The following is a 57,671-nucleotide window of genomic DNA, read 5'->3' as shown; positions in this document are numbered from 1 at the left end:
ACGGCCAAGGGCCCGTCCTGCCGGACAACCAGGAACCGCTCCTCGGGCGACCGGGGCGCCATCTCCCCGAACGCCCGGGGCTGGACGCGGAAGTCCCGCCCCTCGTGCGGGGGGCGGGACTTCGCGGACGGGGTGCGGCTCAGCCGATCGTGGCGCCGGTCGCCGAGAGCGCCTCCGTGACCGGCTGGAAGAAGGTCTCACCGCCGGAGGTGCAGTCGCCGCTGCCGCCGGAGGTGAGCCCGATCGCGTCGCTCCCGGAGAACAGCGAGCCGCCGCTGTCACCGGGCTCGGCGCACACATCGGTCTGGATGAGACCGCTGACCGTGCCCTCCTGGTAGTTCACGGTGGCGTCCAGGCCGGTCACCGTGCCGTCGTGCACCTGGGTGGTCGAGCCGCTGCGGGTCACGCTCATGCCCACGGTGGCCTCGGCCGCGCCGGTGATCTGCTGGGCGGATCCGTTGTAGAGGTCGACCTCGCTCGGGTGGTCGACGTCCGCGGTGTACTTCACCAGACCGTAGTCGTCGCCCGGGAAGTGGGACTGCTCGTTCTCGCCGATCGCGGTGCCGGACGAGTCCGACCAGCTGGAGATGGCCTCGGTGCAGTGCCCGGCGGTCAGGAAGTACGGCTGCCCGTCCTTGACCACGTTGAAGCCGAGCGAGCAGCGCCCGCCCGAGCCGGTGATGGCGTCGCCGCCCGCGATGAGGGGCTTGAACTCCCCTTTGGACCGCTGGAGTTCGGCGGTGCCACCGAGCCCGTCGACCACCTTGGCGAGCTTGGCCCAGGCGGCCTTCGAGACGGTACGGTCGGCGGTGACGACGACCTTGTTGCCGACCGGGTCGACCGCCCACGAGGTACCGGGCACGGTCGCGTCCCGCTTCAACGTCGCGCGGGCGCCGTCGAGTTCGGCGAGGGAGTTGGCGACGATTCTGGCCTTGGCGCCGGCCGCCTCGACGGCGCGGGCCGCGCTCGCGTCGAGCACGTTGACCACGAGGTGCTTCGCCTGCGCGTCGTAGTAGCTGCCCGCGCTGTCACCGCCGAGGTCGCGTACGAGCGTTGAGGCGAGCTTTCCGGCCGCGGGGGCCGACAGGACCTGGGGCGCGGCGGTTTCCGTTTGCGCGCTGGCGTTCGCAGTCTGGAAGGTGACACCCGCTGCGACCAGTGCGGCGATTCCCGCGCCCGTCACGACGGCCCGCCGCCTGGGTATGCGTCGGTGCTTCAACTCACGTCCTCCTGTGGGGGGACGGCCCGAGAAGGTAGTGGGGACCTCACGGGCCGGAAGGCTGGTTGACGGGCGCCTACTATTCCGATCCTCATAGGGAGCGCACAAGGTCGAGTTCAGGACGCGTATACGACGGCCGCGCACACCCCCCGCCGTTTTGACCGTGTACCGTCATTGCAGGAGATTCGCACCGCAAACACCACGGGCGAGTAACCGTTCGGCGAACAGGGGCCTTCAGCCCTGGCCGGAACTCGACCCTCCGGGCGTCTGGGGCAGTTGCTGCTGCGCCTTCTCCAGGAACCGCAGCAGCTCCACCGGGAAGGGCAGCACCAGCGTGGAGTTCTTCTCGGCGGCCACCGCCACCACCGTCTGCAGCAGCCGCAGTTGCAGTGCGGCAGGGGTGTCGGCCATCTGTTGCGCCGCCTCCGCCAGCTTCTTCGACGCCTGTAGTTCGGCGTCCGCGTTGATGACCCGGGCCCGCCGCTCACGGTCCGCCTCGGCCTGCCGGGCCATGGACCGCTTCATGGTCTCGGGCAGCGACACGTCCTTGATCTCGACCCGGTCGATGCTGACTCCCCACTCCACGGCCGGACTGTCGATCATCAACTCCAGGCCCTGGTTGAGCTTTTCCCGGTTGGAGAGCAGATCGTCCAGCTCGCTCTTGCCGATGATGGACCGCAGGGAGGTCTGCGCCATCTGGGAGACCGCGAACCGGTAGTCCTCGACCCGGACGACCGCGTCGGCCGGCGAAATCACCTGGAAATACACGACGGCGTCCACCCGTACGGTGACGTTGTCGCGGGTGATGCCCTCCTGGCCGGGCACGGGCATCGTGACGATCTGCATGTTCACCTTGCGCAGCTTGTCCACGAACGGGACGACCAGGGTGAGTCCCGGTCCGCGGACCTCGGGGCGGAGCCGGCCGAGCCGGAACACCACACCGCGCTCGTACTGTTTGACGACCCGTGCCGCCGCCATCACGTACACCGCTCCGGCGGCCACGAGGGCCGCCCCCGCCGCCGCCAACTCCTCGACCATGCCGGCCCCCAGGGGTCCGAAGTGGGGTGCCGGGAGAGCACCCCCGCCCTTCGAAGGTAACCCCGGCGGACGGACGAAAGGGAGCCCCCGCACGCCGGTTGCGTACGGGGGCCGATGCCGCGCAGGCCGTCGCGCGGGCCCGACGTCAGAAGACGTGCACCCCGTAGGCGCTCAGGGCCTCGGTGACCGGCTGGAAGAAGGTCGTGCCGCCGAAGGAGCAGTCGCCGCTGCCGCCGGACGTCAGACCGTAGGCGACGCCGCTGTTGGAGTACAGCGGACCGCCGGAGTCGCCGGGCTCGGCGCAGACCGTGGTCTGGATGAGCCCGCTGACGATGTCTCCGCCGCCGTAGTTGACCGTCGCGTTGAGCCCGGTGACCTGGCCGCTGTGGGTGCCGGTGGTGGAGCCGCGACGGTAGACGGTGGTGCCGACGGACGGCGTGGCCGCGCTGGTGATGTCCACGCTGCCGACGGTGCCCGACTTGGTGACCGAGCTGTTGGTGTAGCGCACGATGCCGTAGTCGTTGCCGGGGAACGACGAGCCGGCGGTGGTGCCCAGCGTGGTGGTGTGTCCGGAGTCCGACCACCAGGTGCCCGCGCCGTCGGTGCAGTGACCGGCGGTCAGGAAGTAGTAGTTGCCGCTGTTGTCCTGGACGTTGAAGCCCAGCGAGCAGCGCCAGCTGCTCGCATAGATGGCGTCGCCCCCGGAGATCAGCTTGTTGAACTTGCCCGGGGTGCGCTTGATGGTCAGGGCACCGGAGTTGGCTCCCGCCTGCTCCTTGATCTTGGCGATCTCGGCCGGGGAGACGGTGCTGTCGACGGTGACGACGACGCGGTCGGTCTTGCTGTCGACCGCCCAGGCCGTGCCGGCTATGTCGGCCTTGAGGACGGAGTCGCTCGCCTTGGTGAGCTGGTTGGCGCTGAAGGTCTGGACGTCGCTCGCGTTGGCGGTGGGGGCGGCGAACGCTGCGGCGGCCACGAAGCCGGAGGCCAGGGCGATCAGCCGGGTCCGTCTCGCGATACCGCGGCGGGGAGTGGTGCGCTTGTTCCTCACGTTTCGTTCCCTCCCAGGGGAAGTCGGGGGCCCGCGCGGGGTCGGGGCCCGTGAGGCGCAGTCAGCGGTATGGCCGACCGGATCGCAGGTGCGGCATGCCCCTGACAAGCACTGAGGCGGATATTCGGCCGAGCAGCCGGTCTGTGCAAGGGTTCCTTTCGGTCGTCAGTCTTTGAACGGGCTTTGCGCGTTGCTGGCCCGTTCATGTCCGCACCGCACCGTTGCCGGCCCGGGTTCCGCTCCCCTAGGTCCGGGCCCCGCTCGCTCGGCTTCAGGCCGGATCCTTCCCCTTCAGGCCAGGTTCCGCTCCCCCGCCTCGATCGCGGCGCCCAGGGTGTTCCCCGGCGGCGGGAAGGGGCAGAGGAAGTGGTCGGCGAGGGCGCACGGCGGCAGTTGGGCGCGGTTGAAGTCGACCGTCGTACGGCCTTCGGCGTCGGGCGCCGCCGGGTACAGGAAGCGGAACCGGAAGCTGCCGTCCCCGCTGGTGGCGTCGGCGAACACCGCCCACAGCCGCCCGTCGGCCTGCCGCGCGACCTGGAGCGTGCGCTCCCGGCCGGCCAGGGTGAAGCTGAGTTCGCCGGCCAGAGCGAGACCGCGTTCGACCCCGTCGGCGGTGCCGACCCGCACGGTGCGCGCCGCCTCGTACGGGGTGAAGCGGCCGGGCACCGACCAGCGCGGATCGTACGGGGCGGCGTCGATGCCCCGGAACGCGCGGCGCGTCGCGGCGTCCGGGTCGTAGTCCCGCACGCCCCAGATCCCCTCGCGGACCAGCACCACGAGCCGGCGCGCGCCGAGCGTGACGCGGGCCGCCGGTTCGGCGTCGGCGCCGAGCCTGGCCGCACCGGCGAACGGCCGCCCGTCCAGGGTCAGTCCGTCGGCCTCGGTGGCATGAAGCACAACCGCGTCGCCGTCCGCCACCCACTTCCCGGGAATGGCCGGAAGTCGCCCCTCCGGGTGGTCCTCGATCCAGTGCGTGCCGACCAGCGCGAGCGGCCCGTAGGGGGCCGACGCCGTCTCCGTGCGCTGTTCGTGCCAGCGCTTCCACTCGTCGTTCGGGTCTGTGGTCATGGTGGTCGTCAGTCCTTCCGTGCCGGGGCACCGAGCCCCAGATGTGAGCGGAGCGTGGTGCCCCGGTATTCCGTGCGGAACGCGCCGCGCTCCTGGAGCAGCGGCACCACCCGGTCCACGAACTCCTCCAGAGCGCCGGGCACGACATGCGGTACGAGGACGAAGCCGTCCGCGGCGTCCCGCCGTACGAAGGCGTCGAGTTCGGCGGCGACCGCCTCCGGGGGGCCGACGAAGCACGGGCGCCGGGCCGCCTCGATCACGGTCCGCGCCCGGGTGGCGGCCCGCCCGTCGACGGCCGTCAACGCGTCGTCGGCGCTCCATGCGTCGTCGGCGCTCCGTGGGTCGTCGGCGCTCCGTGCGTCGGGATCGGTCCATGTGTCCGAGTCGGTCCATCCGTCCGGGTCGGTCCACGCGTCCGGGTCGGTCGGCGGTGGCACCGGTGGACCGATGAGTTCGGCGGCCCTGTCCCGGGCCTCGGCCGCGGTGTCGCCGAGGACGACGCCGACGGCGGGCATGACCTTCAGGTCGTCCGGTGCCCGGCCGTACCTGCGCAGGCGGCGCTTCACATCGGCGTAGAAGGCGCGGGCCGCCTCGAACGGGCCGAGGCGGGCCCCGGGCCCGGCCGGCGGCCGGCCCACGACGTTCCGGCCGCAGCAGACGACGTCGGCCGTGGCCGCGGCGAACTCCCGGCCCTCGTCCGAGTCGCCCGTCTGGATGAGCACCGGGTGCCCCTGCGGCGGGCGCGGCACGGTGAACTCGCCGGCGATGTCGAAGTGCCGTCCCCGGTACGCAACCGGCCCGGCCTCCCCCCGCGGGGTCCAGGAGTCCCACAACCTCCCTGCCGCCGCGGTGAATTCGGCGATACGCGGATACCGCTCGGCGCGGTCGGGGCCGCCGCCGCGGCGGAGGTTCCCACCGGTCGTGGCGTCCGCGGAGGTCACCGGGTGCCAGGCGGCCCGGCCTCCGCTGAGGTGGTCGAGCGTGGCGAGCCGCCGGGCGAGTTCGTACGGCTCGTTGCAGCTCGCGTCGACCATGGCGGCGAGTCCCAGCCGGTCGGTCACCGCGGCGAGTGCGCTGAGCGCGGTGACCGGCTCGGGTCCCACCGGGTCCGCGTCGGGCACGCGGCCCTCGGGCTCACCCGGGAACGGCCCGCCGGCGAGCAGAAGGAAGTCGAACAGCCCGCGTTCGGCGGTGCGAGCGAGCCGTTCGTACGATGCGTACGATTCATACGACGCTGCCGGGGGGAACGCGGGCCCGTCCGCGCGGGGCCCTGGGTGGGGCAGCGCGGCGAGGTGGAGCCGTTTGCGTGCGGGCCCGGCCGCGGTCATGATCCGCTCCCGGCCGCCGCGTACCGGTTGGCGGGCCGGGCCAGGCCCAGATGCTCCCGCAGCGTGCTGCCCGGGTAGAAGGTGCGGAACAACGAAGTCCAGCCCGCCGCGCTCGGCGAGCCGCGCCGGCTCGGTGTACGCGGCGGCGTCGTACGCCCCCGGCTGGTCGACGGCGGCGGCCAGGTGCAGCAGCCCCCGGCCGGACGATGGGGTCATGGGAGATGAACCTTCCTGTGCCGGGCCGGCGGGCGCGCGACACCTCGCAGGACGACACCCGCGTCCGCTGGTGCCGCGTGGTGTCCGGCACCTGCGTCGAGTCGTCCGAAGCTGTGGGAGGGTCTGCTGTCGGCCATGACGCTCATCGCGTGAATCCCTTGGTGAAGGCGGGGCGGAGGGGACGGCCTACGCGGCGGCGGGGCGGGCGGTCTCCCGCAGCAGGGCGAGGGCCGCGCGGGCGGTGGCGTCGTTCTGCCGGAACGCCGGTCCGCCGGTGCGCGGCCGGGTGAAGGCCCCTGGGGTGCGGCCGTCGGTGTACGGCCCGAGCGCGAACCGGCGGGGATGCGGCCGGCCGCCCGCGTCGAGGATCCGTCCGTCGGCGGGGTCCACCCGCAGCAGCCCGTCGGGGCTCTCGACGGCGCCGTCGGCGTGCAGGGCGCGCAGCAGCCCGTCGCGGGCGCGCCCGACGGTGGGTGCGGGCAGCCGGGCCTCCACCAGGGCGCGCGCCTCGATGCGGAAGCCGGGCACGGTGGCGGAGGCGGCCCGGAACACCCCGTCCTCTGCGGTCACGGTCATGTCGGCGCCGACGAATCTGACCACGCCCGCCCGGGACAGCGCGAGCAGTTGCCGCAGCCGTGGTCCGGGCGGCCCTGAGGCGAGGTAGCTGAAGAAGCCGTGCCACCAGGGGCCGACGTCGCCGAGCCGGATCAGCTGCCCGTAGACGGACAGCAGTGCGAGGAACACCGCCAGGTCCTGGCTGTGCCGCGGATCGTGATGGCGGTCCAGATCGGCCTCGACGTAGCGGCGCAGCCAGTCCTGGAACTCCTCGTGCGAGCCGAGGCGTACCCCGTCGAGGGGGCGGTCGAGCGCGTCGAGGTCGAGCCGGTCGGCGGGATCGGGTACGGCGGCGGCGACCAGCGTGTGGATCTCGTCGGCGGTCCGGGCGACCGCGTACTTCTCCTCGAAGTCGGCCCTGGCGACGGCCGTCCGCTCGGGGTGGGCGGTGAACAGCCGGTGGTAGTGGGCGAAGCCGAGTTCCTTCGCCACCAGCGGCCATACGTCCCGCTTGAAGTCGAAGCCCTCCGGCCGGGCGAGCAGCGCGTCGACCTCGGCGGGCCCGAAGAAGCGGGGCAGCGGGGGGCGTTCGCCGGTCCAGTCGTAACCGATCTTGGAGTGGTACGGCACTCCGCGCCGGGAGCCGACGTACAGCACCGGTTCACGCCCCGACGGTAGGTACACGTCGCCCTCGTACCGTCCGCCGCGGCCCTCGGTGAGCAGCACCATCAGGTCGACGAAGGCCAGTCCGAAGCCGCGGACCAGGATGGGTTCGCCGGCCCCGAGCGGGGACAGATCGGTGTCGGCGGTGAAGTCGGGCGGCAGATGGAGCAGCCCGTGTGCGTCCGCGTACGCCGCCAAGTCGGCCTGTTCGTCGTCGAGTTCGGCGTCCAGGTGACCGAGGGCGAGGACCACGGCATCGGCGAGCAGCGGGCGCGGGCGGCCCTCCAGCCACACCTGCTGGCGCCCGTCGCGCGGACCGCTGATCCGCAGGGCGCGCCGGGGGTGGTGGTGGACGACGATGTCCGCGGGCAGATCGGCGACGGCCCGCTCGTACACCCAGCGCAGATACCGGCCCTGGAGCTGCCGGTCGGCGAAGGTCCGGCCGTCGAGCCCCGCCCATTCGTGCAGGGTGGGGCCCTCGCGCACCGGGCCGGCCATCCGCACGGTCTCGTCGGTGAACATGGTGACGTCCTCGGCGTGCGAGTTCATCCACAGCAGCGGGGACTGCGCCGCGCGCCAGATGCGTCCGGCGCCCGGCGGGCTGGGGTCCACCAGATGGATGTCGAGGCCCTGACCGGCGTACAGCTCCGGGGCGTTGGCGGCGATGCGCTCCAGCAGACCGGTCCCCCGCGGCCCGGCCCCGACGATCACGAGCCCGCGCCTCATCGGCGTGCCTTGGTGCCGGGCGGGCGGTGCCGCGGGGGTGCCGCGAAGAGTTGGCTGAGGGTGTCGGATGGCATGCGAAGGCTCCGTGACATAGCTGGGACACGGTGGGCGTCTTCACACGGGGCGCCTCGCGGCGCCTACGGCCGAGCCCCTCAGCAGGGCCGTTCGCCGAGAGTACGCGGGCGTTTCCCCTCGCTGTCAAGGGTGTCCATACTGTGAGCGGTACGTCTCAAGTCGGTTGACGGGGACCCGGAGACCTGTTCCACTTGGCGCATGCATCCACAGCAGTGGCTGGTCACCCGCTCCCACATCGACTTCGGTCGCGTGTGGTCCTCTTCCTGTTGAGCTGACCCACTGCGCGCCCGCCCGCCGGCGGGCGCCCCGCGCGTTCTTCCCTCGCTTGTCGTCTTCGCACGCACTCCCCTCCCCTCGCGCCCCGCACCCTTGTGTTCCCATCTGTTCACACAGGACCGCTGCCCGACGCGCACACCCAACGCGCGCCGGGCCTGTGGACTAGCAATCGCAGCCGCAGTCACAGCAGTCACAGCCGCAACTGTCCCCGCAGCAGTCGCCACAGCCGCAATCGCAGCCGCAGTCGCAGCTGTTGCACAGGCCCTCCCGCCGCCGCCGCGACCACGGCCCTTCGTACTCGTCGGCGCAGCACACCTTGCAGGTGCAGAACAACCCGAGGGCCGCAGCGCATCCGGCCCACCATCTCCGCCGGTCCCTGCGCGGCGGCTCGCCGCCTGAGGGATCGCCGGGCGGTCCGTAGGGGCCGCCCGGCGGCTGCGGGGCCGGCGGGGCCTGCGGGGGTCCGAAGGCTGCCTCGGGGGCGTGCCCGCAGGACGCCGTCCCGAAGGCCCGGTCCACCGAGCGCCGCAGCTCGTGCGCGAGCAGCAGATGCGCGAGCCCGCCGTCGACGAACTCCACCTCGCGCAGCGCGAGCCGGATGCCGTGCAGCGCGTCCTCGGCGAGGCGACGGGCCTCGGTGAGCGGGGTGCCGGTGGCGGTGAGCGGGTTCCAGGCACCTGACGCGGCGTCGGCCGCCCGGTCCTCCACGGCGTCCAGCAGATGTGCGAGCCGGCCGAAGAGCCGGCCGGCCTCCATAAGCGGCGCGGCGTTGTGCGGCCGGCCGGCCAGCACCGCGGTGTGCGCGAAGGCCGCGGCGGTCGCGGTCTCGGTCGGTTCGGTGACGGTCAGGATCGGCGTGCCCACGCCCGCCAGGGCCTCGACGGCGACCTGCCGGTCGACGGCGTCGACGAGGAGGGCGGTGTCGAAGCCGATCAGGGATCCGCCGCGGGCGCCCGCCCGGCCCCAGTTCGCGGCGACCCGGCGCGCGGCGAGCGCCACCGGACGGCGCGCCAGCAGCCCGTCCCCGTCGGCGACATGGTCACGCACCTTGGCCGAGGCGAGCACCAGCGAGACGGCCGCCGCGAGCCGCGCGCCCTCGCCCCGGGCGACGGAGGCGGTGCGCATCCCGCGCAGCGGGCAGGGCCCCGCCGTGCGCCGCCGCGTCCCCGCCGGGCCGGACTGAGCCTCCGTCAGGACCGAGAGCAGCAGCCCGTCGTAGTTCGTCACGATGCGGGCGAACTGCCCGTGCTCGCCGCGCAGCGCGAGACACAGCCCGCACAAGTGCGCCATCCACTGGGCTCTGTGGCCCTCGCCGAGCCGATGCCGGCAGGGCCGTACCATCCCGAACACGACGTCCCCCCGTGTGCTGATACGACGTTGAACCGCCGCATCGTATCGGCCGACCTTCGGTCCGGATCGTCCGCTCCGCTCACCCGGACGCACCACTTCTCACCCATACGCCGCGAAGAATCATATTTCACTCACAGTCAGCAGCCGTACGGGGCAGGACCCTTGGGGGGACCGGGCTCTCGACGTACGCGCCGTGCACCAGTAGCGTCACAAACCCCCCGCGCGGCGACTATCTACTTGGCGCGCCATCCGCATCATGGACGACCATAGGGGTGCGGAAAGCAAGAAGGACCGCTGTGAGAGGAGGCGTCCATGGGATCGGTACGCAAAGCGAGTGCCTGGCTTGGCCTCGTCGACGACAACGATGACGAGCGCTACTACGACGACGACTACTCCGAAGGGACCGAGCAGCCCGGGGATGCCTGGGTCACCGACCCGCGGGTCAAGGTGGCCTCGGACACCGCCGAGGAGAAGGGCCGCCGGATCGGCACGGTCACCCCGGACAGCTTCCGGGACGCCCGTGCGATCGGCGAGCTGTTCCGCGAGGGCGTGCCGGTCATCATGAACCTCACGGCCATGGAGGCCGCCGACGCCAAGCGCGTCGTCGACTTCGCGGCCGGGCTCATCTTCGGCCTGCGCGGCTCCATCGACCGTGTTTCCAACCGCGTCTTCCTGCTCACCCCCGCCGACACGGAGATCATCAGCGGCGAGCCGGCCGCGCACCGTTCGGACGGCTTCTTCAACCAGAGCTGAGGCAGGGCCGCTCACCGGCCCCGCCTCGGCCCCCGGGCCGGGTCAGCGGAAGGCGTCGAATCCGGTGAGCGCCTTGCCCAGCACGAGCTGGTGCATCTCGACGGTGCCCTCGTAGGTGAGCACCGATTCGAGATTGGCCGCATGCCGCATCACGGGGTATTCGAGGGAGATCCCGTTGGCGCCGAGGACGGTCCGCGCGGTACGGCAGATCTCGATCGCCTCCCGTACGTTGTTGAGCTTGCCGAAGCTGACCTGTTCGGGGCGCAGCCGGCCGGCGTCCATGCGCCGCCCCAGATGGTGGGCGAGCAGAATCCCCTTGTGCAGTTCCACCGCCATGTCGGCGAGTTTGGCCTGGGTGAGCTGGAAGCCACCGATCGGCCGCCCGAACTGCTCCCGTGTCTTCGCGTAGTCGACGGCGGCCTCGAAACAGCTGCGGGCCGCTCCCATGGCGCCCCACACGATGCCGTACCGGGCGTGCGCGAGACAGTTCAGCGGGCCGCGCAGGCCGACGACCCCGGGGAGCACGGCGTCCGCGGGCAGCCGTACGTCGTCCAGGACGAGTTCGCTGGTGACGCTGGCGCGCAGCGACCACTTGTGTCTGATCTCCGGGGCGGCGAAGCCGGGGGTGTCGGTCGGCACGGCGAAGCCCCGGATGCCGTCGTCGGTCCGCGCCCACACGACGGCGACGCCCGCGACGGAGCCGTTGGTGATCCATGTCTTGCGGCCGCTGAGCACCCAGTCACCGCCGTCGCGCTTGGCGTGGGCGCGCATCGAGGCGGGGTCGGAGCCGTGGTCCGGCTCGGTGAGCCCGAAGCAGCCGATGACCTCGCCGGATGCCATACGGGGCAGCCAGTGCCGCTTCTGTTCCTCGCTGCCGAACCGGTGGATGGCGTACATGGCGAGGGAGCCCTGCACGGAGACGAGCGAGCGGATACCGGAGTCGGCGGCCTCCAGTTCGAGGCAGGCGAGGCCGTACTGCACCGCGGAGGCGCCGGCGCAGCCGTACCCGGCGAGGGACATGCCGAGGGCGCCGAGGGAACCGAGTTCGCGGGCCAGCTCCCGGATGCCGGGGAGTTCGCCGCTCTCGTACCACTCGGCGACGAACGGCAGCACGCGGTCCGCGGCCCAGGTCCGCACGGTGTCGCGGACGGCCAGGTCCTCCGGGTCCAGCAGGTCATCGAGGCCGAGCGGGTCGGCCGGATCGAACGGGGGCAACGTCGAGGACGCGGACATGAAACACCCTCCGGGAGAAAACCGAGCGCCGAGCGGGACAGACCGTGATACACCGTCGGCCGACCACGGCGACATCGTGGCCGGTCGCGCGGTTCCCCGCGCCACCCAGCCACAGCGGACTCCACTCAACCCGCCCGACGCCGCCGGCTGAACCCACCGCCCCGACGCTACGACCCACCCCACACCACGTCCAGCCCACCCACCGACGCCCACACATACCGCAACACATGCCCGCTCGCCGGTCGGCGCGGCCGTCCACCTCACACCGACACACATGCCCACTCGCCCACCGACGCGGCCGTACGGCTCACGCCGAGACGTGTGCCCGCTCGGCTCCGCGGGGCGCGGGGAGTTCCACCGGGGTCGGCTCGCACTGCATCGCCCGGGGCAGCCGCAGCGCCATCGCCGCGCCGAGCAGCAGCAGCCCCGCGCTCACCAGCAGCGTCACATGCAGGCCGTGCACGAAGGAGTCCTCGGCAGTGCGGCGCAGGGCGGCCCCGGCCGGACCGCCGAGCCGCCCGGCCACCTCGTACGCCTCCCCGAGCGAATGCCCGGCCGCCGCGGAGGCCGGTGCCGGCACCCCGGGCACGGACGTGAGGCCCGGCGCGTACGCCGCGTTCATCACGCTGCCGAGCAGCGCGATACCGATCCCGGCCCCCAGCTGGTAGGAGGTCTCCCCGATCGCCGCGGCCCCGCCCGCCTGCCGGGCCGGCGCCTCGCTGAGCATCGACTCGTACGCCCCGAACAGGGTGGTCTCCAGACCGAAGCCCAGCAGGACGAAGCCGGACAGCAGCAGCCCGGTGTTGTCGTGGCCGCCCATCGCGGTCAGTGTGAGCACGGCCACCGCGGTCAGACAGAAGCCGAAGCACACCATCCGCCGGGGCCCGAAGCGGCGCAGCATCCGCGCCCCGGCCAGCCCCGCGGCCATCGCCGCGATGGTCAGCGGCAGCAGCCGCAGTCCCGTCTGCAGCGGCGACAGCCCCAGCACCAGTTGCAGATACTGCGCGGCGATCAGCTCAAGACCCACCAGCGCGAGCATGGCCAGCACGATGCAGCCCACCGCGGTGCTGAACGCCGGCCGAGCGAACATCCGCAGGTCCACCAGTGGATGCGGGCGCCGCCGCTGCCGGCGCGCGAACGACACCAGCAGCAACAGGCCCGCGAGCAGCGGCACCAGCGTGTAGGGGCTCGCCACCGGTTCCCCGCCGCCGAGCCGCTTCACGCCGAGCACAAGACCGAACAGCCCGGCCGCCGCCGTCAGCGCGCCGGTCACGTCCCAGGGCCCGTCGTGCTCCCCCTTCGACTCGGGCAGCAGCAGCCGTCCGACCGGCAGGCTGACCAGCATCAGGGGGATGTTGACGAGGAACACCGAACCCCACCAGAAGTGCTCCAGGAGGAAGCCGCCGAGGAGTGGGCCGACCGCGGCGCCCACCGCGGCCACCGCGCTCCAGACGCCGATGGCCAGCGCGCGCTCGCGCCGGTCGGGGAAGACCTGGCGGAGGATCGACAGCGTCGCGGGCATGATCATGGCGCCGCCGACGCCGAGCAGCGCCCGCGCGAGGATCAGCACCTCGGCGCTGGACGCGAGGGCGGCGAGCGCCGAGGCGACGCCGAACAGGGCGTAGCCGAGCAGCAGGATCCGTCTGCGGCCCACCCGGTCGCCGAGCGTGCCGAACAGGATCAGCAGCGAGGCGCAGACGAGCGGATAGACGTCGACGATCCAGAGCAGTTCTATGGCGCCGGGCTTGAGGTCCTCGGTGACGGCGGGCACCGCGACGTGCAGCACGGTCGCGTCGAGGGCGACGAGCAGCAGGCTGACGCAGAGGACGACGAGGACGACCCAGCGGTTGGCACCGGCCCCGGCCGCCCGACGGCGCAGCCCAGCGGCGGCCGTGGTCGTCCCGGACATGTACGTACCTCCAAGAGTTCCCTCGCGTACGGCGGACATCGGCGGGGTGGGGACGCCCCGTCGTACGGCCGGAGAGGAGTGGGGGTCTCCAGCGGCGCGCGGTACGAACGCGAGTGACACGTCAGCGTACGCGAGTTCGTCGGGGTGGTGCGTGGCGGACCTCTCACAGCCCGCTTCGGCCCGTGTGGCGTACACCACTCTCCAGATCCTTGACCGCCTACCGGCCGGTCCCGCGGTCCCACGGCCGGTCGATAATCGAGCCCGTGACCGATCTTGCAACGCGTGTGACACCCGCTCGCGCCGCCCCGCTGCGCCGGGCGGCCCCGGCGCTGCTCGGGTACGCCGCCGTCCGCGCCCTGGGCCTTGTCGTGCTCGCGACGTGGAGCGCGGCGCGCGGCAAGGACGCCCACACGCTGCTGACCGCCCGCTGGGACGCGCTGTGGTACACGCGGGTCGCCGAGTGGGGCTACGGCTACGAGGTGCGGCTGCCGAACGGCGACATCCACTCCGACCTCGCCTTCTTTCCGCTGCTGCCCTGGCTGGAGCGGCTGCTGCACGCGCTCCTGCCGTTGTCGTACGCGGACGCGGGTCTTGTCGTCGCCCTGCTCGCCTCGCTCGCCGCGGCCTGGGGGATCTTCGCGGTGGCCGACCAGGTGTACGGCCGCCGGGCGGGGATGTGCGCCGTGCTGCTGTGGGCCGTGCTGCCCGTCGGGATCGTGCAGTCGATGGCGTACAGCGAGTCGTTGTTCACGGCGCTCGCCGCCTGGTCGCTGTACGCGGTGCTGACGGGGCGCTGGGTGAGCGCCGGGGTGCTCGCCGCGCTGGCCGGGCTGACCCGGCCGGTGGGGCTCGCGGTGGTCGCGGCGGTGTGGGTGGCGGGCCTTGCGCCGTTCGTGGGAGGTCGGCGCACCGCGACGGCGGGCGGCGCGCGCGATGACGGGTGCGCCCCTGACTCCGTAAGCGCCGCCCACGCCCGGCGCGTTCGGACCGCGGCGGGCGCCCATGACGCAACATGCGCCCCTTGGGTCACTCAAGGCGCGGCTGTCTGGCGGCGCACCCTCGGTCTGCTGACCGCTCCCCTCGGGGCGGCCGGTTATGTCCTGTGGGTGGGCCATCGCACCGGCAAGGGCCCCCTTGGGTACCTCGATGTGCAGGCGGGGTGGCGCAACGGCTTCGACGGCGGATACGCCTTCGCCCGTTTTATCGCCGACAAGTTCACGTCAATTCCCTCGGCGCCCGCGGGACTTGCCCTGATCATCGCCGTCGCCCTGCTGATCTGGCTGTATGCGGCCGGGATACGGCAGGGCCAGCCGCTCACGCTGCTGGTGTACACCGGCGTCGTCACCGCGCTCGCCCTGTGCGCGTCAAGTTACTTCGGCTCCAAGCCGCGTCTGCTGCTGCCCGCCTTCCCGCTGCTGCTGCCGCTCGCCCGGTCCCTGGCCCGGCTGTCCACGCCCCGATCGGTGCAGGTCACGGCCGGTGTCGCGGTGGCCTCGGCGCTCTACGGCGCGTTCTGGCTGAACGGTTCCGGTCCGCCGTGATCGCATCCGGCCGCCGGGTGAGCGGCAGGAGAATTCCGTCCGATGCCCCGGTGAACGAATTCATAAGCGCCGTAAAACGAACACCCGGCATGATCAAAGGAATTGCACCCGGCATCGGCCCCGGATTGTGGAATCTTCGGGAATTGGCCGCCAGTTGAGAGGTTTCCCACATCACATCGTCATCACAAAGCCGCTGATTCGCCCGGGCACACAGCTCACTCGCTGTAACGTCGATTGGGTGCGTACCGAACGAAACCTCACCCGTCTGGACCGGGTGTTCGCCAGGCTGGACCGTGAGCCGGAACGACCGGCTCACATCGATGTGCCGAAGATGAGCCGGCACCGGGTCGTTCTGTTCTCCGCGACTCTGGCTTTCTACCTGGCGATCGTCTGGGCCGTGGTGACCACCTCGTGGTTGGTTCGGCTCGACTGGCAGGTCATGTTCTTCCGGCCCTACCAACAATGGCCGAAGATCCATGCCTTCCTCGACTACTACGTGGTGCTCGGCCAGCGCGGCCCCACCGCGGTGATGGTCTCGGCCTGGCTGGGCTGGCGCTCCTGGCGGCAGCACACGCTCCGTCCGCTGCTGACCCTCGGCGCCTCACTGCTGCTGCTGAACATCACGGTCGGCGCAGCGAAGATCGGCATGGGCCGGCTCGGACCGCACTACGCCACCGTGATCGGCTCGAACGAAATGGGCCTCGGCGGCGATATATTCCCCAGCGGTCACACCGCCAACGCGGTGGTCACCTGGGGAATCCTGGCGTATCTGGCCTCCACCCCGGGGGCGCGCCGCTGGCTGTCCGCGGTGTCCGCGGTGACCTCGCTCGGCGTCGGCCTCACCACCGTCTACCTCGGTACGCACTGGCTGAGCGACGTGTTGCTGGGCTGGGCCGCGGGCCTGCTGATCCTGCTGGCGCTGCCGTGGGTCGAGCCGCTGATCGCCAGGGCCGAGACGGCCCTGTTCGACCTGCGCGACCGCTGGCGCGCCGGCCGCACCACCCCCGCGTCCGCCGTCCCGGTCACGCCCGTGGTGCTCAAGCCGCGCACCACGCCCGCCGACGAGGCGCCCGCGGCCCGCGAGCCGGTCGCCTCGGTCCGCACGCCGCGGGCACCGATGCATCTGGCACCGGGCCCGCACACCACGCGCGCCGAGCGCACCCCGGTCACCCCGGTGGGCAGCCGCCGCCCGCCGCACGCGGACCGCGTCCCGCGCGGCGGCACCCCGGCGGCCCGCCCCATGACCGGGGGCTGACGGCGCCGACGGCATACGGCGGCGGGTCCGGTACGCACCACCACCCGCCGCCGCACCGCCTCAGCCCTTCCAGGCGCGCGCCACCCTGCCGTCCCGCACCTCGAAGTTCAGCCGCCCCACGCGGTACTCCATGGTGATGATCGCGCCGGGCGGCAGCGAGCGCACGGTCGACCATCCGCGCTCGCGTGCCCGCCGCTCGGCGGCCGTCGCGTCCAGGCCGACATACCCTTCCGGACTGTCCTTGGGCTCCGCTGGCGGAGTCGGAATCGGTGCCATACGGCCACGCTAGGCGCTGTGCGGCCACCGGGGAAGCGGAACGGCTGCGGCACCCGCACATACCTCTCCGGTCACGCTTCTGTCACAGGATCACGACATGCGTCTTCGTCGAACTCCGTCACACGAACGGGCGGTTCCCGACGCCTTACCGACGCATTCGAACGGAATTACCGCGTGCTGCGAAGGCCCCCCGAAATGCACCGGGGAAAGCGCCGGAGTGCCGCTCGGGTGCGGCCACGGGGCTGCTTTCCCGGCCGAATCCGGGCGGTCCGCGGGAACTGACGCCGCATAGGAATTTCACTGCGCCGACACAGAACCCCCGTAAGACCACCACCGACCCCAGCACGGAGCGCGCGGCCCACGGCCACCCGGCCCCGGCGCGCGGAGCGAAGTGGCGAGCGACGGGGCGCGCGCGATGGGAACCGGAACCGCGACGCCGCCGGTGCGCCCGGGTGACCGTGGACCGGCTCACCACCCCCGATCACCAGAAGATCGGCCATCTGGATCCCGGCGGACCGCCCGGTACGGCGAACGGGTACGGGCCGACGCCTCCTCGGGCTACGAGCGCTTTCTGGAGTGGGCGACCTCGTGTCCGCCGCCGCGGCACAACTTCGTCGTGTTGCCGAGCCTCCGGTCCGAGTCCCCGGCGTTCGATCTGCACCATCCCGACCACTCGGCCCCGGAGGCCGACCGGCCCGCGCGGGCCCCAAGAGCATCGGAGCGGCCCTGGCGCCGAGCGCGGACGCCCCGGCCGACGGTGCACCGGACGGGGCGTCGCCGTCGCGCGGGCGGGTGCGGCTCAGAGTGTGAGGTGTTGGCCGGGCACGATCAGATCGGGGTTCCCGCCGATGACAGACCTGTTCGCGGCAAAGATCCGCTGCCAACTGGTCCCACGCCGCACAGCGATACCACTGAGCGTGTCACCCTCACGGACGGTGTAGTCACCGCCGGCCACGGTCCGGGCGGCGGCGTCCTGTTGCCGTGGCCGCTCGGACCGGGTGGACTGCGCCGGGGCGCTCTGCCGGCTCGTGCGGGCCGTCGCGCCCGGGGCCGGGTCGTTCGCGCCCGGGGCCGGGTCGTTCGTGGTTCCGGCTCCGGCGGAGCCCGCCACGGGCGCGGTGCCGGACGCGCCGGCGCGGGCCGAGCAGACCGGCCAGGCGCCCCAGCCCTGGGCGCCCTGGACCTTGGTGGCGACCGCGATCTGCTGGGTCCGGGTGGCCCCGTCGGCGGTCGGCGCGTACGCCGTGCCGCCGTAGGCGCGCCAGGTGCCGGCGGAGAACTGGAGCCCGCCGTAATAGCCGTTGCCGGTGTTGATGTGCCAGTTGCCGCCGCTCTCGCACTGGGCGATGCGGTCCCACACTCCGCCGTCCGCCGCCGCGGCGTTGCCGGCCGCGGCCAGCACGCCGAGCGGGGCCAGCAGCGCCGCCCCGGCGAGGGCTGCGGTCGTTCGCGCCCGGCGGGCGCTCGCGCCCCGGGCGTCGTCCGCACGGACGTGGTCGCGAGTGGTATCGGCACATTCGGACATGTAGTTCCCTCTCCCACGAACCCGGGATCCCCCAAGCCGGGGCGCGGCCCCCGCGCAGGGACGCGGGGGCTCAGCGCTCCGGCCCGTCCGCCCGCGCCGGTGCCGAAGTGGTGCCGGACCGGCGCGGCGGCGGACGTACCCGAGCGGTGCTCGTTGCACACGGCGGAGGAATCTAGGCAGCCTCGCGGGCCGGTTTCAACCAACTCCCCGTCATTCCAGGCCAGTTGACCGTTACCCCGGGTATCGGCGATTTCCGGACACCCATTTCGTTCGCTGATTTCCGGATTTGTCGACCAGTCGCCCTGTCGACCTGTGACCCAGTTCACCTCCCCAAGTACCCCTGGCCCGCGCCGAGTTGACAGGGAGTGCACGGTTCCGCACCGAGGGTTACACAGTGCACCGGCCGGTGTGATTCCGTTCTCCCCGGAGCGTGACTCCCGCCACAGGTCGTCCGTTGTCTTCTTCATGAGCCCGGAACCCCGGGGCTCATGGGCCGGGAGCCACCCGGTCGCACCGCACCGCATCCCGAGGGAGCCACCGTGCCGCGCATGCTCGACGTCAGCGACGCCGTACGCGCCGAGATCGGCGACGAAGAAGCCGACCGGCTGCTCGCCGGAGAGAACGCCCCGGGCAGTTACGACTGCACCTCCTGCCGCACCCCGGGCGACTCCGAGCAGGAGCGCACCAGCACCGTCCTGTTCATCGGGGAGGAGACCGCCGTCCTCGCCTTCGCCCACGCCGGCTGCCTGCCCTCGCAGGTCGTCCAGGTCACCGAGGAGCAGTTGCGCGGGGCGGTCCGCTCCATCAGCGGCGACGCCGCCTCCGGTGGCGGCCCGGTACAGGCGGTGCCCGAGCAGGCGGTGCTCGGGGTGACCAGCGGGCTGGTCCTGATCGCCGGGGAACTGCACCCCGCGCTCGTCGTGGAGCCGACCGCGCCGATCGTGCGCCCCGGCGCCACCGGGACCGGGGACGACTTCCTGCCGCTGCTCATCGAGCAGGGGTTCATGCCGCTCACCGTGCTGAACGCGGTGCCGCCGGTGCTGCACGGCTGGTCCGTGCTGCTCGCGGTGGGTCAGCTGCACGCCGTGCTGCAGCCGGGCGGCAACGGCGGTCAGCCGGTCGCCTGGTGGCAGGCGCACCAGCCGCTGCAGGTGACCGACAGCTGGCGGGCCGCCGCCAACAAGCACCAGCAGGTGCTGATGTTCGCGGCACCCGTGGGTTCCATCGGGCGCCAGCCCCGCGAGGACCTGCTGCGGGACGCGCTGGACAAGGCCGCCGCGGACGGGAAGCTGGTCGCGGCCACGCTGCCGCTGGCCGGTACCTGACGGCTCCGCGCGTTGCCGAGGCGCCCGGAGTGCTCCGTCAGCGGTGCCGAAGGGACCGCGGGTGGTGCGCGGTTCGCGACGCAGTTCCGCGCGCCCCCGATGCCGCCCGCGCGGACCGCATCCCGAGCGGCCCCGGGTCGTTTGGAGATACGTGCACGCATATGACGTTCCTCCCCGCCGCTCCTCCTTCTCCGCCGTGCCGTCGGCCAGGACCGCTCAGGACTCCTCCGGCAGCCACTCGGCCACGCCCATCTACGACTCGGTGTACACGGAGTGGCTCAAGAGCTTCCGGGCGCTGCCGGGCGACCGCAGCGGCGAGGAGGAGCTGAAGTTCACCGCCTTCGGCATCGCCCCGCACACCACCGGCGCGCACGGGACGGGCACGCACGACACGGGGGCGTACGGCTCGCACGCGTACACCGCCTACAGCGCCGGGGCCTACAGCACCCGCCACGGCACCGGGCAGCAGCAGGTGCAGTGGCAGCGGGTCGGGTCGCTGGGGCGGCACGAGAACGGGATGCATCATGTGCCGGCCGCGCTGCCGCCCGGACCGCGCCGGGGAACATGACCGCGAATGCAGTCGGAGGGGCGGCCCTGTGGGGCCGCCCCTCCGACTGCTTCCGGGTCACTTCTTCTTCGCGCCGCGCTTCTCGCGCACCCGCACCGAGATATGGATCGGCGTCCCTTCGAAGCCGAACTCCTCGCGCAGCCGGCGCTCGATGAAGCGCCGGTAGCCCGCCTCGATGAAGCCGGACGCGAACAGGACGAACCGCGGTGGCCTGGTGCCGGCCTGGGTGCCGAACAGGATGCGCGGCTGCTTGCCGCCCCGGACCGGGTGCGGGTGGGCCGCGACCAGTTCGCCGAGGAACGCGTTGAGGCGGCCGGTCGGCACGCGCGTCTCCCAGCCGGCGAGGGCGGTCTCGATCGCCGGGACCAGCCTCTCCATGTGCCGGCCGGTGCGCGCCGAGACATTGACCCGGGGCGCCCAGGCGACCTGGCCCAGCTCGGTCTCGATCTCCCGCTCCAGGTAGTAGCGGCGCTCCTCGTCGAGCGTGTCCCACTTGTTGTAGGCGATCACCATCGCGCGGCCCGCCTCGACGGCCATCGTGACGATGCGCTGGTCCTGCACGGAGATGCTGTCGGCGGCGTCGATCAGGACGACGGCGACCTCCGCCTTCTCCACCGCCGCCGCGGTGCGCAGCGAGGCGTAGTAGTCGGCGCCCTGCTGGAGGTGGACGCGCTTGCGGATGCCGGCCGTGTCGACGAACTTCCAGGTCCGTCCGCCCAGTTCGATCAGCTCGTCCACCGGGTCACGGGTGGTGCCCGCGACTTCGTTGACGACGACGCGCTCCTCGCCGGCCACCTTGTTCAGCAGGGACGACTTGCCGACATTGGGGCGGCCGATCAACGCGATGCGGCGCGGGCCGCCGCTCGCCGCGCCGAAGGTCTGCTCGGGCGCGTCCGGCAGCACCTCAAGGACGGCGTCCAGCATGTCGCCGGTGCCGCGGCCGTGCAGGGCGGAGACGGGGTGCGGCTCGCCGAGACCGAGCGACCACAGATAGGCGGCGTCCGCCTCACCGCTCGGACCGTCGACCTTGTTGGCGCACAGCACGACCGGCTTGCCGGCCTTGCGCAGCAGCCGCACCACCGCCTCGTCGGTGTCGGTGGCGCCGACCTTGGCGTCGACGACGAAGACGACCGCGTCGGCCGCCTCGATGGCGTACTCGGCCTGTGCGGCGACCGAGGCGTCGATGCCGAGGACGTCCTGCTCCCAGCCGCCGGTGTCGACGACCTTGAAGCGGCGGCCCGCCCATTCGGCCTCGTAGGTGACACGGTCGCGGGTGACGCCGGGCTTGTCCTCGACGACCGCCTCACGGCGGCCGATGATCCGGTTCACCAGGGTCGACTTGCCGACATTGGGGCGGCCGACGACGGCCAGCACGGGCAGCGGGCCGTGGCCCGCCGCCTCGATGGCGCCCTCGACGTCCTCGACGTCGAAGCCCTCCTCGGCGGCGAGCTCCATGAACTGCGCGTACTCGGCGTCGCCGAGCGCCCCGTGCTCGTACTCGTGCTCGGCCGAGCCGTCGGGCTGGATCTGCTCGTTCATGAAGTCCGTACCTCGTTCATCGTGGTGATCGGTGGAACCCCGCGCTCACGGAGATCCACTACTCAAAGGGCCGCTCGGCGCCCGGTGAGGCGTCTGGCGTGCTCCAGGTGCGCGGTGAGCTGCTTCTGGATGCGCTCGGTGGCCTCGTCGAGTGCCTTGCGGGTGCGCCGCCCGCTCCCGTCACCCGCCTGGAAAGCATCGCCGAAGACGACGTCGACGCGGGAGCGCAGCGGGGGCAGCGCCGCTATCAGCCGTCCGCGGCGGTCGGTACTCCCCAGCACGGCGACCGGCACGATCGGTGCCCCGCTGCGGACGGCGAAGTAGGCGAGCCCTGCGCGCAGCGCGGCGAAGTCGCCCTCGCCCCGGGTGCCCTCCGGGAAGATGCCCAGGACGCCGCCGTCCGCCAGCACACCGAGCGCCCGGGTGATCGCCGTCCGGTCGGCGGCGGCACGGTCCACCTTGAGCTGGCCGATGCCGGTCAGGAAGGTGCCGAGCGGGCCGATGAACGCCTCCTTCTTGATCAGGAAGTGCGTCGGCCGGGGCGCCACGCCCATGACCATCGGTCCGTCGACGTTGTGGGAGTGGTTGACGGCGAGGATCGCCGGACCGCTCGCGGGCATCTTCCAGGCGCCCAGCACCCGCGGTCGCCACAGCCCGTACATGAGCCCGACGCCGATGCGCCGGCCGGCCTCGGCGCCCCGGGCGGAGGGCGCACCGCTCGTGGGAGCCGCGGTCACTTCCCGGCCCGTTTCTCCTCGACGAGGGTGACGACACACTCGATGACCTGCGCCAGCGTGAGTTCCGTGGTGTCCACCTCGACCGCGTCGGCCGCCTTGGCGAGCGGTGAGGTCGTGCGGCTGGAGTCGGCCGCGTCCCGCTTGAGCAGCGCCTCGCGGGTCGAGTGCACGTCGACGCCCTTCAGCTCGCCGCTGCGCCGGGCGGCCCGCGCCTCCGGGGAGGCGGTCAGGAACACCTTCAGGTCGGCGTCGGGCAGCACGGTCGTACCGATGTCGCGGCCCTCGACCACGATGCCGCGCTCAGCCGAGGCGGCCAGCGAGCGCTGCAGCTCGGTGATCCGGGCGCGCACGTCGGGCACCGCGCTGACGGCGCTGACCCTGGCGGTGACCTCCTGGGTGCGGATCGGCCCGGACACGTCCACGCCGTCCACGGTGATCGTGGGGTGGGCGGGGTCGGTGCCGGAGACGATCTCCGGCTTGCCGGCCACGGCGGCGATCGCCGAGGGGTCCTCCAGGTCGATGCCGTTGCTCACCATCCACCAGGTGATCGCCCGGTACTGGGCCCCGGTGTCCAGATAGCTCAGACCGAGCTGGGCGGCCACGGCCTTCGAGGTGCTCGACTTGCCCGTGCCGGAGGGGCCGTCGATCGCGACGACTACGGGCGGAGCGCTTTCCACGGTGAGGACGCCTTCCTGGTCCGGGGTGCGGGACGGGGCGTGAGACCGCCCCGGACAAGGTTACTGGGTGTTTGTCACTCGTCCGGCCGCCTACTGCCGGATCGCCCAGCCCCGCTCCCGCAGGGCGGCCGTCAGCACGGGCGCCGCCTTCGGCTCCACCATCAACTGCACCAGACCCGCCTGCTGACCGGTCGCGTGCTCGATCCGTACGTCCTCGATGTTGACGCCCGCCCGGCCCGCGTCGGCGAAGATGCGGGCGAGCTGGCCCGGCTGGTCGTCGATGAGCACGGCGACCGTCTCGTACACACGGGGGGCGCTGCCGTGCTTGCCGGGCACCCGGATCTGTCCGGCGTTGCCGCGCCGCAGCACGTCCTCGACGCCCGCGGTGCCCTCGCGCCGCTTGGTCTCGTCCGAGGACTGCAGGGCGCGCAGGGCGCGCACGGTCTCGTCGAGGTCGGCGGAGACATCGGCGAGCAGGTCGGCGACCGGCCCCGGGTTCGCGGACAGGATGTCGATCCACATCCCGGGCTCGGAGGCGGCGATCCGGGTCACGTCCCGGATGCCCTGTCCGCACAGCCGTACCGCGGTCTCTTCTGCGTGCTCCAGACGGGCGGCCACCATGCTGGAGACCAGGTGGGGCATGTGGGAGACCAGTGCGACGGCCCGGTCGTGGGCGTCGGCGTCCATGACGACCGGCACCGCCCGGCAGTGCGAGACCAGTTCCAGGGCGAGGTTCAGCACCTCGGTGTCGGTGTCCCGGGTGGGGGTCAGCACCCAGGGGCGGCCCTCGAACAGGTCGCCCGTCGCCGCCAGCGGGCCGGACTTCTCACGGCCCGCCATGGGGTGGGTGCCGATGTACCGGGACAGGGCGGCCCCGTCGAGGCCCAGCGCCTCCAGTTCGCGGCGCGGGCCGCCCTTGACGCTGGCCACGTCGAGGTAGCCGCGGGCGAGGCCGCGGCGCATGGCGTCCGCGAGGACGGCGGCCACATGGGCCGGCGGGGCGGCGACGATCGCCAGGTCGACGGGGCCGTCCGGGGCCTCGTCGGTGCCGGCGCCGAGCGCGGCGGCCGTGCGCGCCTGCCCGGGGTCGTGGTCGACGAGGTGGACGACGACGCCCCCCTGGGACAGGGCGAGCGCGGCCGAGGTGCCGATGAGCCCGGTGCCGATGACGAGTGCGGTCCTCACTGGGCGATGTCCTTGCGCAGGGCGGCGGCCGCACCGAGGTAGACATGGGCGAGGTCGGCGCGGGGCCGCTCGGACTCGATGTGCGCGAGGACCCGGACCACCCGGGGCATGGCGCCCTCGATGTCCAGTTCCTGGGCGCAGATCAGCGGTACGTCCACGATGCCGAGCTTGCGGGCGGCGGCGGCCGGGAAGTCGCTGTGCAGGTCGGGTGTGGCCGTGAACCAGATGCTGATCAGGTCGTCGGCGGCCAGCCCGTTCCGCTCCAGGAGCGCGGTGAGCAGGGCCCCGACCCGCTCGTCCATGTGGCCGGCCTCGTCCCGTTCCAGCTGGACGGCCCCCCGGACCGCTCGTACCGCCACGGCGCTGCTCCTTGCTGCGATGAGTCGCGTATCGGCTCTTGGGCCGTCCAGCCTAGTCAGCCCCGGTCCGCCGGGTGCTCGCCGCCCGCCCGCTGAGACGGGCTGTCCCGCCGCCGCTGTCGGCGGGCGGCTCCGGGGGCGGGGCGGGTGGCGCGGACGGAGGCCCCGATCTGGCGAGCACGTCGAGCAGGCCGCACAGCGGATGGGTTCCGCCGCCGTCCTGGGCCTGGCCGACGGCGGACAGCAGGTCGCCGAGGACCCGGCCGGTGGCGGCGTCGTCGCGGCCCTGGCCGAGGAGTCCGCCGAGCAGGCTGCCGGGATCGTGCACGGCCATGATCACGCCTTTCGTCCATGGCCGGGCGCCGGTGCGTACCCGACCTCCAGACCGCCAATGTCACGTGGATCGCCCGCGCGCGCTACTCGGGGTGACGCGCCGGTGCCCGCCGTGCCAGTTGGGCTATCAGGTGAATGAAATGCACCTTTTGTCGTGCTCCATCCTGAATTGCTTCTTCAGGGGTGCCTTCGGTGACAGGATGCTGCTGCTCCGCTCGGAGCGAATCCCCCACGGCCCGGCCGCTGATCTGGCCCTTCCGCACGTTCGGAGTGACGACATGACGCACGGAGCGACGACATGACCCACGACTCGACGCGGCGCGCCGTGCTGGCGACGGGCACGGCGGCGATCGCCGCGACCGCGGTCGGCTGCGGCGGCGGGGGCGGATCGTCCTCGGCCACGAGCCCCGCCACCACCGCCACGACCCCCACCAAGGCCTCCACCCCCGGCCCCGGCAGGCCCACGGGCACTCCCTCGCCCGTGGGCACCCCGGGACAGGAACTGGCACACACGAGCGACATCCCGGTCGGCGGCGGCAAGGTCTTCGCCCACCAGAAGGTCGTGGTCACCCAGCCCACGCGGAACGACTTCAAGGCCTTCTCGGCGATCTGCACCCACCAGGGCTGCACGGTCAACAAGGTGGTCGACGGCACCATCGACTGCCCCTGCCACGGCAGCAGGTTCCACATCGCCGACGGCTCGGTGGCCCACGGCCCGGCGACCCGGCCGCTGCCCGCCGAGCACATCACGGTGGAGGGACACTCGATCCGCCTGGCGTGACCGGACGCGCACTCTCCCGGGGACGCCCGAGATTGGCGATCATGGTCTAGGCGTCCCAGAGGGCTCCGAGGCCGAGGAGGTCGTCCCGGTACTCGATGCGGTCCGTCCAGTCGGCCGGCCAGGCGTCCGCGCCCAGCCGGGCGCCCGCGAAGGCACCGGTGAGGCAGGCGATGGAGTCGGAGTCGCCGCTGGAGCAGGCGGCGCGGCGCAGGGCGGTGACCGGTTCCTCGGGGAAGAGCAGGAAGCACAGCAGGCCGGTCGCCAGTGCCTCCTCGGCGATCCAGCCGGCTCCGGTGGCCAGACACGGGTCCATCTCCGGCGCGGGCGTGCGCAGGGCGTCCGCGAGGCGGTCCAGGACCGCGAGGCACTCGTCCCAGCCGCGCGCGACGAAGTGCTCGGGTGTGGGGTCCTGCGCGCGGGTCCACAGGTCGCCGAGCCAGGCGTGGTGGTAGAGGGTGCGGTTGTCGTGGGCGTACGCGCGCAGTTCGCCGACCAGTCCGGCCGGCTCGGCGCCCAGGGCGAGCAGCCGTACGGCGCGGGCTGTGAGATCGGAGGCGGCCAGCGCCGTGGGGTGCCCGTGGGTGAGCGCGGACTGCAACTGGGCGGCGCCCGCCCGCTGTTCGTCGCTCAGCGCGGGGGCGAGCCCGACGGGCGCCACCCGCATGTTGGCGCCGCAGCCCTTGGAACCCATCTGGCTGGCCCGCTGCCAGGCGCGGTGCTCGTCCTTCAGCAGGTTGCACGCGGTCAGGCAGGTGCGGCCCGGGGCCCGGTTGTTCTCCGGTGACCGGTACCACTCGACGAACTCCTCCCGCAGCGGCCGCTCGAGGCGCTTCGGCCCGAGCACCCCGCGGTCCATGGCCGTGCGCAGTGCGCGGCCCAGGGCGATCGTCATCTGGGTGTCGTCGGAGACGAAGGCGCGCCGCGGCAGCTCCATCTCCCGCCAGGGGCCGCACTTGGCGAGGATCGACGGGACGTCGTTGAACTCGGTGGGGAAGCCGAGCGCGTCCCCGAGGGCGAGGCCCAGCAGGGATCCGGTGGCGGTGCGCCGGGAGACGGTGCCGGTCATACGGGACGTCCTTCCCCGGACGGTCGGAGCAGGGGCGGGTGCAGGGCGGTGGCGCCGCCCGCGCGGTAGAGGGCGGCCGGCTTGCCGCGCCCGCCGGTCAGCCGGGCGGCTCCGGCGGCGGGTGCGACGAAGCCGGGCGTGGCGAGCACCTTGCGGCGGAAGTTGGGGCGGTCGAGCGTGGTGCCCCAGACCGCCTCGTAGACCTGTTGCAGCTCGCCGAGGGTGAAGACGGCCGGGCAGAAGGCGGTGGCGGCACAGGTGTGTTCGAGCCGGGCGCCGACCCGGTCGCGGGCGTCGGCGAGGATCCGGCCGTGGTCGAAGGCGAGCGGCGGGGCCGCGTCGTACGGCAGCCAGCGCGCCTGGGCGGCGTCGCCGCCGCCGTGTGGTTCGGGCGCGTCGGGCAGCAGCGCGGTGAAGGCGACCGAGACGACCCGCATCCGCGGGTCGCGGCCGGGGTCGCTGTAGGCGCGCAGTTGCTCCAGACGCAGCCCGGTGATGTCGCCGAGCCCGGTCTCCTCGGCCAGTTCGCGCCGGGCGGCGGTCTCCGCCGACTCGTCGGGCAGCAGGAATCCGCCGGGCAGCGCCCAGTGGCCGGCGTACGGCTGCTGCCCGCGTTCGACGAGCAGCACGTGCAGGGCGCCGGCGCGGACGGTGAGGACCGCCAGGTCGACGGTGACCGCGAAGGGTTCGTACGCGTGCTTGTCGTAACCCCGCACCGGCACCCCCTTTTAATAGTCGCGACGACTATAAAGAGAGGGGTGTCCGCCGCACAAGCCGTCAGGCCCTCACTGTCTCAGCCCATCAGAGCCACGGTCAGAGGTCGACTTCCTTCATCAGCATCCCGACCTCGGTGTTCGACAGGCGGCGCAGCCAGCCCGACTTCTGGTCGCCGAGGGTGATGGGTCCGAAGGCGGTGCGCACCAGCTTCTCCACCGGGAAGCCGGCCTCGGCGAGCATGCGGCGCACGATGTGCTTGCGGCCCTCGTGCAGGGTCACCTCGACCAGGTAGTTCTTGCCGGTCTGCTCGACCACCCGGAAGTGGTCCGCGCGCGCGTACCCGTCCTCCAGCTGGATACCGTCCTTGAGCCGCTTGCCCAGGTCGCGCGGGATCGGGCCGACGATCGCGGCGAGGTAGGTCTTCTTCACGCCGTACCGGGGGTGGGTCAGCCGGTGCGCCAACTCGCCGTGGTTGGTGAGCAGGATGACGCCCTCGGTCTCGGTGTCGAGCCGGCCGACGTGGAAGAGCCTGGTCTCCCGGTTGGTGACGTAGTCACCAAGGCACTGACGGCCGTCGGGGTCCTCCATGGTGGACACCACACCGGCGGGCTTGTTCAGCGAGAAGAACTGGTACGACTGTGTGGCGACGGTCAGCCCGTCCACCTTGACCTCGTCCTTCTCCGGGTCGACGCGCTTGCCCTGCTCGGTGACGATCTCCCCGTTGACCTCGACGCGGGCCTGGTCGATCAGCTCCTCGCAGGCCCGGCGGGAGCCGTAGCCCGCGCGCGCGAGGACCTTCTGCAGCCGCTCGCCCTCCTGCTCGGCGCCCGGGAAGGTCTTGGGCAGCCTGACGTCCTTCTTGCCCGCGTACCGCTCGCGGTTGCGCTCCTCCGCGCGTGCGTCGTACTCCCGGGAGCGGCCCGGGTCCGTACGCCCGCCGCGCTGCTCGGCCTGCTTGGGCCCGCCCTTGGCGCCACCGCGCGCGGCGCCGCCGCGTCCGGAGCGGGGGCCGTCCTTCGTCGCGCCGGGGCCGACGTCGTAGCGGCGCTCCTCGGGGCGGGGCCTGCGGGGACGGCCCTGCCCCTGCCGCTCGTCCCTGTCGTTGCCGGCACCGCGGTGGTTGCCGCGCCCGCCGTTCCTGCCGCTGCCGCTGCTTCGCATCAAAATTCCGTCTTAGTCGTCTGCGTCCTGACCGCCGGGCGCGTCGGGTGCGTCCGGGTCGAACGACGGCACGCCCTCCTGGGTCTCGGCCTCGATCGCCTCCGCCTCCGGGAGGAAGGGCGCGAGTTCCGGAAGCTCGTCCAGGCCGCGCAGGCCCATCCGCTCCAGGAAGTAGTTCGTCGTCCTGTACAGGATCGCACCTGTTTCGGGTTCCGCGCCCGCCTCCTCGACCAGTCCGCGCTGCAGGAGGGTGCGCATCACACCGTCGCAGTTGACCCCGCGTACGGCCGAGACGCGGCTGCGGCTGACGGGCTGGCGGTAGGCGACCACGGCCAGGGTCTCCAGCGCGGCCTGGGTGAGCCGGGCCTGCTGGCCGTCCAGGACGAAGCCCTCGACGGCGGCGGCGTACTCGGGGCGGGTGTAGAAGCGCCAGCCGCCGGCCACGAGCCGCAGTTCGAAGCCGCGGCCCTGCACGGTGTACTCGTCGGCCAGCGCCCGCAGCGCGTCCCCGATCTGCCGCCTGGGCCGTTGCAGGATCTTGGCGAGGTGCTCCTCGGTCGCGGGCTCGTCCACGACCATGAGCACCGCCTCCAGGGCGGGCCTGAGGTCGAGGTCCGCGACGGTGGGCGTGCCCGCCGGGAGCCCGCTGGTGTCCTCGCTCACGCCTTCTTCTCCTCCTTGGGCTCCTCGGGCGGCCGGTCGAACTCGTCCGTCACGGTCGGTGTCTCGTCGCCGTCGCCGCCGGTCCAGCGCACCATCAGCTCACCGAGGGCGGTCTCCTGGTCCAGGGCCACGGCCTTCTCGCGGTACAGCTCCAGCAGGGCGAGGAAGCGGGCGACCACGGTCAGGGTGTCGTCGGTGTCCTCGACCAGGGCCCGGAAGCTGGCCTCGCCCAGTTCCCTGAGCCGGGCGACCACGATGCCCGCCTGCTCGCGCACGCTGACGAGCGGCGCGTGGATGTGGTCGACGTACACCTGCGGCTTCGGCTTGGGCTGCATCGCCTTGACCGCGAGCCGGGCGAAGCCCTCGGGGCCGATGCTGATGACGACCTCGGGCAGCAGGTCGGCGTGGTGCGGTTCGAGGCCCACGGTACGGGGGTAGCGCCGGGCCTCCTCGTCGAGGCGGCGGTTGAAGATGTCGGCGATCTGTTTGTACGCGCGGTACTGGAGCAGCCGGGCGAACAGCAGGTCGCGGGCCTCCAGCAGGGCGAGGTCGGCCTCGTCCTCGACCTCGGCGGCGGGCAGCAGCCGGGCCGCCTTCAGGTCGAGCAGGGTGGCGGCCACGACCAGGAACTCGGTCGTCTGGTCCAGGTCCCAGTCCGGCCCCATCGCCCGGATGTGCGCCATGAACTCGTCGGTGACCTTGGAGAGCGCCACCTCGGTGACGTCGAGCTTGTGCTTCGAGATCAACTGAAGCAACAGGTCAAAGGGCCCCTCAAAGTTGGCGAGCCGCACTGTGAACACCCCGTCACCGGACTCGCCCCCACCTTCCCCGACACCGCCCGCAGCACCTTCCGCCCCCGCCCCAGCCCCGACAACCTCCGGCTCCGCCTCGAACTCGGCTGCTCCGGCAACGACGGCCTCCGGCCCGGGAATCCCGGGCTCCGGTTCAGCCACGACAGGCTCGGAAACCGCGGGCTCGGGTTCGGCAGCAACGGCCTCCGGCCCGGGAACCGCGGGCTCGGGTTCGGGTTCGGCAGCATCGACCGCGTCGGCCTCCGGCGGCGCGGCACCCGGCCCCCGCCCCAGCGCACGCCTACGGCCGGCGGATACACCGCGGGCAAAAGACTCGTTAGAGGCCATGACCCCCGCAGGCTACCTCCAACCAACCCCGACGAAGCCGACCAAGGCCCCGCAAGACGTCCCAAAGGTGCACGGGGCAGTATCGATTTGCGGCTCCGCCGCGCGGGCGCGACCAGCCCCCACCAAGCCGCAGCCGAACCACAACGCATCACGAGGGTGCCACCAGCCACAACGAAGCCACAGCCGAACCACAACGCATCACGGCCGAAGCCCAGCGCTCAGCGCCCCCGCAGGCGACGTACCAGAATGCTCGCGTCCCCCCGGGACTCCAGATCGGCCAGCACCACGGCGACCGCCTCCCGCACGATGCGCCCGCGGTCGACGGCCAGCCCGTGCTCACCCCGCAGGACCAGGCGCGCATGCTCCAGGTCCATCAGTTCCTCCGCGGACACATACACGGTGATCTTCTCGTCGTGCCGCTCGCGCCCGCTGGGCCGCCGTGCCGCGGCGCGTCCCCGCTTGCGTGGCGGCGTGCCGGCCGAGGAGGCGGCAGATGAACCTTCCTGCGCCGCCTGACGCCGCGCGGGCCGCTCCGCGGCGGCGGAGCGGCTGCGGGACTCGCCGGTATCGGCGGGCTCCGCCTCCGCCGCCACATGCTCCGCGCCGTCACCGTCGCCGCCCTGCGCGGGCACGGACTGCGGCGCGTCCTCGGCGGCGGCCGGGTCACTCTCCCCCGCGGGGGCCGGCACCCGGGCCTCGCCGTTGGCCTGGCGCCGGGGAGTGGACCCCTGGAGCGCCATCCCCCCTGTCGTACGGAACAGTTCGTCGGCCCCGGGCAGACTCACTCGGCGTGACACCGGGCGAGCACCTCCCTGGCGAGCTGGCGGTAGGCGGCGGCACCGACGGAGTTGGAGGCGTAGGTGGTGATGGGCTCACCGGCGACCGTGGTCTCCGGGAAGCGGACCGTGCGGCCGATGACCGTGTGGTAGACGTGGTCGTCGAACGCCTCGACGACACGCGCGAGCACCTCACGGCTGTGCACCGTGCGCGAGTCGTACATCGTGGCGAGGATCCCGTCGAGTTCCAGCTCCGGGTTGAGCCGCTCCTGGACCTTCTCGATGGTCTCGGTGAGCAGCGCCACCCCGCGCAGGGCGAAGAACTCGCACTCCAGCGGCACGATGACCTTGTGCGCGGCCGTCAGGGCGTTGACGGTGAGCAGGCCGAGCGAGGGCTGGCAGTCGATCACGATGTAGTCGTAGTCGGGCAGCAGCGGCTTCAGGGCGCGCTGGAGCGTCGACTCGCGGGCGACCTCGGAGACCAGCTGGACCTCGGCGGCGGACAGGTCGATGTTGCTCGGGAGCAGGTCCATGTTGGGGACCGCGGTCTTCAGCAGGACCTCGTCCGCGGACATGCCCCGCTCCATGAGCAGGTTGTAGACGGTGAGGTCGAGTTCCATCGGGTTGACGCCGAGGCCGACCGACAGCGCGCCCTGCGGGTCGAAGTCCACGAGCAGTACGCGCCGGCCGTACTCCGCGAGCGCGGCACCCAGGTTGATGGTCGACGTGGTCTTGCCGACGCCGCCCTTCTGGTTGCACATCGCGATGATCTTCGCGGGTCCGTGGTCGGTCAGCGGGCCCGGGATCGGGAAGTACGGCAGCGGGCGCCCGGTCGGGCCGATGCGCTCGCGGCGCTGACGGGCGGCGTCGGGCGCGAGCGTGGCCGCGTACTCGGGGTCGGGCTCGTACTCGGCGTCAGGGTCGTAGAAGTGCCCCTCGGGCAGTTCGTCGTAGTCGGCGAAGTGGTTGTGGGGCGCGCCACTTCCGTCGCCGGCCATGGCGTTCACGTGATGGCCATCCATGCTCGGGTGTGCTGGCTGAGTCACCCGGGGATGCGGGTGACTCCGGTGGGCTGCGAAGGTGCGCACAGCGACGGAGCCGACAGCCTCGAACCCCGCGGGACCCTGATCCCGTACCGGCATTCCTGGTTGACCACCCCCGGGAGAAAATGTCGACTCATTCACAAGTCGTCTTACCTCCTTGGTGACCAGGGGACTTCTAGACAGGTCAGCGTGGCACCATGCCGACGGTTGGCGACTCTATGGCGTGTCGGCGGTCCGCAGCAACACAATCCGCCGGACCCGGCAGGATGTGTCGGCAATGGAACATCCCTCTGTCAAGGGCGTACGGCCGTCGCACAGCAGGTTTCACCGGTGTACGAATCGGTCGAAGGGTTACGTTCGAGGCGAGTTGACCGAGAGCCGCAAAGTGACCATACACACATCCGGCCGGACCTTGCGGGACAAGGACCGGCCGGATGCATGCGGTTGACGCGTCGAGTTGACGTATCGCCTTTACGCAATGGTGACTTAGCCGAGCAGGCTCTCCAGCGCCACGTGCTCCAGGCCGTGCGCCTCGGCGACCTCTCGGTAAACCACCTTGCCGTCATGGGTGTTGAGACCCTTGGCCAGCGCGGGGTCGCGACGCAGCGCCTCGACCCAGCCGTTGTTCGCGAGGGAAACGATGTAGGGCAGGGTGGCGTTGGTCAGCGCGTAGGTGGAGGTGTTGGGCACCGCGCCCGGCATGTTGGCGACGCAGTAGAAGACCGAGTCATGGACCGGGAAGGTCGGCTCGGCGTGCGTGGTGGGGCGGGAGTCCTCGAAGCAGCCGCCCTGGTCGATCGCGATGTCGACAAGGACACTTCCCGCCTTCATCCGGGAGACCAGCTCGTTGGTGACCAGCTTCGGGGCCTTGGCACCCGGGACGAGGACGGCGCCGATCACCAGGTCGGCCTCCAGGCACGCCTTCTCCAGTTCGAAGGCGTTGGAGACGACGGTCTGCACCGTCGTCCCGAAGACCTTGTCGGCCTCCTTGAGCTTGTTGATGTCCTTGTCGAGCAGGGTCACCTGGAAGCCCATGCCGATGGCGATCTGCGCGGCGTTCCAGCCGGAGACGCCGCCGCCGATGACGACGGCCCTGGCGGCCAGCACACCCGGCACCCCGCCGGGCAGCACCCCGCGTCCGCCGCTCGCGCGCATCAGGTGGTAGGCGCCGACCTGCGGGGCCAGCCGGCCCGCGACCTCGGACATCGGGGCGAGCAGCGGCAGGGCGCGGTTCGCCAGCTCGACGGTCTCGTACGCGATCGCCGTGGTGCCGGACTCCAGCAGCGCGTCGGTGCACTCCTTGGAGGCGGCCAGGTGCAGATAGGTGAAGAGCGTCTGGTCCTTGCGGAGCCGGTGGTACTCCTCCGCGACCGGCTCCTTGACCTTGAGCAGCAGGTCGGCGGCGGCCCACACCTCGTCGGCGGTCTCCAGGATCTCGGCGCCGGCGGCGACGTACTCCTCGTCCGGGATCGAGGAGCCGACACCGGCGTTGCGCTCGACGACGACCTGGTGACCGCCGCGCACCAGCTCGTGCACGCCGGCGGGGGTGATGGCCACCCGGAACTCGTTGTTCTTGACCTCGCGGGGGATGCCGACCTTCACGTCGATCACGGTCCTTGGCTCAGAGGATGTGGGGGCATTGCAAGATATTCCGGGCATGCGCGGGCACACCGGGAGACACCGCAGGAGAAGGTGCGGCAGAGCCAGTCTAATGAAGGTGTTCCGGCTGTCTAGCCTTTCATTGCGTCAATCTTCGTCAGATGTACTGCGGATTTCGCAGGCGTTAGCGCCGTGTTCCGGGTCCGGCCCGCTCGCGCGGCCCTCCTGGAGGTCCTGCCCCTCCTCACCCAGCATGCGCTCGGCGGCGCTGCGGTGCAGTCGGGCGGCGGCGCTGTCGCCGAGGCGCTCCAGGGTGTCGGCGAGCCGCAGCTGGAGGGCGGCCTGGAGCCGCACGTCCTCGGCCCGGCGTGCCCACTCAACCGCTTCCTGGCAGGTGCGCAGCGATTCCGCGGGCCGTCCGGCGTACTCCTGGACCCGCGCCAGCTCGCTCAACGCCCGTGCCTGCCCTGCGACATCGCCCGCCTTGCGGTAGCCGGCGACGGCCGCGCGCCAGCCCCTGAGCGCCTCGCCGTAGCGGCCCGCGTAGGTGTGGGCGGTGGCGATCCGGCCGTAGAGCCGGGCGGCGTCCGCACGCTCGCCGCGGGCCAGGCGCTGGGCAAGGGCCCGCCCGAACCAGTCGGCGGCCCGGTCGTGGTCCCCCAGCTCCTGGTGCGCGCCGCCTACGGATTCCATCGCGCGGCCGGTCGCATACGGGTCGTCGGCCTCCCGTCCGGCGTCCAGCGCGGCCCGGTACCGCACCAGCGCCTCGGCCGTGCGGCCGGTCCTGGCGTCCAGGTCGCCGAGGTTCAGCAGCGCGGCGGCCCGCTCCCTGGGCAGGTTCCGGCGTTCGGCGACATCGAGGACCAGGGTGTGGATACCGTACAGATCGGCGGCGGCCGCCTGGGTGCCGAAGTGCGCCACCATGGCCCTGACCAGCTGGGACATCAGCCGACGGGCCAGTGTGTCCAGTTCCCCGTCGGCGACCGCGAGCCGCGCGGCGGCCAGCAGCGCGGGCCGGCGGATGCGCAGCCAGTCGGCGGCGGCCCGGGGCGTCGGGAAGCGCAGGGTGCGGGGCAGTCCCTGGAGCCTTGCGCGGACATCGGGGTTGTCCGTCTCGGTGATCGCCCGGCAGGAGTGGAGCAGGCGCACGGTCCGCTCCAGCATCCGGGCCCGGGCCAGTTGCAGCTCGCCGGGCCGGTCCTGGGCCTCGGCGAAGGCGCGCAGCAGGGGATGGAGGCAGCCGGGGACCTCGTACTGCGGCAGCGGGGAGGCCACCACCCGCAGCAGGCCGAGGCCGACGAAGTCGTCCAGGGTGGTGTGGGCGGCGCTCACCGAGCAGCCGGCCAGGGCGGAGGCGGTATGCGGGTCGACCAGGCCCGCCGGGGCCAGGCAGAGCAGTCGCAGTATCCGGGCGGCGGGCCCCGGCAGGGTCTCGTGGACGAGCCGGAACACCCGGCCGAGCGGGCCGCGCTCATCACTCTCCGCGTTCAGGCGCTTGGCCAGGTCGGCGACGGCCGCCTTGGGGCGGGCGGCGAGCCAGCCGCCGGCCAGGGCGAGGGCGGCGGGCTGGGCCTGGCACGCCTCGACCAGGTCCTCGGCGGCGCGCGGGTCGACGGTGATGCGTACCGAGCCGGTGCAGCGGGCCAGCAGTTCCAGGGCCGACTTGGTGTCGAGCCCGCCCACGGTGCACGGGCGGACGTCCGCGATCCCGGTCAGCGGGCCCTCGGACACGGCGACGACCAGGCAGTCAGGGCTGTCCGGAAGGAGCGCGTCGACCTGCTCGGCGCCGCTCGCGTCGTCCAGCAGGAGCAGCACCCGGCGCCCGGACAGGGCGGCGCGCAGATCGGCGGTCAGATCGTCCTCGGCGGCTCCGGCCGGGGTGGGCAGTCGAAGGGCGGTCAGCAGTTCGCGGGCGGCCTGCTCGACCGGGACGGGGGTGCCGTCGGGCTCGCCGAGGCAGGCGCGCAGCACGCCGTCGGGGTAGCGGTCGGCGACCTGCCGGGCCAGTTCGCCGGCGAGGGCGGTGCGGCCCGAGCCGGGCCGGCCTGCGACGAGGAGCACCCGGGCGCGGGGGGCCTTGCGGCCGGCGATGGTGTCCAGCCCCGCGCGCTCGATGTCGGCGCGCAGTTCCTTCAACTCCCTTGTACGGCCCAGGAACCGGCCTTCCACGGCCGGGGGTCCCGACAGCTGCACGCCGCCTGTGTCCACCGCCTGATCCGTCACGGGCCACACTCCCGTCCCACCGCACGCGCGGCCGACCGGGACTGAGGTCCGGGCGCCGCGCCTTCTCTTCGGCTCATTCGCGAGGAGCCTAGTTCACGCTCTGCGACGTTCCGGGTGGAGCGCGGCGGGCGGGTCGCTCGATCGGATCAGGCGATCGTCACACCGGGGGCGGGGCGGTCGGGCTCAGCAGGCGAAGGGGCGCGCGGGCCAGGGCGCCTCGGCCGGGCGCAGGGCGTCGAGACCGTCGCCCGCCCGGGCGCCGACCAGTGACAGGACGCCCACCGCGAGGCAGTTGTTGTGCAGTTCCCCGGCCAGCACGCCGCGCACCAGTTCGTCGACGGGCACGCGCGCGTACTCCAGGTCGCTCTCCTCGTCCTCGACGGCGAAGCGCTCGCCGTCCGCCTCGGACAGGTTCCGGGCCAGGAAGATCCGTACGGCCTCGTCGCAGCCGCCCGGAGTGGTGTACACGTCGGTCAGCACGCGCCAGTCCTCGGCCTTGACGTGCGCCTCCTCGTACAGCTCGCGCTGGGCCGCGTGCAGCGGGTTCTCGCCGGGCACGTCGAGCAGTCCGGCCGGGATCTCCCACAGCTTCTGCCGGACCGGGTGGCGGTACTGGCGGATCAGCAGGACCCGGTCCTCCTCGTCGAGGGCGAGCACGCCCACGGAGCCGGGGTGGACCTGGTAGTCGCGGCGGACCACCGCACCGTCGGGCATGACCACCTCATCCGTGCGGACCGAGGTCTTGTTCCCCACGAAGGGAGTCTCGGTCGCCCGGATCTCCCATTCCTCCGGGCTGTCCTTGATCGTCATGCCCTGTCCTTCCACGTGCGCACGAGAAACCGGGGCGCCCACCGTGCCGGCGCCCACCCCGGCCACCGTACCGCCGGTGTGTCTACTCGGAATCGTGCTCCGCACCGACCGCCCGCCGCACCGCCGCCCGCACCAGGCCGGCGAACAGCGGGTGCGGCCGGGTCGGGCGCGAGCGCAGCTCGGGGTGCGCCTGCGTGGCGACCAGGTAAGGGTGCACTTCGCGCGGGTACTCGACGTACTCGACGAGCTTGCCGTCAGGCGACGTCCCGGAGAACACGATGCCGGCCTTCTTCTCCAGCTCCGCGCGGTAGGCGTTGTTGACCTCGTAGCGGTGGCGGTGGCGCTCCTCGACGTACTCCTTGCCGTCGTAGACCTCGCGCACGATCGAGCCCTCGGCCAGCTTCGCCGGGTACATGCCCAGCCGCATGGTGCCGCCCATGTCGCCGTCGCCGGCGACGATGTCGAGCTGTTCGGCCATGGTGGAGATGACCGGGTGGCCGGTGGCGGAGTCGAACTCGGTGGAGTTGGCGTCGGGGATGCCGGCCAGGTGGCGCGCGGCCTCGATCACGATGCACTGCAGGCCCAGGCACAGGCCGAGCAGCGGGACCCCCCTCTCGCGGGCGTAGCGGATCGCGCCGACCTTGCCGAGCACGCCGCGGTCGCCGAAGCCGCCCGGGATGCAGATGCCGTCGACGTCGGCGAGCTGGGCCTGGGCGCCGGCCGGGGTCTTGCAGTCGTCCGAGGTGACCCACTTGATCTTCACCCGGGCCCGGTTGGCGAAACCGCCCGCGCGCAGCGCCTCGGTGACCGACAGATAGGCGTCGGGCAGGTCGATGTACTTGCCGACCAGCGCGAGGGTGACCTCGTGCTCGGGCTTGTGGACGCGGTCGAGCAGATCGTCCCAGGTCGTCCAGTCCACGTCGCGGAAGGGCAGGTCGAGCTTGCGGACGACGTAGGCGTCCAGGCCCTCGGTGTGCACGACCTTCGGGATGTCGTAGATCGAGCGGGCATCGGGGCAGGCGACCACGGCGGCCTCGTCGACGTCGCACATCAGCGAGATCTTGCGCTTGATCGCGGTGGGCACTTCGCGGTCGCAGCGCAGGACAATGGCATCAGGCTGGATACCGATGTTCCGGAGGGCCGCGACCGAGTGCTGGGTCGGCTTGGTCTTCAGCTCACCGGAGGGTCCGATGTAGGGGAGCAGCGAGATGTGTACGACGAAGACGTTGTCCCGGCCCACCTCGTGCCGTACCTGACGGACGGTCTCCAGGAACGGCAGCGACTCGATGTCGCCCACGGTGCCGCCCACCTCGGTGATCACGACGTCCACCTCGTCGGTGGCCATGCGCCGGATGCGGTGCTTGATCTCGTTGGTGATGTGCGGGATGACCTGCACCGTGTCGCCCAGGTACTCGCCGCGCCGCTCCTTGGCGATCACGGTCGAGTAGACCTGGCCCGTGGTGACATTGGCGCTGCCGTCCAGGTCGCGGTCGAGGAAGCGCTCGTAGTGTCCGATGTCCAGGTCGGTCTCGGCGCCGTCGTTGGTGACGAACACCTCACCGTGCTGGAAGGGGTTCATCGTGCCAGGGTCGACGTTCAGGTACGGGTCGAGCTTCTGCATCACGACCCGCAGCCCCCGGGCCTTGAGCAGCATGCCGAGGCTGGAGGCGGTGAGGCCCTTGCCGAGCGAGGAGGCGACACCCCCGGTGACGAAGATGTGCTTGGTCGTCGTGGCTGTGTTGGTCCTGAAAGCAGCGGGCGGCATGGCCAAGAGGGGGCTCCCGTGGTCGCGGTCTGTGTTGCGGTGCGGCTCCGGTCCGGAGACTTCCGGGGTGCCGTCGCTGCGGTTCGGGGGACCCCTTGTCGTCGGAGGCGTCGGATTTCCGTCGTCGTATGTCCGTCGGGGGCGCCCACCGGTCCACGGGCTACCAGGGTATCAGCGCCGTGGGGACATGACTTCCGGCCACGCTCCGCGCACACGTCGACACGGGCACGCACCGCTTACCCGGTTCTCACCCATTGCTCACTCGTTCGGCTCATGCAGGTTGTCCGGAGCGGCACGCAGATCATCTACGTGCGTCGTATCCTGCTCGGACACTCGCTGCCGAGCCCGGCCGGCAACACGGCACACCCCCGCCCGTATCCACCGGAACAACGAGAGCTCGTCAGTTCGTTGAGTTGTGATCGTCGTTTTGCCTCAGGGCCGGACGACTGATTTGCTTCAAAGCTCAACGACGCATAACAACACCCCTTGACCGCAATTAGCGACAACCCCGTTCCGGGGTGACGTGGCCGTTCGACTGGAGTTGCACGTGGCCGGGCGCATCGAAGATTACGCACTCATCGGAGACATGCAGACAGCGGCGCTGGTCTGCCGGGACGGCACAGTGGACTGGCTGTGCCTGCCCCGCTTCGACTCGCATGCCGTCTTCGCCGGGCTGCTGGGCACCGAGGAACACGGATTCTGGCGGCTGGGCCCCGCCCACGCCGCCGACGCCCAGCCGCCCACGGCCGCCCGGCGCACCTACCGTGGCGACTCGCTGATCCTGGAGTCGGAGTGGGACACCCCGCGCGGAACGGTCCGTGTGACGGATTTCATGCCCCCGCGTGACGGCGCCCCGCAGCTGATCAGGATCGTCGAGGGCGTCACCGGCCGGGTGCCCATGCGCTCCGCCCTGCGGATGCGCTTCTCCTACGGCCGGGTGGTGCCCTGGGTGCACAAGCACGACGGGCGCACGGTCGCGGTCGCGGGACCGGACTCGGTGTGGTTCGACACCACCGCGGAGACCTACGGCAAGTCGCTCACGACGTACGCCGACTTCACGGTCGCCCCCGGTGACCGGATCGCGTTCACCATCTCCTGGCAGCCCTCGCACCGGGAGCCGCCCGGGCTGCCCGAGCCGGAGCAGTCGCTGGAGGCGACCGAGGAGTTCTGGCGCGAGTGGGTCGAGCACTGCACGTACCACGGGCCCTACCGGGAGGCGGTGATCCGCTCCCTGATCACGTTGAAGGCCCTGACGTACGCCCCGACGGGCGGCGTCGTCGCCGCGCCCACCACGTCCCTGCCCGAGGACATCGGCGGCGTACGCAACTGGGACTACCGCTACACCTGGCTGCGGGACGCGGCGATCACCCTGTCCTCGCTGCTGCGCACCGGCTACCGTGAGGAGGCCCGCGCCTGGCGCGAGTGGCTGCTGCGGGCGGTGGCGGGCGACCCGGAGAACCTGCAGATCATGTACGGCATCGCGGGCGAGCGCGAACTGGGCGAGGCGGAGCTGGACTGGCTGCCCGGCTACGAGAAGTCCGCCCCGGTCCGGGTCGGCAACGGCGCCGCACACCAGCTCCAGCTCGATGTGTACGGCGAGGTCACCGAGGCCCTGCACCTGGCCCATATGACGGGCCTGGCCCGCAACGACTACGCCTCGCTGCTCCAGCTGAAGCTGATCCGCTACCTGGAGGACCACTGGGACGAGCCGGACGAGGGCATCTGGGAGGTGCGCGGCCCGCGCCGGCACTTCGTGCACTCCAAGGTGATGGCCTGGGTCGCGGTGGACCGCACCATCAAGCTGATCGAGTCCGGTGACGCGGACGGCCCGCTGGAGCGCTGGCGCGAACTGCGCGACGACATCCACCGGGACGTGTGCGAGCGGGGCTACGACAAAGAACGCAACACCTTCACCCAGTCCTACGGCTCCAAGGAACTGGACGCCTCCCTGCTGCTGATCCCGCAGATGGGCTTTCTGCCGCCGGACGACAAGCGGGTCATCGGCACCATCGAGGCGATCCAGCGGGAGCTGTCCACTCCGGACGGCTTCATCCTGCGCTACCCCACCGAGGGCGAGCACAAGGGCGTCGACGGCCTGCCGGGCGACGAGGGCGCCTTCCTCGCCTGCTCGTTCTGGATGGCGGACGACCTCGCGATGATCGGACGCGTGGACGAGGCACGCAAGCTGTTCGAGAAGCTGCTGTCACTGCGCAACGACCTCGGTCTGCTCGCCGAGGAGTGGGACCCGGTCCGCAAGCGCCAGGTCGGCAACTTCCCGCAGGCTTTCAGCCATGTCCCGCTGATCGACACGGCCCTGCGCCTGACGGCCTCGGGCGCCTACGGCGGCTGAACCCGGGTAGGTTCCCAGCTCCCGTGTCCTTTTCCCACGAACTGTGGCCACTCGGCGGCCCCGGTCGAGACTGCGCAGGCCAGAGACACGGCCTCAATGAACAATCCCGAGGATTTAGACACGGCCGTGAGAACGAGCGGCTGGACACGCCGTGAGACACCGCGAGAAGTCGCAGGTCACGGCGTCGCTTTAGGACACGAGCAGCGAGAACCTACAACCCGACCGGATGACGCGCCCGGCCTAGGCTGGAAGCGGAGCCTGCCCTGCCCGGGAAGGGGACGGCCATGGGTTTCCGCTCGACGGCGGGCGCCGCCCTCGCCGCGCTGCGCGCGGATCTCGCCGGTGATGTGTTCGCCCCGGGAGACGCCGGCTACGACGCGGCCCGTGCCGTGTTCAACGCCGCCGTCGACCGGCGGCCGGCGGTGATCGCGCGGTGCGCGGACACCGCGGACGTCGTCCGTGCCGTGCGCTTCGGCCGGGACCTGGACCTGCGCATCGCGGTGCGCGGCGGCGGGCACGCGGTGGCGGGCACGGCCCTGGGCGACGGGGCGCTCGTGGTGGATCTGCGGCGCCTGCGCGGGGTGACCGTGCGCCCCGAGGCGGCGACGGCGCATGTCGAGGGCGGGGCCACCCTGAGCGATCTGGACCGGGCCGCCGGGCGGTACGGGCTGGCGAGCAGCGGCGGATACGCCCCGGGCATCGGCGTCGCGGGCTTTGTGCTGGGCGGCGGCACCGGCCGGCTGGACCGCGCCTTCGGGCCCGCCGTCGACGACCTGCTGGGCGTGGAACTGGTCACGGCCGACGCCGAGCGGGTGCGGGCGAGCGCCGACGAGAACCCCGAACTGTTCTGGGCGCTGCACGGCGGCGGCGGCAATTTCGGCATCGCCACCGCGCTCACCCTGGGCCTGCACGCCCTGCCCGAGTTCTCCCTCGCCCTGGTCGTGTGCCGGCCGGAGCACGGCCGTGACCTGGTGCGCGCCTTCCGCGAGGTCATCGCCACCGGCCCCGACGAGGCGGGCGGCGCCGTCCTGTACACCACCGGCACACCCGCGCCCCTGCTGCCGGAGCGCCTGGCCGGACGGCCGGTGTACACGGCTCTGCTGACGTACGCGGGCGGCCCGAGGGGGCTGCGCCGGCTCGCCGCGCCGCTGCTCGCGCTCCCCCACGAGGCGGACTTCGCCGGGCCTGTGCCGTACGCCGCCGCCCCGTTCTGGCCCGCCGCGCCGCCCGGGCTGCGCCACCACTGGTCGGCGGAGTGCCTCACGGATCTGCCCGACGACCTGGTGGACGTCTTCTGCGCCCGCGCACGGAGGGTGCCGGCGGCGACCGGCAGCCGGTTTCTGCTCGTCGCGCGGGGGGGCGCCGGCGCCGCGGGCCCCGCCGACCTCCCAGTGGCCCACCGGCACGCGCCCTGGCTGGTGCACCCCTGCGCGATATGGGCGGACCCGGCCGACGACGAGCGGGCCGCGGCCTGGGTCCGGGGCGCCCGCGCCGACGTCGGGCCGTGGCGGACCGGGGCCGTCTGCCTCACTCTCATCGGCGACGAGGGGCCCGAGCGGGTACGGGCGGGGCTGGGCGCCGGGAACACCCTGCGCCTGGCCAAGGTCAAGCGCGGCTACGACCCGGACAACGTGTTCCGGTTCAACCCCAACATCCGGCCGGTGTAGCCGGAACCATCCAGCCGGTGCGGCCGGGAGCCCACGGCCGGTACAGCCGGGACCATCCGGCCGGTGTGGCCGGGAGCCCACGGCCGGTGCGGCCGGGAGCCCACGGTCGGTACAGCCGGGACCATCCGGCCGGTGTGGCCGGGACCGAGGATGTCCAGAACGGGTTCACGCAGGTAGCGTCCGCTGCATGGACAGCCGTACGGACAGCAGAGCGGGCAGCGGATTCGACACACAGGGCGCCGGGATCACCGTTCAGCGGGCGCTCGAACTGCCCGGGCTGCGCAGCGGACTCCCGGAGATCCTGGCGGGCGCCGACCGGCTGGGGCGCACGGTCCGCTGGGTGCACGCGGGCGAGGTGCCCAACATCGCCTCCCTGCTCAAGGGCGGCGAGCTGCTGCTCACCACGGGCTACGGCCTGGGCACCCGCCCCGCCGAGCAGCGCGCGTTCGTACGCACCCTCGCCGAGCGCGGCATCGCCGCCCTCGTGGTGGAGCTGGGACCGCGGTTCACCCGGCTGCCCGCCGCCGTGGTGGACAGCGCCCGCGGCGCCGGGCTGCCACTCGTGCAATTGCACCGCGAGGTGCCGTTCGTGGCGGTCACCGAGGAGATCCACACCGAGATCGTCAACGGCCACTACGCGCTGCTCCAGCGCGCGGAGCAGGTGCACCGACGCTGCACCCAGGCCCTGCTGGGCGGCGGCGGGATGCCGCAGGTGCTGGAGATCCTGGCCGACTTCAGCGGCAACCCGGTCTTCCTGGAGACCGCGGACGGCCGGCTGCTGTACGCGGCCGGCGCCGGGCCCGAGGGCGCGGACCCGCTCCAGGTGTGGGAGGGGCTGCGCGGCCAGCACCAGGACGGCCCGCCGCCCGCCGGCTCGGTGCTGGTGGATGTGCCGGGGGGCGGCCCGGGCCCGGGGTCGGTGCGCGCCCGGCTCGTACTGCTCCCGGTCCGCGCCCCCCTGGCGCCCGTGCACCGCATGGCCGCCGAGCAGGCCGCGGGCATCCTGGCCGTGGTGCTGATGCAGGCACGCCAGGAGGAGGAGCTTGCGGCGCGCGGCCGGGGCGACTTCCTCAGCGACCTCGCGGAGGGTCGTATCGCCGCCGAGGACGCGCCCGCGCAGGCCCGGGTGCTCGGCTTCAAGCCCGGCAACAGCCCGCTGCTGCCGGTCGTGATGCGGCTCGGCGAGGACCTGGCGCCGGGCGGGGGCACCGCCCGCACCGGCGGGGCCGCGAGCGGCGGCTGGGCCGTGCTGGCCCGCGCGGTCGCGGAGGAACTGGCCGCGCTGGGCATGCCGGTGCTGCTGGGCGTGCGGCCGGTCGAGGGCCGGGTCCCGCTGCTGCTGGGGCTGCGCTCGGAGGCGGAGCGGCCGGCGGTCGCGGACCGGGTCGCCGCGGCGCTGCGGGCCGGGGTGGAGCGGGCGGGCCTGCACCGGCCAGGCGCCCGGCCGCCCGTGGTGGTGGTCGGGGTGGCCGGTGGCTGGGCGTCCGCGTCGGCCGGGCTGCGGCACGCGGCGGAGACGGCGACGGCGGCGCAGGGCCTCACGGACCGCCCCTGGTACGACGCGCGCCGGCTGGACATCGACCTCCTGCTGTGGCGGCTGCGCGACCACCCGGACCTGGCGGCCTTCGTGGACCGGGCGATCGGACCGCTGCGCGACCACGACCGCCGGTCCAAGCCTCCGTTGCTGCCCACGCTGGAGACCTATCTGGCGCATACCGGCCGCAAGGCCGAGACCGCCCGCGAGCTGCATCTGAACCGGCAGACCCTGTACAACCGTCTCGCCCGCATCGGGGAGTTGCTGGGCACCGACCTGGACGACCCGCAGACCGTACTGGCCCTGAGCCTGGCCCTCCGGGCCCGCCGGCACGTGCCCTGACGGCTGTTCAGGCGATCGGCTGGGGCTGGGTCAACTCGTCGTAGACGCTGAGGACCTGGGCGACCGTCTCGTCCTCGGTGGGCCAGCCGGCGGCCTGTCGTACGCCCTCGTCCCTGAGCCGCTCGCGGCGTTCGGGGTCGCCCAGCAGCCGGACGACGGCGTCGGCTAGCGCCTCGGGGTCGCCGTACGGGACGAGTTCGGCCGCCTCGCCGACCAGGTCGGGGATGCCGCCGACGGCGGTCGCGACGAGCGGCACGCGCGCGTGCAGTGCCTCCTGGGCGAGCACGGGGCGGGACTCCCACCTGCTGCACAGCAGCGCGATATCGGCGGCGGCGAGCAGTCCGTCGGCGTCCTCGCTGCGTCCGATGAGCCGGACCGGCAGGTCCTCGTCCTCGATGCGGCGCGTCAACTCGCCGCGCAGCGGGCCCTCGCCCGCGATGACGAGCAGCGGCACGGGGTCGAGGCCGCGCCAGGCGCGGGCCGCGTCCAGCAGCACGTCATATCCGCGGTACCGGTCAAGGGAGCCGACGGCGACCAGCAACGGGCGGCCGGTGGCACCGAGTTCGGCCCGCACCTTGGGGCGCGGCGGGTCCGGGTCTGCGGGCTCCGCGGCCCGGCTGGGCCGGGCCGGCGAGACACCGGCGAGCCGGACGTCCCGGGCGCCGGTCCTGCGGGCCGCGTCCACCAGGTCCGAGGAGGTGCCGAGCAGCACGGTGGCGGCCCGCGCCACCCGGCGCTCCAGCAGCCGCAGCAGATGCGCACGGGCGCCCTCGGCCTGCACCCGGTCGTGCCAGGTGACCACGAGCGGGGTATGGCGTCCGCTGAGCGCCAGCACGGTACGGAAGGAGGCGTGCAGCCCGTGGGCGTGCACCAGGTCGGCGCCGGTGCAGGCGGCGCGCAGCGCGGCCACGGCTGCCGGGTCGCTGCTGCGCGGGACGTGGACGTGGTCGGCGCCGGCACCGCTGAAGTCATAGGCGCGGTCGGCCTCGACGGGGGCGCACACCGTGACCCGTACGCCCCGCGCGACCAGTCCCGCGGCCAGCGAACGCACATGCGCGCTGCTGCCGGCGTTGCCCCCGCCCAGCACTTGGACGGTGCGCAGCGGCGACTGTCCGTGCGGTGCGGTACTGCTCACGGGGCTCACGTGGCCGGGGCTCCTGATTCGGCGTGGGACGGGTACGAAGAAACGTACAGAAGGTATCGGGTGGCGGGGGTGTTCCGCGCGCGCCTCCCGCGCGCACCGCGTTCCCTGCCAAGGATGCCAGCTCAGACGGGCGTTACGGGAATTCGGGGCGGGCGCGGGGCGCGAAGGACCGGAGCAGTGCGCCGGAGCGCATCACCCACACGAGCGACCCCTCGAAGACCCGACCGAACCCCCACCGCCCCCCTCGTGCCACCCTCGTGCCACCCAACGAGGCCGTCCCGCTGGGCCGGCCCGGCCCGCCCAACGGGCTCGTCCCGCTCGGACCGCCCACCGACCCCGACCCGAGCCAACCGCCCACTTCCAACCGCCCACTTCCAACCGGCCTTCGTCCTGCCGGCTTGGGCCATTCCTGCCGGGCCGAACCGTCTGGCCGACTCCAGCCATCCTGCCGGTCCGAACCGTCTGACCGACTCCAACCATCCTGCCGGTCCGAACCGTCTGACCGACTCCAGCCATCCTGCCGGTCCGAACCGTCTGACCGACTCCAACCATCCTGCCGGTCCGAACCGTCTGACCGACTCCGGCCATCCTGCCGGTCCGGATCGGCCCGCCGACCCGGCCGTCCCCCGTCGACCCGGCCGTCGCCCGCCGGCCGGGAGTCCCCGGCGGCCCGAACATCCCCCGCCGGCCCTGGCACCCCCCATCGGCCGGACGCCCCCCATCGGTCCGGTGTGCCCCCAACGGCCCGCCGCTATCCGTCGGACCGGGCCGTGGCCAGCAGTTCCTCCGCGTGCGCCCGCGCCGTCTCGGAGTCCTCCTGACCGGCCAGCATCCGGGACAGCTCACGAATGCGGTCCTCGCCCTCCAGCACCTTCACGCCGGACCGGGTCACCGAGCCGTCGTCGGTCTTCTCGACGAGCAACTGCCGGTCGGCGAAGGCGGCCACCTGCGGCAGGTGGGTGACGACCACGACCTGCGCCGTCTTGGCGAGCCGGGCCAGCCGGCGCCCGATCTCCACCGCCGCCTTGCCGCCGACACCGGCGTCGACCTCGTCGAAGAGATACGTCGGCACCGGGTCCGTGCCCGCGAAGACGACCTCCACGGCGAGCATCACGCGGGACAGCTCACCGCCGGACGCTCCCTTGGCGATGGGCCGGGGCGGCGCGCCCGGGTGCGGGGCGAGCAGCAGTTCCACCTCGTCCACGCCCGACGGCCCGTAGGCGACCGCGCGACCGCCGACCTCGACGCCTTCCGGGTCCTCGGTCTGCCGGATGGCGAAGGAGACGCGCGCGTGCGGCATGGCGAGCGAGGCCAGCTCGGCGGTCACGGCGGCGGCGAACCGCTCGGCGGCCTCCGTCCGCGCGTCCGTCAACGCCTGTGCGAGACCGCCCAGTTCGCTGCGCAGCGCGTCCCGCTCCGCGGTCAGCTCGCCGATCCGCTCGTCGTCGCCGTCGAGTTCGGTCAGCCGCGCGGCACCCTGTTCGGCCCAGGCGAGCACGGAGGTGATGTCGTCGCCGTACTTGCGCGTCAGGGCGCCCAGCGCGGCCCTGCGCTCCTCCACGGCCGCGAGCCGCAGCGGATCGGCGTCCAGGTCGTCGGCGTACCCGGCCAGCTCACCCGCCACGTCACCCAGCAGGATCCCGATCTCGCCGATCCGGTCGGCGAGCGAGGCCAGCGCGGGGTCGTGGGAGCGTACGGCCTCCAGGGCCCGGTGCGCGCCCGCGACGAGGGTCGCCGCGTCGATGCCCTCGGGGTCCTCGGGGTTGCCCGCGAGGGCGGCGTGCGCGGCGGTCGCGGCCGAGGACAGCCCCTCGGCGTGCCCGAGCCGCTCCGCCTCCTCCGCGAGTTCCACGTCCTCGCCGGTCCGGGGCTCGACACCGGCGATCTCGTCGAGCCCGTAGCGCAGCATGTCGGCTTCCTGGGCGCGCTCACGCGCGCGTGTGACGATCTCCTCCAGCTCGGTCGCGACCGCCCGCAGCCGCCGGTACGCCTCCGTGTACTTGACAAGCGGTCCGGCGACCGCGTCACCCGCGTACCGGTCCAGGGCCTGCCGGTGCCGGGACAGCTTCAGCAGCCCCTGCTGGTCGGTCTGCCCGTGCACGGCGACCAGTTCCTCGGCCAGCTCGGCCAGCACCCCGACGGGTACGCTGCGCCCGCCGAGGTGGGCCCGCGAGCGTCCCTCGGCGGAGACGGTACGGCTGATGAGCAGCGCCCCGTCGTCCAGCTCGGCCCCGGCCTCCTCCGCGCGTACGGCGGCGGACGCGTCCGCGGGGACGGTCACCCGCCCCTCGACCACGGCCTTCCCGGCGCCGATCCGCACGAGCGCCGGATCCGCGCGCCCGCCCAGCAGCAGTCCCAGGCTGGTGACCACCATGGTCTTGCCGGCACCCGTCTCACCGGTGACGGCGGTGAACCCGGGCGACAGCTCGACGACGGCGTCGTCGATGACTCCGAGCGACCGTATCCGCATCTCCTCCAACACGGACACGACCATACGAGGTCCGAGCGAAGAAGTGCGACGGCCCCCGCCCCCATCGTGTGAAGGCGCAGGTGACGATTACGCATCACCGCCCCCGTCACCCACGCGAGTGCCGCACCCCCGGGACCGGTGAGCGCCGCGCGGGGCCGTATCGATATCCGGCTCCGCCGCGACGGGAGTCCCCCTGTTCGAGCGAAGCCGAGACTTTGAGGGAGCGACCAACCACAACGCCGTCGCGGACACGCAACACCACAACCGCCCCCGGCGGAGCGCTAGCGCGGGGCCCCCCGCCACCCGGAGACCGGCAGCGCGAACTTCGCCACCAGCCGGTCGGTGAACGACGCGTGGTGCAGCCGCGCCAGCCGCACCGGCACCGCACCCCGGCGCACCTCGACCCGCGCCCCGGGCGGCAGTTCGATGGTGCGCCGCCCGTCGCACCACAGCACCCCCGGCTGGATGTGCGGCAGCACCTCCACCGCGAGCACCGAATCCGGCGAGGTCACCAGCGGCTTCGCGAACAGCGCGTGCGCGGAGATCGGCACCATGAGCAGCGCCTCCACCTCGGGCCACACCACGGGCCCGCCGGCCGAGAAGGCGTACGCGGTCGACCCGGTCGGCGTCGACAGCACGATCCCGTCGCAGCCGAAGCCGGTCACCGGCCGCCCGTCGATCTCCAGCACGACCTCCAGCAGCTTCTCGGCCGACATCTTCTGCACGGCGGCCTCGTTCAGCGCCCAGTCCGTGTGCACGATGTCACCGTTGCGGTGCACCACGACGTCGACGGTCATCCGCTCCTCGACCTCGTACGCCTTGCTCACCACCCGGTCGACGACCTTGTCGAGGTCGTCCCGCTCGGCCTCCGCGAGGAAGCCGACCCGCCCGAGGTTGACGCCGAGCATCGGCACTCCGGAGGCCCGCGCGAACTCGGCGCCGCGCAGCAGCGTCCCGTCTCCGCCGAGGACGATCAGCAGCTCACAGCCGTCGAGGCACTGCGGCGTGGCCTCCTTGACCAGCTCCACCTCCTCCGGCAGCGGCAGATCGGCCGCCTCGTGCTCCAGCACGCGCACCCCGATGCCGGACCGCAGCAGCCCCTTGACCACCAGTTCGGCGCTGCGGATCGCCGCGGAGCGCCCGGTGTGGGCGAGCAGGAAAACAGTACGAGCGTGGTTGTGTGTCAACGCGGCCCCTCCGCCACTGCACGGTCGACGTCGGCCGGGTCCGGTTCCGGTGCCCCGGCACGCAGCCAGAGAAAGTACTCGACATTGCCGGACGGGCCGGGCAGCGGGCTCGCGGTAACCCCGTGGGTCCCGAGTCCCAGCTCCCACGCCCTGGCGGCCACCGCGCGCACGGCCTCGGCCCGCAGCTGCGGGCTGCGCACGACTCCCCCGCTGCCCAGCCGCTCCTTGCCCACCTCGAACTGCGGCTTGACCATCATCACCAGGTCGGCGTCCGGCGTCACACACCGCTTCAGGGCGGGCAGCACCAGCCCCAGCGGGATGAAGGACAGATCCCCCACGACAAGATCCACAGGCTCCCCATCGATCGCTTCACGCGTCAACTCGCGTACGTTCGTACGGTCCTTGACGGTGACGCGTTCATCGTTGCGGAGGGACCAGGCGAGTTGTCCGTATCCGACGTCGACGGCGACGACATGCGCGGCGCCCGCGCGCAGCAGGACATCGGTGAAGCCGCCGGTGGACGCGCCGGCGTCCAGCGCCCGCCGGCCCTCGACGGCGAGCCCCCGCGGCCCAAAGGCCGCAAGTGCCCCGGCGAGCTTGTGGCCGCCCCGGGAGACGTAGTCGGGATCGCTGTCGTCGGCGGCGACGACGATCGCCGCCGCGGTCTCGACCTGGGTGGCGGGCTTGGTCGCGACGGTCTTGCCGACGGACACGCGGCCGGCGGCGATCAGCTGGCCGGCGTGCTCGCGCGAGCGGGCGAGCTTGCGGCGGACCAGTTCCGCGTCGAGACGGCGGCGTGCGACTCCTGCCACGTTCGGTTCAGCTCCTGACTTCGTACGGACTCGGGGGCGCCGGCGGACCCGGGCGGGCGTCGAGCGCGGTGAGCGCGTCGCGCAGCGCCCTGTGTACATCCTCGTACACCTCGATGTGTCCGTCGGTGGCGAGGTGGTCGGCGTCGGCCAGCCGCTCAAGCCCGGCGTCGACGTCGGCGGTGCCGGTGGGGGTGCGCGGGACGTTCAGCGGTGCCGGGGCGGCCGGATCGGGCTCCGGGCCGTCGTCGGTGCCTGACCCGGGCCCGTACCCGTCTGCCGGCTCGTGGCCGGGCCCGTACCCGTCCTCGGACCGGTATTCGTCCCCCGGCTCGTCCGGGATCTCGGGCGCACTGTCGCTCATGCCCAGACGCTACCCCGAAGCACTGGGGTACCGTCGGTCGCGATGGCCACGATCGAGGAGTGCCGCGCCGCACTCGAAAAACTTTCGGACAACATGCAGTCGGCCGAGGGCGACGTCCGCGACGCCGCGTCCCTGGACCGCTCGGTGAGCTGTCACATCACCGACCTGGACGTCACCTTCACCGGCCGGATGACCGCCGGCCGGATCGAGATCGACGACACCCGCCAGGGGCCGCCGGCCGCGAAGGCGCAGATCAGACTCGCCATGGCCGGTGAGGACCTGGTGGCCCTGGTCGACGGCGAGCTGCTCTTCGCCAAGGCCTGGGGCTCGGGCCGGGTGAAGCTGGAGGCGAACCTGCTCGACCTGTTCCGGCTGCGCAAGCTCCTCTAGAGCCGACCTCTGGCCCCGGCCCGCGGAGCCTCCTCCAGAACCCGCTCCGGACCGTGCTCGGCGACCGGGCCCCGGCCGGGATTCAGGGGGCGTCGCCGGCCGCCACGCGTGCGCGTGCCTTGCGGGCCGCCGGAACCACCAGCGGGGTGCCCGTCTCCGGGTCGTCGATGACCTGGCAGCGCAGTCCGAAGACCTCCTCCACCAGTTCGGCGGTGACCACGTCGTCCGGCGCTCCCTCGGCGATGATCCGGCCGGCCCGCAGGGCGATGAGATGGGTGGCGTACCGGGCCGCGTGGTTGAGGTCGTGCAGCACCGCGACCAGGGTGCGGCCCTGCTGCTCGTGGAGTTCGGCGCACAGGTCGAGGACGTCGATCTGGTGCTGGATGTCCAGATAGGTGGTCGGCTCGTCGAGCAGCAGCAGCGGGGTCTGCTGGGCGAGCGCCATGGCGATCCACACCCGCTGCCGCTGACCGCCGGACAGCTCGTCGACATAGCGGTCGGCCAGTTCGGCGACCCCGGTCTGGGCCATGGACTCCCGCACGACCCGCTCGTCCTCGGCCGACCACTGGCGCAGGATCCCCTGGTGCGGATACCGGCCGCGGCCCACCAGGTCGCCCACGGTGATCCCGTCGGGCGCGATGGACGACTGGGGCAGCAGGCCCAGGGTGCGCGCGACCTGCTTCGCGGGCATCGACTGGATGACCTGCCCGTCCAGGAGCACCCGGCCCGTGGCCGGCTTCAGCATCCGTGACAGCGCCCGCAGCAGGGTCGACTTGCCGCACGCGTTCGGGCCGACGATCACCGTGAAGGAGTTGTCGGGGATCTCCACCGACAACTGCTCGGCGATGACGCGCTGGTCGTAGGCGAGGGTGACGTTCTCGGCGGACAGGCGGTTCACGGTGCTCCTTCGGGTGTTCTCGTGCGGTGCGCCGCCGGTTTCGTGGACGCCGCTCATATCCGGCCCGCCCTGCGCTCGGTGACCAGCAGCCACAGCAGATAGCCGCCGCCGAGGACACCGGTGACCACGCCGACGGGCAACTGGTCGGCGCCGAACACGCGCTGCGCGGCCCAGTCGGCAAAGACCAGCAGGGTGGCTCCCATGCACAGGGCGGGCACCAGGTTGGGGCCCGGCGAGCGGGTCAGGCGCCGGGCGAGCTGCGGTGCGGTGAGCGCCACGAAGCTGACGGGCCCCGCGGCGGCGGTCGCGCCCGCGGTGAGCAGCACGGCCGCCACCACCATCAGCATCCGTACCCGCTCGACCCGGACTCCGAGGGCGTACGAGACGTCGTCGCCCATCTCCGTCATCCGCAGCCCCCGCGCGTTGACGAGGACGACCGGTACGAGGACGGCGCACAGCCCGAGCAGCGGCCAGACCTGGCTCCAGTCACGGCCGTTGAGGGACCCCGTCATCCACACGACGGCGCGGGCGGCGTCGACCAGGTCGGCCTTGGTGAGCAGATAGCCGTTGACGGCGGTGACGACCGCGTTGACGCCGATGCCGACCAGGACCAGCCGGTATCCGTGCACGCCCCGCTTCCAGGCGAGCAGATAGATGGCGAGCCCGGTGAGCAGACCGCCGGCGAGCGCGCCGACGGTGACCGAGGCGGCGGACCCGGACATCAGCACGATCACGACAAGGGCGCCCGCCGTGGAGCCCTGCGAGAGACCCAGCACGTCCGGGCTGCCCAGCGGGTTGCGCGACACGGACTGGAACAGGGCGCCGCCGAGGCCGAGCGAGGCGCCGACCAGCAGGCCGACCAGGACACGCGGCAGCCGCAGTTCGTTGATGATGAGTTCCTGGAACGGGGTGCCGTCCCCGGCCAGCGTGCGCAGCACGTCGCCGGCCGGGATCGCGGCGTCGCCGGTGCCGATCAGCAGCACGCTCGCGGCGCCGGCGGCGACGAGCAGCAGGACGACGACGATCAGGGCGCGCGGATCCAGCCGCAGGGAGAGCCCTCCGGGGGCGCGCACGGCGCGCACGGCGCGGCTCGCGCGATTCGTCTGATGGGTCTTCACAGCTGCGCTGTCCTCCGCCGTCGTACGAGAAAGATGAAGACCGGGCCGCCGATGAGCGCGGTGACGATGCCCACCTGGAGTTCCGAGGGGCGCGCGACGACCCGTCCGAGGACATCGGCGCCGAGCAGCAGCACGGGCGACAGGACGGTCGCGTACGGCAGGATCCAGCGCAGGTCGGGTCCGGTGAAGGAGCGCACGGCGTGCGGCACCATCAGGCCGACGAACACGATCGGCCCGCAGGCCGCGGTCGCGGCGCCGCACAGCACGGTCGCGGCGAGCATGGCCAGCGCGCGGGTCCGGTTGAGGTTGGCGCCGAGGGCGCGGGCGGTGTCGTCGCCCATCGCGACGGCGTTCAGCGGCCGGGCGAGCAGCAGCGCGAGGACCGTGCCGGAGGCGAGGAACGGCAGGACCTGCATGATGGTCGAGTCGGTGGCCGAGGCCAGCGAACCCACCGTCCAGAAGCGCATCTTGCCCAGCGCCGCGTCGTCCGTGATCATCACGGCCTGGAGATAGCCGTAGAGGGCGGCGCTGATCGCCGTACCGGCGAGTGCGAGCCGCACGGGGGTGGCGCCCCGGCTGCCGCCGAGGAACCACACCAGCGCGCCGACGGCGGCGGCGCCCGCGAACGCGAACCACACATAGCCGTTCAGGCTGGTGACGCCGAAGAAGGTCATGGCCGTGACGACAGCGGCGGACGCGCCCGCGTTGATGCCGAGCAGTCCGGGGTCCGCCAGCGGGTTGCGGGTGAGCGCCTGCAGCACCGCCCCGGACAGGCCGAGCGCGGCGCCGACGAGCAGCCCGAGGACGGTGCGGGACAGCCGCTGGTCGACGACCACGTCGCCGTATGTGCCCGCATCGTGGAACAACCCGTGCCAGACCTGCTCCAGCGACAGCTCTTTCGCCCCGATCGCGATGCTCGCCAAAGCGACGAGCAGCAGGATCGCGACGGCGACGAGGAGCCCAAGGGCCCGCGCCGTACGGCGGGTTGGGAGCGCGGAGGCATGCGCCGAGCGCTCTTCGGGAGGACTGTCGACCAACACGAGGTTAGGTTAGCCTACCCTCGCATCAGTTCTCGATGCCGGGATCCCCACCCTTCGGCCGCCCGCCTCAGAGCGCGAGCCGTGCCAGTGCCTTACCCCCGTCCAGCTCGCAGGAACCCCCGTCGGCCGCCGTCCAGGCCGCCGCGCACAGGGCGCGCAGCCCGTCCACCGCCGCGCCGTCGCCCGTCAGCTCCAGCCGGCCGTCGGTGGCCGTCGCCGTCCAGCCCGCGCAGCGAAAGCCCGCGCCGTCCTCGGCGACCTCGGGCTGTCCGGTGAGCAGACCGCGCAGGTCGGCGTCCACATAGGTGGGCCGGTGCCGGGGCGGCGCGGCGAGCAGCTGCGCCGCGTCGGTGACGCCCGTCAGCACGAGCAGCGAGTCGACGCCCCCGTTGAACGCGCCTTCGATGTCCGTGTCCAGCCGGTCCCCGACGACCAGCGGGCGCACCGCTCCGGTCCGCAGGATCGTCTCCCGGTGCATCGGCGGCAGCGGCTTGCCGGCCACCTGCGGCTCGGCGCCCGTGGCGATCCGTACCACCTCCACCGCCGCACCGTTGCCCGGGGCGATCCCGCGTCCGCTCGGAATCGTCAGATCCGTGTTGGAGGCGAACCACGGCACGCCACGCGCGACGGCGTAGCACGCCTCCGCGAAACGGCCCCAGGGCAGGTCGGGCCCGCCGTACCCCTGCACGACCGCCGCCGGGTCGTCGTCCGCGGACTCCACCGGACACAGACCGCGCTCACGCAGCGCCGACCGCAGTCCCTCACCGCCGATCACCAGCACCCGCGCGCCCGGCGGCACCTGCTCGCCGATCAGCCGCGCCACCGCCTGCGCGGAGGTGATGACATCCCCGGCCCCCGTCGGGATCCCCAGCTCGGTCAGGTGCGCGGCCACGGTGTCCGGCGTGCGCAGCGCGTTGTTCGTGACGTACGCCAGATGCATCCCGCCCGTGCGGGCCGCCGCCAGTGACTCGACCGCGTGCACGATGGCGTCCCCACCCGCGTACACCACCCCGTCCAGATCGAGCAGTGCCGTGTCGTACGCCTCGCTCAGGGGCCGCCCACTGCCCGCGGGCCTCGTCCTGACACCCTGGCTCATTCCGCATCGCTCCTCGCTGCGCCGTTTTCCTCCGATCATCCCGCATGGCACCGACACACGTACGATGCCGAGATGAAGACAGCAGGTCACCCGGAAGCAAAGACGCGCCGCGGCCTGGAACTCACCCCGTTCCGCGGCCTGCGCTACGACCCCGAACGGGTCGGAAGTCTGGCCGCCGTGACGTCCCCGCCGTACGACGTCGTGGTCCGTCCGGACGGCGTGCGACACCTCCAGTCGGCCGATCCCCACAACATCGTCCGGCTGATTCTTCCGCAGGCGGACACCCCCACCGAAAGCAACAAACAGGCGGCCGAAACCCTGCACCACTGGCTGGCCGAGGGAGTGCTGGCCCCCGACCCCGAACCGGGGCTGTACATCTACGAGCAGCGTGACGGCGACGGCATGATCCAGCGCGGCATCATCGGCGCCCTGCGTCTGTCGGAACCGGCCGAGGGCGTCGTCCTGCCGCACGAGGAGGTCATGCCGCCCGTCGTCGCGGACCGCGCCGCCCTGATGCGCGCCACCTGCGCCAACCTCGAACCGCTGCTCCTGACCTACCACGGCAACGGCTCCGCGGCCGATGTGGTGGAACGCACCGCCCTGCGCGCCCCGCTGCTCGCCACGACCACCGAGGACGGCTATCGCCACCTCCTGTGGTCGGTCACCGACCCCGACGACGTGGCCCGCGTACAGACGGACCTCGCCCACCACCAGGCCCTGATCGCCGACGGCCACCACCGCTGGGCCACCTGTCTGCGGCTACGCGCGGAGCATCCGTCGCCCAGCCCCTGGGACTACGGACTGGTCCTCCTGGTGGACACGGCCCGCTATCCGCTGCGCGTCCGCGCCATCCACCGGCTGCTGCACGGGCTGCCGGTGGCGAGCGCGCTGTCCGCCCTGGACGGGCTCTTCCGGGTACGGCATCTGACGACGCCGCTGCCGAACGCGCTGGCGGCCCTGGCCGAGGCGGCGGACGCCGGCAACGCCTTCCTGCTCGCGGGCGACGGCGCCTTCCACCTCGTCGACCGCCCGGACCCCGGCCTGCTGGCCCGTACCGTGCCCGCCGACCGCCCCGCCGCCTGGCGGGGCCTGGACGCCACGGTCCTGCACGCCACGCTCCTCGACCACCTCTGGCGCATCCCCGAGGACTCACCGGCGCACATCGCCTACATCCATGACACGGCCGCCACCGTCGCCAAGGCGGAGCACGACGGCGGTACGGCGGTCCTGATGCACCCGGTCCACGAGGACGTCGTACGCGACCTGGCCCGGCAGGGCGTGACGATGCCCCACAAATCGACGTCGTTCGGCCCGAAGCCGGCATCGGGTCTGGTCCTGCGAGTACTGGACCTCTGAGCCACGGGGGCCCAGGTCGAAAGGAGCCGGTGCGGTCCCCTTCGGCCTGGGCCTGTTTCGACGGCGTATTCCGACGGCGTACGTCAGTCCTTGTCGCCGTCGTCCTCCAGCGCGTCCTTCGCCTCGGCACCGCGCGGTCCCTCGGTGCCCGCCTCTTCCCCGGCGCCCGCCTGGTCGTCCAGCGCGTCGACGAACTCCACGCCGTCCAGCTCGGCCAGCCGGTCGGAGGCGTCCGTGCCGCCGTCCCGGTCGGCCTCGACAACCTTGGCGAACCACTCGCGTGCCTGGTCCTGCCGCCCGGCGGCGAGCAGCGCGTCCGCGTAGGCGTACCGCAGGCGCGCGGTCCACGGCTGTACCGAGTTGGAGGCCAGCTCGGGGCTCTGCAGCGTCACGATGGCCGCGTCCAGCTGGCCCATGTCGCGCCGGGCGCCGGCCGCGACGAGCCGCATCTCCACCTGCCCCGCCTTGTCCAGCTTGTGCACCTCGGGGGCACCGGCCATGTCGAGCGCCTTCTCCGGCCGGCCGAGCCCCCGCTCGCAGTCGGCCATCACGGGCCACAGATCGACGTTCCCCGTCATCCGCCGCGCGGCCCGGAACTCGGCGAGCGCCTCCGCGTACTTCTGGTTGGCGTACGCGGCGAACCCGGCCGCCTCCCGTACGGCGGCGACGCGCGACGCCAGGCGCAGGGCCACCTTGGAGTAGCCGTACGCGCCCTCGGGGTCCTCGTCGATCAGCCGGGCCACCATCACCAGGTTCCTGGCGACGTCGTCGGCGAGCGTCTTGGGCAGGCTCTGCAGTTCCTGCCGTACGTCCTTGTCGATCTCGTCGCCCGTGACGTCCTCCGGGATCGGCAGTCGCTTGATCGGCTCACGGTCCCGGTCGCGCTCACGGTCCTCACGGAAGCGCCCCCCGCCACCGCGCCGGTCGTCCCGACCACGGAACCCACCACCGGGACGGCCACCCCGGTCATCACGCCGGAAACCACTCCCCCGGTCATCACGTCGATCGTCCCGACGGTCATCACGTCGATCGTCCCGCCGGTCGTCACGAGCACGGAACCCACCGCGCTCACCGCGCTCACCCCGGTCACCCCGGTCACCCCGGTCACCGCGGTCGTCACGCCGGAAATCACGCCGATCGTCGCGCCGGTCGTCCCGCCCACGGAATCCGCCACGCTCACCACGATCACCGCGGTCATCCCGCCGGAAACCACGGTCACGGTCATCACGGCGGTCATCGCGACGGAAGTCGGGGCGCTCTCCGCCACGCCGCTCATCGTGACGGTCGTCCCGCCGGAAACCACGGTCACGGTCATCACGGCGGTCATCGCGACGGAAGTCGGGGCGCTCTCCGCCACGCCGCTCATCGTGACGGTCGTCCCGT

General features: G+C 72.7%; 50 protein-coding genes and 1 pseudogene. 12 read left to right on the top strand and 39 right to left on the bottom strand.

What is annotated here, in order from left to right; all coding sequences use genetic code 11:
• Positions 1-139 precede the first annotated feature (139 nt).
• The 7 genes from ABT245_RS07225 to ABT245_RS07195 all read right to left on the bottom strand — a co-directional run bounded on the left by ABT245_RS07225 (position 140) and on the right by ABT245_RS07195 (position 9,565).
• Positions 140-1,219: a S1 family peptidase gene (locus tag ABT245_RS07225; protein ID WP_351729772.1), complete on the bottom strand. Its 1,080-nt coding sequence runs from the start codon at positions 1,217-1,219 to the stop codon at positions 140-142.
• 234 nt (positions 1,220-1,453) lie between these two features.
• A complete protein-coding gene (locus tag ABT245_RS07220; RefSeq protein WP_351729769.1) occupies positions 1,454-2,257 on the bottom strand; it encodes a slipin family protein in 804 nt (267 codons plus the stop codon).
• Between the two features lie 145 nt (positions 2,258-2,402).
• The gene (locus tag ABT245_RS07215; RefSeq protein ID WP_351729766.1) at positions 2,403-3,308 is read right to left on the bottom strand and encodes a S1 family peptidase; all 906 of its coding nucleotides are present in this window, start codon (positions 3,306-3,308) and stop codon (positions 2,403-2,405) included.
• 291 nt (positions 3,309-3,599) lie between these two features.
• Positions 3,600-4,376, bottom strand: coding sequence for a DUF1684 domain-containing protein (locus ABT245_RS07210; RefSeq protein WP_351729763.1), 777 nt, complete (start codon positions 4,374-4,376; stop codon positions 3,600-3,602).
• Between the two features lie 8 nt (positions 4,377-4,384).
• Positions 4,385-5,707 (bottom strand): NtaA/DmoA family FMN-dependent monooxygenase, encoded by a 1,323-nt coding sequence (locus ABT245_RS07205; RefSeq protein ID WP_502982075.1) that lies wholly within the window; start codon positions 5,705-5,707, stop codon positions 4,385-4,387.
• A gap of 399 nt (positions 5,708-6,106) precedes the next feature.
• On the bottom strand, positions 6,107-7,864 hold the full coding sequence (locus ABT245_RS07200; protein ID WP_351729761.1) for an FAD/NAD(P)-binding protein: 1,758 nt from the start codon (positions 7,862-7,864) through the stop codon (positions 6,107-6,109).
• A gap of 513 nt (positions 7,865-8,377) precedes the next feature.
• Complete coding sequence (locus ABT245_RS07195) at positions 8,378-9,565, bottom strand: DUF5685 family protein (RefSeq protein WP_351729758.1); 1,188 nt, start codon at positions 9,563-9,565, stop codon at positions 8,378-8,380.
• A 312-nt stretch (positions 9,566-9,877) separates the two neighbouring features.
• On the opposite strand from ABT245_RS07195, the gene ABT245_RS07190 reads away from it, so the two are divergent.
• On the top strand, positions 9,878-10,318 hold the full coding sequence (locus ABT245_RS07190; RefSeq protein WP_351729755.1) for a cell division protein SepF: 441 nt from the start codon (positions 9,878-9,880) through the stop codon (positions 10,316-10,318).
• Between the two features lie 42 nt (positions 10,319-10,360).
• On the opposite strand, the gene ABT245_RS07185 is transcribed toward ABT245_RS07190, so the two are convergent.
• Both ABT245_RS07185 and ABT245_RS07180 read right to left on the bottom strand, forming a co-directional pair.
• A complete protein-coding gene (locus ABT245_RS07185) occupies positions 10,361-11,551 on the bottom strand; it encodes an acyl-CoA dehydrogenase family protein (protein ID WP_351729752.1) in 1,191 nt (396 codons plus the stop codon).
• Between the two features lie 307 nt (positions 11,552-11,858).
• Positions 11,859-13,460 carry an MFS transporter gene (locus ABT245_RS07180; RefSeq protein WP_351729749.1) on the bottom strand — a complete coding sequence of 534 codons (1,602 nt, stop codon included), beginning with the start codon at positions 13,458-13,460 and terminating at the stop codon, positions 11,859-11,861.
• 263 nt (positions 13,461-13,723) lie between these two features.
• Between ABT245_RS07180 and ABT245_RS07175 the strand changes: the two genes are divergently transcribed.
• Complete coding sequence (locus ABT245_RS07175) at positions 13,724-15,001, top strand: mannosyltransferase family protein (RefSeq protein WP_351729746.1); 1,278 nt, start codon at positions 13,724-13,726, stop codon at positions 14,999-15,001.
• A 238-nt stretch (positions 15,002-15,239) separates the two neighbouring features.
• Positions 15,240-16,256: a phosphatase PAP2 family protein gene (locus ABT245_RS07170; protein ID WP_351729743.1), complete on the top strand. Its 1,017-nt coding sequence runs from the start codon at positions 15,240-15,242 to the stop codon at positions 16,254-16,256.
• Positions 16,257-16,316: 60 nt separating this feature from the next.
• On the opposite strand, the gene ABT245_RS07165 is transcribed toward ABT245_RS07170, so the two are convergent.
• Positions 16,317-16,532 carry an I78 family peptidase inhibitor gene (locus ABT245_RS07165; protein WP_351729740.1) on the bottom strand — a complete coding sequence of 72 codons (216 nt, stop codon included), beginning with the start codon at positions 16,530-16,532 and terminating at the stop codon, positions 16,317-16,319.
• 511 nt (positions 16,533-17,043) lie between these two features.
• Here ABT245_RS07165 and ABT245_RS07160 point away from each other — a divergent pair.
• A pseudogene (locus ABT245_RS07160) lies at positions 17,044-17,235 on the top strand (aa3-type cytochrome oxidase subunit I); the annotation flags it as partial.
• Positions 17,236-17,331: 96 nt separating this feature from the next.
• On the opposite strand, the gene ABT245_RS07155 reads toward ABT245_RS07160, so the two are convergent.
• Positions 17,332-18,057 (bottom strand): transglycosylase family protein, encoded by a 726-nt coding sequence (locus tag ABT245_RS07155; protein WP_351729737.1) that lies wholly within the window; start codon positions 18,055-18,057, stop codon positions 17,332-17,334.
• Between the two features lie 539 nt (positions 18,058-18,596).
• Here ABT245_RS07155 and ABT245_RS07150 point away from each other — a divergent pair.
• Both ABT245_RS07150 and ABT245_RS07145 read left to right on the top strand, forming a co-directional pair.
• Entirely contained in the window at positions 18,597-19,382 is a 786-nt protein-coding gene (locus ABT245_RS07150) for a DUF8842 C-terminal domain-containing protein (RefSeq protein WP_351729734.1), read from the top strand.
• Between the two features lie 151 nt (positions 19,383-19,533).
• Positions 19,534-19,950 carry a hypothetical protein gene (locus ABT245_RS07145; RefSeq protein WP_351729732.1) on the top strand — a complete coding sequence of 139 codons (417 nt, stop codon included), beginning with the start codon at positions 19,534-19,536 and terminating at the stop codon, positions 19,948-19,950.
• Positions 19,951-20,007: 57 nt separating this feature from the next.
• Here ABT245_RS07145 and der read toward each other — a convergent pair whose 3' ends face one another.
• The 6 genes from der to ABT245_RS07115 all read right to left on the bottom strand — a co-directional run bounded on the left by der (position 20,008) and on the right by ABT245_RS07115 (position 24,781).
• Positions 20,008-21,489 (bottom strand): ribosome biogenesis GTPase Der, encoded by a 1,482-nt coding sequence (der, locus tag ABT245_RS07140; protein WP_351729729.1) that lies wholly within the window; start codon positions 21,487-21,489, stop codon positions 20,008-20,010.
• Between the two features lie 62 nt (positions 21,490-21,551).
• Positions 21,552-22,151, bottom strand: a complete 600-nt coding sequence (locus ABT245_RS07135; RefSeq protein WP_502982074.1) for a lysophospholipid acyltransferase family protein — start codon at positions 22,149-22,151, stop codon at positions 21,552-21,554.
• Positions 22,152-22,222: 71 nt separating this feature from the next.
• On the bottom strand, positions 22,223-22,903 hold the full coding sequence (gene cmk / locus ABT245_RS07130; protein ID WP_351729723.1) for a (d)CMP kinase: 681 nt from the start codon (positions 22,901-22,903) through the stop codon (positions 22,223-22,225).
• Between the two features lie 90 nt (positions 22,904-22,993).
• Positions 22,994-24,088, bottom strand: a complete 1,095-nt coding sequence (locus ABT245_RS07125) for a prephenate dehydrogenase (protein WP_351729720.1) — start codon at positions 24,086-24,088, stop codon at positions 22,994-22,996.
• Positions 24,085-24,447 carry a chorismate mutase gene (aroH, locus tag ABT245_RS07120; protein WP_351729717.1) on the bottom strand — a complete coding sequence of 121 codons (363 nt, stop codon included), beginning with the start codon at positions 24,445-24,447 and terminating at the stop codon, positions 24,085-24,087. Before aroH ends, ABT245_RS07125 begins: the two co-directional genes overlap by 4 nt.
• 52 nt (positions 24,448-24,499) lie before the next feature.
• Positions 24,500-24,781, bottom strand: a complete 282-nt coding sequence (locus ABT245_RS07115; protein WP_351729714.1) for a hypothetical protein — start codon at positions 24,779-24,781, stop codon at positions 24,500-24,502.
• Positions 24,782-25,078: 297 nt separating this feature from the next.
• Between ABT245_RS07115 and ABT245_RS07110 the strand changes: the two genes are divergently transcribed.
• The gene (locus ABT245_RS07110) at positions 25,079-25,561 is read left to right on the top strand and encodes a Rieske (2Fe-2S) protein (RefSeq protein ID WP_351729711.1); all 483 of its coding nucleotides are present in this window, start codon (positions 25,079-25,081) and stop codon (positions 25,559-25,561) included.
• A gap of 46 nt (positions 25,562-25,607) precedes the next feature.
• On the opposite strand, the gene ABT245_RS07105 is transcribed toward ABT245_RS07110, so the two are convergent.
• The 11 genes from ABT245_RS07105 to pyrG form a co-directional block, all read right to left on the bottom strand.
• On the bottom strand, positions 25,608-26,627 hold the full coding sequence (locus ABT245_RS07105) for an ADP-ribosylglycohydrolase family protein (protein WP_351729708.1): 1,020 nt from the start codon (positions 26,625-26,627) through the stop codon (positions 25,608-25,610).
• On the bottom strand, positions 26,624-27,343 hold the full coding sequence (locus ABT245_RS07100; protein ID WP_351729705.1) for an NUDIX hydrolase: 720 nt from the start codon (positions 27,341-27,343) through the stop codon (positions 26,624-26,626). Before ABT245_RS07100 ends, ABT245_RS07105 begins: the two co-directional genes overlap by 4 nt.
• A 97-nt stretch (positions 27,344-27,440) precedes the next feature.
• Positions 27,441-28,505, bottom strand: coding sequence for a pseudouridine synthase (locus ABT245_RS07095; RefSeq protein WP_351729702.1), 1,065 nt, complete (start codon positions 28,503-28,505; stop codon positions 27,441-27,443).
• A gap of 12 nt (positions 28,506-28,517) precedes the next feature.
• Entirely contained in the window at positions 28,518-29,168 is a 651-nt protein-coding gene (scpB, locus tag ABT245_RS07090) for an SMC-Scp complex subunit ScpB (protein ID WP_351729699.1), read from the bottom strand.
• A complete protein-coding gene (locus ABT245_RS07085) occupies positions 29,165-30,307 on the bottom strand; it encodes a segregation/condensation protein A (protein ID WP_351729696.1) in 1,143 nt (380 codons plus the stop codon). Before ABT245_RS07085 ends, scpB begins: the two co-directional genes overlap by 4 nt.
• 218 nt (positions 30,308-30,525) lie before the next feature.
• Entirely contained in the window at positions 30,526-31,104 is a 579-nt protein-coding gene (locus tag ABT245_RS07080; protein WP_351729693.1) for a hypothetical protein, read from the bottom strand.
• On the bottom strand, positions 31,089-32,225 hold the full coding sequence (locus tag ABT245_RS07075; protein ID WP_351729690.1) for a ParA family protein: 1,137 nt from the start codon (positions 32,223-32,225) through the stop codon (positions 31,089-31,091). Before ABT245_RS07075 ends, ABT245_RS07080 begins: the two co-directional genes overlap by 16 nt.
• 387 nt (positions 32,226-32,612) lie before the next feature.
• On the bottom strand, positions 32,613-33,737 hold the full coding sequence (gene ald / locus ABT245_RS07070; RefSeq protein WP_351729687.1) for an alanine dehydrogenase: 1,125 nt from the start codon (positions 33,735-33,737) through the stop codon (positions 32,613-32,615).
• Positions 33,738-33,872: 135 nt separating this feature from the next.
• Positions 33,873-35,948, bottom strand: a complete 2,076-nt coding sequence (locus tag ABT245_RS07065) for a tetratricopeptide repeat protein (RefSeq protein WP_351729684.1) — start codon at positions 35,946-35,948, stop codon at positions 33,873-33,875.
• A gap of 183 nt (positions 35,949-36,131) precedes the next feature.
• Positions 36,132-36,758, bottom strand: coding sequence for an NUDIX domain-containing protein (locus ABT245_RS07060; RefSeq protein ID WP_351729681.1), 627 nt, complete (start codon positions 36,756-36,758; stop codon positions 36,132-36,134).
• An 82-nt stretch (positions 36,759-36,840) separates the two neighbouring features.
• On the bottom strand, positions 36,841-38,523 hold the full coding sequence (pyrG, locus tag ABT245_RS07055) for a CTP synthase (RefSeq protein WP_351729678.1): 1,683 nt from the start codon (positions 38,521-38,523) through the stop codon (positions 36,841-36,843).
• A 547-nt stretch (positions 38,524-39,070) separates the two neighbouring features.
• Between pyrG and ABT245_RS07050 the strand changes: the two genes are divergently transcribed.
• The 3 genes from ABT245_RS07050 (at position 39,071) to ABT245_RS07040 (ending at position 44,416) form a co-directional block, all read left to right on the top strand.
• Positions 39,071-40,873, top strand: a complete 1,803-nt coding sequence (locus ABT245_RS07050; RefSeq protein ID WP_351730199.1) for a glycoside hydrolase family 15 protein — start codon at positions 39,071-39,073, stop codon at positions 40,871-40,873.
• Positions 40,874-41,157: 284 nt separating this feature from the next.
• Positions 41,158-42,540: an FAD-binding oxidoreductase gene (locus tag ABT245_RS07045; protein ID WP_351729675.1), complete on the top strand. Its 1,383-nt coding sequence runs from the start codon at positions 41,158-41,160 to the stop codon at positions 42,538-42,540.
• A gap of 187 nt (positions 42,541-42,727) precedes the next feature.
• Positions 42,728-44,416, top strand: coding sequence for a PucR family transcriptional regulator (locus tag ABT245_RS07040; protein ID WP_351729672.1), 1,689 nt, complete (start codon positions 42,728-42,730; stop codon positions 44,414-44,416).
• A 7-nt stretch (positions 44,417-44,423) separates the two neighbouring features.
• Here ABT245_RS07040 and ABT245_RS07035 read toward each other — a convergent pair whose 3' ends face one another.
• From ABT245_RS07035 to ABT245_RS07015, 5 genes are all read right to left on the bottom strand, one after another.
• Positions 44,424-45,560, bottom strand: a complete 1,137-nt coding sequence (locus ABT245_RS07035) for a glycosyltransferase family 4 protein (RefSeq protein ID WP_351729668.1) — start codon at positions 45,558-45,560, stop codon at positions 44,424-44,426.
• 751 nt (positions 45,561-46,311) lie between these two features.
• Entirely contained in the window at positions 46,312-48,054 is a 1,743-nt protein-coding gene (gene recN / locus ABT245_RS07030; RefSeq protein WP_351729665.1) for a DNA repair protein RecN, read from the bottom strand.
• Between the two features lie 257 nt (positions 48,055-48,311).
• Entirely contained in the window at positions 48,312-49,217 is a 906-nt protein-coding gene (locus ABT245_RS07025; protein ID WP_351729662.1) for an NAD kinase, read from the bottom strand.
• Positions 49,214-50,029, bottom strand: coding sequence for a TlyA family RNA methyltransferase (locus ABT245_RS07020; protein WP_351729659.1), 816 nt, complete (start codon positions 50,027-50,029; stop codon positions 49,214-49,216). Before ABT245_RS07020 ends, ABT245_RS07025 begins: the two co-directional genes overlap by 4 nt.
• Before the next feature lie 7 nt (positions 50,030-50,036).
• A complete protein-coding gene (locus ABT245_RS07015) occupies positions 50,037-50,390 on the bottom strand; it encodes a hypothetical protein (protein WP_351729656.1) in 354 nt (117 codons plus the stop codon).
• 42 nt (positions 50,391-50,432) lie between these two features.
• Between ABT245_RS07015 and ABT245_RS07010 the strand changes: the two genes are divergently transcribed.
• Positions 50,433-50,780 (top strand): SCP2 sterol-binding domain-containing protein, encoded by a 348-nt coding sequence (locus ABT245_RS07010; protein ID WP_351729653.1) that lies wholly within the window; start codon positions 50,433-50,435, stop codon positions 50,778-50,780.
• 82 nt (positions 50,781-50,862) lie between these two features.
• Here the strand turns inward: ABT245_RS07010 and ABT245_RS07005 are convergent, their stop codons facing one another.
• From ABT245_RS07005 to ABT245_RS06990, 4 genes are all read right to left on the bottom strand, one after another.
• Positions 50,863-51,735, bottom strand: a complete 873-nt coding sequence (locus tag ABT245_RS07005; RefSeq protein WP_351729650.1) for an ABC transporter ATP-binding protein — start codon at positions 51,733-51,735, stop codon at positions 50,863-50,865.
• Positions 51,732-52,796 (bottom strand): FecCD family ABC transporter permease, encoded by a 1,065-nt coding sequence (locus ABT245_RS07000; protein WP_351729647.1) that lies wholly within the window; start codon positions 52,794-52,796, stop codon positions 51,732-51,734. The genes ABT245_RS07005 and ABT245_RS07000 overlap by 4 nt, the downstream gene beginning before the upstream one ends.
• Entirely contained in the window at positions 52,793-53,836 is a 1,044-nt protein-coding gene (locus ABT245_RS06995) for a FecCD family ABC transporter permease (RefSeq protein WP_351729644.1), read from the bottom strand. Before ABT245_RS06995 ends, ABT245_RS07000 begins: the two co-directional genes overlap by 4 nt.
• Positions 53,837-53,903: 67 nt before the next feature.
• Entirely contained in the window at positions 53,904-54,932 is a 1,029-nt protein-coding gene (locus tag ABT245_RS06990; protein WP_351729641.1) for an HAD hydrolase-like protein, read from the bottom strand.
• Between the two features lie 72 nt (positions 54,933-55,004).
• On the opposite strand from ABT245_RS06990, the gene ABT245_RS06985 reads away from it, so the two are divergent.
• Positions 55,005-56,288, top strand: a complete 1,284-nt coding sequence (locus ABT245_RS06985) for a DUF1015 family protein (protein WP_351729638.1) — start codon at positions 55,005-55,007, stop codon at positions 56,286-56,288.
• 83 nt (positions 56,289-56,371) lie between these two features.
• On the opposite strand, the gene ABT245_RS06980 is transcribed toward ABT245_RS06985, so the two are convergent.
• Positions 56,372-57,142 (bottom strand): hypothetical protein, encoded by a 771-nt coding sequence (locus tag ABT245_RS06980; RefSeq protein WP_351730197.1) that lies wholly within the window; start codon positions 57,140-57,142, stop codon positions 56,372-56,374.
• Positions 57,034-57,555: a hypothetical protein gene (locus ABT245_RS06975; protein WP_351730223.1), complete on the bottom strand. Its 522-nt coding sequence runs from the start codon at positions 57,553-57,555 to the stop codon at positions 57,034-57,036. The genes ABT245_RS06980 and ABT245_RS06975 overlap by 109 nt, the downstream gene beginning before the upstream one ends.
• Between the last annotated feature and the right edge of the window lie 116 nt (positions 57,556-57,671).

It is taken from the genome of Streptomyces sp. NPDC001508, from assembly GCF_040298665.1.
GTDB lineage: Bacteria > Actinomycetota > Actinomycetes > Streptomycetales > Streptomycetaceae > Streptomyces.
Note: the sequence above shows the minus strand (reverse complement) of the source record. Positions and strands in the feature narration are given on the sequence as shown.

What these genes read in the sequence shown, in the direction of transcription:
- ABT245_RS07010 (WP_351729653.1), top strand. Translation starts at nt 50,433, where the DNA reads ATGGCCACGATCGAGGAGTGCCGCGCCGCACTCGAAAAACTTTCGGAC.
- ABT245_RS07165 (WP_351729740.1), bottom strand. Translation starts at nt 16,532, where the DNA reads ATGGCACCGATTCCGACTCCGCCAGCGGAGCCCAAGGACAGTCCGGAA.
- ABT245_RS07210 (WP_351729763.1), bottom strand. Translation starts at nt 4,376, where the DNA reads ATGACCACAGACCCGAACGACGAGTGGAAGCGCTGGCACGAACAGCGC.
- ABT245_RS07085 (WP_351729696.1), bottom strand. Translation starts at nt 30,307, where the DNA reads ATGGCCTCTAACGAGTCTTTTGCCCGCGGTGTATCCGCCGGCCGTAGG.
- recN (WP_351729665.1), bottom strand. Translation starts at nt 48,054, where the DNA reads ATGGTCGTGTCCGTGTTGGAGGAGATGCGGATACGGTCGCTCGGAGTC.
- pyrG (WP_351729678.1), bottom strand. Translation starts at nt 38,523, where the DNA reads ATGCCGCCCGCTGCTTTCAGGACCAACACAGCCACGACGACCAAGCAC.
- ABT245_RS07060 (WP_351729681.1), bottom strand. Translation starts at nt 36,758, where the DNA reads ATGACGATCAAGGACAGCCCGGAGGAATGGGAGATCCGGGCGACCGAG.
- ABT245_RS06985 (WP_351729638.1), top strand. Translation starts at nt 55,005, where the DNA reads ATGAAGACAGCAGGTCACCCGGAAGCAAAGACGCGCCGCGGCCTGGAA.
- ABT245_RS07190 (WP_351729755.1), top strand. Translation starts at nt 9,878, where the DNA reads ATGGGATCGGTACGCAAAGCGAGTGCCTGGCTTGGCCTCGTCGACGAC.
- ABT245_RS07095 (WP_351729702.1), bottom strand. Translation starts at nt 28,505, where the DNA reads ATGCGAAGCAGCGGCAGCGGCAGGAACGGCGGGCGCGGCAACCACCGC.
- ABT245_RS06990 (WP_351729641.1), bottom strand. Translation starts at nt 54,932, where the DNA reads ATGAGCCAGGGTGTCAGGACGAGGCCCGCGGGCAGTGGGCGGCCCCTG.
- ABT245_RS07200 (WP_351729761.1), bottom strand. Translation starts at nt 7,864, where the DNA reads ATGAGGCGCGGGCTCGTGATCGTCGGGGCCGGGCCGCGGGGGACCGGT.
- ABT245_RS07115 (WP_351729714.1), bottom strand. Translation starts at nt 24,781, where the DNA reads ATGGCCGTGCACGATCCCGGCAGCCTGCTCGGCGGACTCCTCGGCCAG.
- ABT245_RS07005 (WP_351729650.1), bottom strand. Translation starts at nt 51,735, where the DNA reads ATGAGCGGCGTCCACGAAACCGGCGGCGCACCGCACGAGAACACCCGA.
- ABT245_RS07220 (WP_351729769.1), bottom strand. Translation starts at nt 2,257, where the DNA reads ATGGTCGAGGAGTTGGCGGCGGCGGGGGCGGCCCTCGTGGCCGCCGGA.
- ABT245_RS07015 (WP_351729656.1), bottom strand. Translation starts at nt 50,390, where the DNA reads ATGAGCGACAGTGCGCCCGAGATCCCGGACGAGCCGGGGGACGAATAC.
- ABT245_RS07110 (WP_351729711.1), top strand. Translation starts at nt 25,079, where the DNA reads ATGACCCACGACTCGACGCGGCGCGCCGTGCTGGCGACGGGCACGGCG.
- ABT245_RS07185 (WP_351729752.1), bottom strand. Translation starts at nt 11,551, where the DNA reads ATGTCCGCGTCCTCGACGTTGCCCCCGTTCGATCCGGCCGACCCGCTC.
- der (WP_351729729.1), bottom strand. Translation starts at nt 21,489, where the DNA reads ATGAACGAGCAGATCCAGCCCGACGGCTCGGCCGAGCACGAGTACGAG.
- ABT245_RS07075 (WP_351729690.1), bottom strand. Translation starts at nt 32,225, where the DNA reads ATGCCGGTACGGGATCAGGGTCCCGCGGGGTTCGAGGCTGTCGGCTCC.
- ABT245_RS07180 (WP_351729749.1), bottom strand. Translation starts at nt 13,460, where the DNA reads ATGTCCGGGACGACCACGGCCGCCGCTGGGCTGCGCCGTCGGGCGGCC.
- ABT245_RS07155 (WP_351729737.1), bottom strand. Translation starts at nt 18,057, where the DNA reads ATGTCCGAATGTGCCGATACCACTCGCGACCACGTCCGTGCGGACGAC.
- ABT245_RS07135 (WP_502982074.1), bottom strand. Translation starts at nt 22,151, where the DNA reads ATGTACGGGCTGTGGCGACCGCGGGTGCTGGGCGCCTGGAAGATGCCC.
- ABT245_RS07040 (WP_351729672.1), top strand. Translation starts at nt 42,728, where the DNA reads ATGGACAGCCGTACGGACAGCAGAGCGGGCAGCGGATTCGACACACAG.
- ABT245_RS07045 (WP_351729675.1), top strand. Translation starts at nt 41,158, where the DNA reads ATGGGTTTCCGCTCGACGGCGGGCGCCGCCCTCGCCGCGCTGCGCGCG.
- ABT245_RS07105 (WP_351729708.1), bottom strand. Translation starts at nt 26,627, where the DNA reads ATGACCGGCACCGTCTCCCGGCGCACCGCCACCGGATCCCTGCTGGGC.